General features: G+C 48.6%; 54 protein-coding genes, 4 tRNA genes and 1 other annotated feature (2 of these 59 only partly in view). Of the genes, 29 read left to right on the plus strand and 29 right to left on the minus strand.

The features are described from left to right. The 3 genes from BFC17_RS22715 to gltX all read right to left on the minus strand — a co-directional run. Positions 1 to 44, minus strand: a tRNA-OTHER gene (locus BFC17_RS22715); it reaches 103 nt to the left of the window's first position. A 190-nt stretch (positions 45 to 234) separates the two neighbouring features. Next, positions 235 to 310 (minus strand) — tRNA-Ala (locus tag BFC17_RS10780). Positions 311 to 405: 95 nt separating this feature from the next. Continuing rightward, positions 406 to 1,815, minus strand: a complete 1,410-nt coding sequence (gene gltX, locus BFC17_RS10785) for a glutamate--tRNA ligase (RefSeq protein WP_070176485.1) — start codon at positions 1,813 to 1,815, stop codon at positions 406 to 408. Positions 1,816 to 2,073: 258 nt separating this feature from the next. On the opposite strand from gltX, the gene BFC17_RS10790 reads away from it, so the two are divergent. The 4 genes from BFC17_RS10790 (at position 2,074) to BFC17_RS10805 (ending at position 6,958) form a co-directional block, all read left to right on the plus strand. Further along, positions 2,074 to 2,149 (plus strand) — tRNA-Val (locus BFC17_RS10790). Between the two features lie 39 nt (positions 2,150 to 2,188). After that, positions 2,189 to 2,264, plus strand: a tRNA-Val gene (locus BFC17_RS10795). A gap of 598 nt (positions 2,265 to 2,862) precedes the next feature. Then, the gene (locus BFC17_RS10800) at positions 2,863 to 4,497 is read left to right on the plus strand and encodes a tetratricopeptide repeat-containing response regulator (protein WP_070176544.1); all 1,635 of its coding nucleotides are present in this window, start codon (positions 2,863 to 2,865) and stop codon (positions 4,495 to 4,497) included. 115 nt (positions 4,498 to 4,612) lie between these two features. Beyond that, complete coding sequence (locus BFC17_RS10805; protein WP_070176486.1) at positions 4,613 to 6,958, plus strand: sensor domain-containing diguanylate cyclase; 2,346 nt, start codon at positions 4,613 to 4,615, stop codon at positions 6,956 to 6,958. A gap of 2 nt (positions 6,959 to 6,960) precedes the next feature. Here BFC17_RS10805 and BFC17_RS10810 read toward each other — a convergent pair whose 3' ends face one another. Both BFC17_RS10810 and moaA read right to left on the minus strand, forming a co-directional pair. Further along, positions 6,961 to 7,503, minus strand: coding sequence for a GNAT family N-acetyltransferase (locus BFC17_RS10810; RefSeq protein ID WP_229681083.1), 543 nt, complete (start codon positions 7,501 to 7,503; stop codon positions 6,961 to 6,963). Between the two features lie 2 nt (positions 7,504 to 7,505). Continuing rightward, positions 7,506 to 8,471, minus strand: a complete 966-nt coding sequence (gene moaA / locus BFC17_RS10815) for a GTP 3',8-cyclase MoaA (RefSeq protein ID WP_070176487.1) — start codon at positions 8,469 to 8,471, stop codon at positions 7,506 to 7,508. A 123-nt stretch (positions 8,472 to 8,594) separates the two neighbouring features. Between moaA and BFC17_RS10820 the strand changes: the two genes are divergently transcribed. The 3 genes from BFC17_RS10820 to BFC17_RS10830 are packed head-to-tail and all read left to right on the plus strand — an operon-like array spanning position 8,595 to position 10,943. After that, positions 8,595 to 10,376 (plus strand): ABCB family ABC transporter ATP-binding protein/permease, encoded by a 1,782-nt coding sequence (locus BFC17_RS10820; protein WP_070176488.1) that lies wholly within the window; start codon positions 8,595 to 8,597, stop codon positions 10,374 to 10,376. 17 nt (positions 10,377 to 10,393) lie between these two features. Continuing rightward, entirely contained in the window at positions 10,394 to 10,606 is a 213-nt protein-coding gene (locus BFC17_RS10825) for a DUF3820 family protein (RefSeq protein WP_070176546.1), read from the plus strand. Positions 10,607 to 10,610: 4 nt separating this feature from the next. After that, on the plus strand, positions 10,611 to 10,943 hold the full coding sequence (locus tag BFC17_RS10830; RefSeq protein ID WP_070176489.1) for a hypothetical protein: 333 nt from the start codon (positions 10,611 to 10,613) through the stop codon (positions 10,941 to 10,943). Between the two features lie 12 nt (positions 10,944 to 10,955). On the opposite strand, the gene BFC17_RS10835 is transcribed toward BFC17_RS10830, so the two are convergent. The 4 genes from BFC17_RS10835 to BFC17_RS10850 are packed head-to-tail and all read right to left on the minus strand — an operon-like array spanning position 10,956 to position 14,541. After that, positions 10,956 to 12,299 carry a class II 3-deoxy-7-phosphoheptulonate synthase gene (locus BFC17_RS10835; RefSeq protein WP_070176490.1) on the minus strand — a complete coding sequence of 448 codons (1,344 nt, stop codon included), beginning with the start codon at positions 12,297 to 12,299 and terminating at the stop codon, positions 10,956 to 10,958. Positions 12,300 to 12,344: 45 nt separating this feature from the next. After that, positions 12,345 to 13,109, minus strand: a complete 765-nt coding sequence (locus BFC17_RS10840; protein ID WP_070176491.1) for an ABC transporter ATP-binding protein — start codon at positions 13,107 to 13,109, stop codon at positions 12,345 to 12,347. Then, entirely contained in the window at positions 13,106 to 14,077 is a 972-nt protein-coding gene (locus tag BFC17_RS10845) for a FecCD family ABC transporter permease (protein WP_070176492.1), read from the minus strand. Before BFC17_RS10845 ends, BFC17_RS10840 begins: the two co-directional genes overlap by 4 nt. Next, complete coding sequence (locus tag BFC17_RS10850) at positions 14,077 to 14,541, minus strand: low molecular weight protein-tyrosine-phosphatase (RefSeq protein ID WP_083271684.1); 465 nt, start codon at positions 14,539 to 14,541, stop codon at positions 14,077 to 14,079. Before BFC17_RS10850 ends, BFC17_RS10845 begins: the two co-directional genes overlap by 1 nt. Before the next feature lie 153 nt (positions 14,542 to 14,694). On the opposite strand from BFC17_RS10850, the gene pepE reads away from it, so the two are divergent. Continuing rightward, positions 14,695 to 15,405 (plus strand): dipeptidase PepE, encoded by a 711-nt coding sequence (gene pepE, locus BFC17_RS10855; RefSeq protein WP_070176493.1) that lies wholly within the window; start codon positions 14,695 to 14,697, stop codon positions 15,403 to 15,405. Positions 15,406 to 15,409: 4 nt separating this feature from the next. On the opposite strand, the gene bioD is transcribed toward pepE, so the two are convergent. From bioD to bioB, 4 genes are read right to left on the minus strand one after another with little or no spacing between them, the layout of a single operon-like run. Further along, entirely contained in the window at positions 15,410 to 16,075 is a 666-nt protein-coding gene (gene bioD, locus BFC17_RS10860) for a dethiobiotin synthase (RefSeq protein WP_070176494.1), read from the minus strand. Then, positions 16,072 to 16,872: a methyltransferase domain-containing protein gene (locus BFC17_RS10865; protein WP_070176495.1), complete on the minus strand. Its 801-nt coding sequence runs from the start codon at positions 16,870 to 16,872 to the stop codon at positions 16,072 to 16,074. The genes bioD and BFC17_RS10865 overlap by 4 nt, the downstream gene beginning before the upstream one ends. Further along, complete coding sequence (locus tag BFC17_RS10870) at positions 16,859 to 18,034, minus strand: aminotransferase class I/II-fold pyridoxal phosphate-dependent enzyme (RefSeq protein WP_070176496.1); 1,176 nt, start codon at positions 18,032 to 18,034, stop codon at positions 16,859 to 16,861. Before BFC17_RS10870 ends, BFC17_RS10865 begins: the two co-directional genes overlap by 14 nt. Further along, complete coding sequence (gene bioB, locus BFC17_RS10875) at positions 18,034 to 19,128, minus strand: biotin synthase BioB (RefSeq protein ID WP_070176497.1); 1,095 nt, start codon at positions 19,126 to 19,128, stop codon at positions 18,034 to 18,036. Before bioB ends, BFC17_RS10870 begins: the two co-directional genes overlap by 1 nt. Positions 19,129 to 19,217: 89 nt before the next feature. Between bioB and bioA the strand changes: the two genes are divergently transcribed. The 3 genes from bioA to BFC17_RS10890 all read left to right on the plus strand — a co-directional run bounded on the left by bioA (position 19,218) and on the right by BFC17_RS10890 (position 21,497). After that, positions 19,218 to 20,504 carry an adenosylmethionine--8-amino-7-oxononanoate transaminase gene (bioA, locus tag BFC17_RS10880; RefSeq protein WP_070176498.1) on the plus strand — a complete coding sequence of 429 codons (1,287 nt, stop codon included), beginning with the start codon at positions 19,218 to 19,220 and terminating at the stop codon, positions 20,502 to 20,504. Between the two features lie 23 nt (positions 20,505 to 20,527). Further along, a complete protein-coding gene (locus BFC17_RS10885; protein WP_083271686.1) occupies positions 20,528 to 21,043 on the plus strand; it encodes a DUF2937 family protein in 516 nt (171 codons plus the stop codon). Positions 21,044 to 21,209: 166 nt separating this feature from the next. Then, a complete protein-coding gene (locus tag BFC17_RS10890) occupies positions 21,210 to 21,497 on the plus strand; it encodes a hypothetical protein (RefSeq protein ID WP_139142059.1) in 288 nt (95 codons plus the stop codon). On the opposite strand, the gene BFC17_RS10895 is transcribed toward BFC17_RS10890, so the two are convergent. After that, positions 21,465 to 22,640 (minus strand): GNAT family N-acetyltransferase/peptidase C39 family protein, encoded by a 1,176-nt coding sequence (locus BFC17_RS10895; protein ID WP_070176500.1) that lies wholly within the window; start codon positions 22,638 to 22,640, stop codon positions 21,465 to 21,467. The two genes, BFC17_RS10890 and BFC17_RS10895, sit on opposite strands and share 33 nt — an antisense overlap. After that, positions 22,640 to 24,088: a RimK family protein gene (locus tag BFC17_RS10900; protein ID WP_070176501.1), complete on the minus strand. Its 1,449-nt coding sequence runs from the start codon at positions 24,086 to 24,088 to the stop codon at positions 22,640 to 22,642. The genes BFC17_RS10895 and BFC17_RS10900 overlap by 1 nt, the downstream gene beginning before the upstream one ends. Before the next feature lie 247 nt (positions 24,089 to 24,335). On the opposite strand from BFC17_RS10900, the gene BFC17_RS10905 reads away from it, so the two are divergent. Then, positions 24,336 to 25,310 (plus strand): calcium/sodium antiporter, encoded by a 975-nt coding sequence (locus tag BFC17_RS10905; protein WP_070176502.1) that lies wholly within the window; start codon positions 24,336 to 24,338, stop codon positions 25,308 to 25,310. Between the two features lie 19 nt (positions 25,311 to 25,329). Here BFC17_RS10905 and BFC17_RS10910 read toward each other — a convergent pair whose 3' ends face one another. Further along, complete coding sequence (locus tag BFC17_RS10910) at positions 25,330 to 25,719, minus strand: hypothetical protein (RefSeq protein ID WP_070176503.1); 390 nt, start codon at positions 25,717 to 25,719, stop codon at positions 25,330 to 25,332. 240 nt (positions 25,720 to 25,959) lie between these two features. Here BFC17_RS10910 and asnS point away from each other — a divergent pair, with 240 nt between their 5' ends. The 8 genes from asnS (at position 25,960) to BFC17_RS10950 (ending at position 36,959) form a co-directional block, all read left to right on the plus strand. Continuing rightward, on the plus strand, positions 25,960 to 27,357 hold the full coding sequence (asnS, locus tag BFC17_RS10915) for an asparagine--tRNA ligase (RefSeq protein ID WP_070176504.1): 1,398 nt from the start codon (positions 25,960 to 25,962) through the stop codon (positions 27,355 to 27,357). Between the two features lie 105 nt (positions 27,358 to 27,462). Further along, the gene (locus BFC17_RS10920) at positions 27,463 to 28,608 is read left to right on the plus strand and encodes a paraquat-inducible protein A (protein WP_083271687.1); all 1,146 of its coding nucleotides are present in this window, start codon (positions 27,463 to 27,465) and stop codon (positions 28,606 to 28,608) included. Beyond that, complete coding sequence (gene pqiB, locus BFC17_RS10925) at positions 28,605 to 30,248, plus strand: intermembrane transport protein PqiB (protein ID WP_070176506.1); 1,644 nt, start codon at positions 28,605 to 28,607, stop codon at positions 30,246 to 30,248. The genes BFC17_RS10920 and pqiB overlap by 4 nt, the downstream gene beginning before the upstream one ends. Next, the gene (locus BFC17_RS10930) at positions 30,245 to 30,847 is read left to right on the plus strand and encodes a PqiC family protein (RefSeq protein ID WP_070176507.1); all 603 of its coding nucleotides are present in this window, start codon (positions 30,245 to 30,247) and stop codon (positions 30,845 to 30,847) included. Before pqiB ends, BFC17_RS10930 begins: the two co-directional genes overlap by 4 nt. Further along, entirely contained in the window at positions 30,813 to 31,952 is a 1,140-nt protein-coding gene (locus tag BFC17_RS10935; RefSeq protein ID WP_070176508.1) for a GGDEF domain-containing protein, read from the plus strand. Before BFC17_RS10930 ends, BFC17_RS10935 begins: the two co-directional genes overlap by 35 nt. 109 nt (positions 31,953 to 32,061) lie before the next feature. Next, positions 32,062 to 33,222 (plus strand): efflux RND transporter periplasmic adaptor subunit, encoded by a 1,161-nt coding sequence (locus tag BFC17_RS10940; RefSeq protein WP_070176509.1) that lies wholly within the window; start codon positions 32,062 to 32,064, stop codon positions 33,220 to 33,222. An 18-nt stretch (positions 33,223 to 33,240) separates the two neighbouring features. Further along, positions 33,241 to 36,384 carry an efflux RND transporter permease subunit gene (locus BFC17_RS10945; protein ID WP_070176510.1) on the plus strand — a complete coding sequence of 1,048 codons (3,144 nt, stop codon included), beginning with the start codon at positions 33,241 to 33,243 and terminating at the stop codon, positions 36,382 to 36,384. A gap of 86 nt (positions 36,385 to 36,470) precedes the next feature. Continuing rightward, entirely contained in the window at positions 36,471 to 36,959 is a 489-nt protein-coding gene (locus tag BFC17_RS10950; protein WP_070176511.1) for a GNAT family N-acetyltransferase, read from the plus strand. Positions 36,960 to 36,961: 2 nt separating this feature from the next. Here BFC17_RS10950 and BFC17_RS10955 read toward each other — a convergent pair whose 3' ends face one another. Further along, on the minus strand, positions 36,962 to 37,384 hold the full coding sequence (locus BFC17_RS10955; protein WP_070176512.1) for a CBS domain-containing protein: 423 nt from the start codon (positions 37,382 to 37,384) through the stop codon (positions 36,962 to 36,964). A 125-nt stretch (positions 37,385 to 37,509) separates the two neighbouring features. On the opposite strand from BFC17_RS10955, the gene BFC17_RS10960 reads away from it, so the two are divergent. Next, positions 37,510 to 39,807 (plus strand): efflux RND transporter permease subunit, encoded by a 2,298-nt coding sequence (locus tag BFC17_RS10960; RefSeq protein WP_070176513.1) that lies wholly within the window; start codon positions 37,510 to 37,512, stop codon positions 39,805 to 39,807. Here BFC17_RS10960 and BFC17_RS10965 read toward each other — a convergent pair. After that, on the minus strand, positions 39,798 to 40,157 hold the full coding sequence (locus BFC17_RS10965; protein ID WP_070176514.1) for a hypothetical protein: 360 nt from the start codon (positions 40,155 to 40,157) through the stop codon (positions 39,798 to 39,800). The two genes, BFC17_RS10960 and BFC17_RS10965, sit on opposite strands and share 10 nt — an antisense overlap. 217 nt (positions 40,158 to 40,374) lie before the next feature. Continuing rightward, positions 40,375 to 40,491 (plus strand) — a sequence feature (His leader region). Positions 40,492 to 40,535: 44 nt separating this feature from the next. Between BFC17_RS10965 and hisG the strand changes: the two genes are divergently transcribed. Genes hisG through hisIE form a run of 8 tightly spaced genes read left to right on the plus strand, consistent with a single transcriptional unit; the run spans position 40,536 to position 47,673 of the window. After that, positions 40,536 to 41,441 (plus strand): ATP phosphoribosyltransferase, encoded by a 906-nt coding sequence (hisG, locus tag BFC17_RS10970; protein ID WP_070176515.1) that lies wholly within the window; start codon positions 40,536 to 40,538, stop codon positions 41,439 to 41,441. A 15-nt stretch (positions 41,442 to 41,456) separates the two neighbouring features. Continuing rightward, positions 41,457 to 42,758 carry a histidinol dehydrogenase gene (gene hisD, locus BFC17_RS10975; protein ID WP_070176516.1) on the plus strand — a complete coding sequence of 434 codons (1,302 nt, stop codon included), beginning with the start codon at positions 41,457 to 41,459 and terminating at the stop codon, positions 42,756 to 42,758. Positions 42,759 to 42,772: 14 nt separating this feature from the next. Continuing rightward, positions 42,773 to 43,852, plus strand: coding sequence for a histidinol-phosphate transaminase (gene hisC, locus BFC17_RS10980; RefSeq protein WP_070176517.1), 1,080 nt, complete (start codon positions 42,773 to 42,775; stop codon positions 43,850 to 43,852). A gap of 2 nt (positions 43,853 to 43,854) precedes the next feature. Next, positions 43,855 to 44,925, plus strand: a complete 1,071-nt coding sequence (gene hisB / locus BFC17_RS10985; RefSeq protein WP_070176518.1) for a bifunctional histidinol-phosphatase/imidazoleglycerol-phosphate dehydratase HisB — start codon at positions 43,855 to 43,857, stop codon at positions 44,923 to 44,925. Beyond that, positions 44,925 to 45,530 (plus strand): imidazole glycerol phosphate synthase subunit HisH, encoded by a 606-nt coding sequence (gene hisH / locus BFC17_RS10990; protein ID WP_070176519.1) that lies wholly within the window; start codon positions 44,925 to 44,927, stop codon positions 45,528 to 45,530. Before hisB ends, hisH begins: the two co-directional genes overlap by 1 nt. 2 nt (positions 45,531 to 45,532) lie before the next feature. Then, complete coding sequence (hisA, locus tag BFC17_RS10995) at positions 45,533 to 46,270, plus strand: 1-(5-phosphoribosyl)-5-[(5-phosphoribosylamino)methylideneamino]imidazole-4-carboxamide isomerase (RefSeq protein ID WP_070176520.1); 738 nt, start codon at positions 45,533 to 45,535, stop codon at positions 46,268 to 46,270. Continuing rightward, positions 46,252 to 47,043, plus strand: coding sequence for an imidazole glycerol phosphate synthase subunit HisF (hisF, locus tag BFC17_RS11000; RefSeq protein ID WP_070176521.1), 792 nt, complete (start codon positions 46,252 to 46,254; stop codon positions 47,041 to 47,043). The genes hisA and hisF overlap by 19 nt, the downstream gene beginning before the upstream one ends. Positions 47,044 to 47,052: 9 nt before the next feature. Further along, entirely contained in the window at positions 47,053 to 47,673 is a 621-nt protein-coding gene (gene hisIE / locus BFC17_RS11005) for a bifunctional phosphoribosyl-AMP cyclohydrolase/phosphoribosyl-ATP diphosphatase HisIE (protein ID WP_070176522.1), read from the plus strand. A gap of 37 nt (positions 47,674 to 47,710) precedes the next feature. On the opposite strand, the gene BFC17_RS11010 is transcribed toward hisIE, so the two are convergent. From BFC17_RS11010 to BFC17_RS11055, 11 genes are all read right to left on the minus strand, one after another. Then, positions 47,711 to 48,424: a transporter substrate-binding domain-containing protein gene (locus tag BFC17_RS11010; protein ID WP_139142060.1), complete on the minus strand. Its 714-nt coding sequence runs from the start codon at positions 48,422 to 48,424 to the stop codon at positions 47,711 to 47,713. Between the two features lie 105 nt (positions 48,425 to 48,529). Next, the gene (locus tag BFC17_RS11015) at positions 48,530 to 49,663 is read right to left on the minus strand and encodes an alanine racemase (protein WP_070176523.1); all 1,134 of its coding nucleotides are present in this window, start codon (positions 49,661 to 49,663) and stop codon (positions 48,530 to 48,532) included. Then, positions 49,660 to 50,064 (minus strand): MAPEG family protein, encoded by a 405-nt coding sequence (locus tag BFC17_RS11020; RefSeq protein WP_070176524.1) that lies wholly within the window; start codon positions 50,062 to 50,064, stop codon positions 49,660 to 49,662. The genes BFC17_RS11015 and BFC17_RS11020 overlap by 4 nt, the downstream gene beginning before the upstream one ends. Before the next feature lie 156 nt (positions 50,065 to 50,220). Continuing rightward, positions 50,221 to 50,865 (minus strand): adenylate kinase, encoded by a 645-nt coding sequence (gene adk, locus BFC17_RS11025; protein ID WP_070176525.1) that lies wholly within the window; start codon positions 50,863 to 50,865, stop codon positions 50,221 to 50,223. A gap of 425 nt (positions 50,866 to 51,290) precedes the next feature. Next, complete coding sequence (gene htpG / locus BFC17_RS11030; RefSeq protein ID WP_070176526.1) at positions 51,291 to 53,213, minus strand: molecular chaperone HtpG; 1,923 nt, start codon at positions 53,211 to 53,213, stop codon at positions 51,291 to 51,293. Between the two features lie 150 nt (positions 53,214 to 53,363). Further along, entirely contained in the window at positions 53,364 to 53,963 is a 600-nt protein-coding gene (recR, locus tag BFC17_RS11035; RefSeq protein ID WP_070176527.1) for a recombination mediator RecR, read from the minus strand. Positions 53,964 to 53,970: 7 nt separating this feature from the next. Continuing rightward, entirely contained in the window at positions 53,971 to 54,297 is a 327-nt protein-coding gene (locus BFC17_RS11040) for a YbaB/EbfC family nucleoid-associated protein (RefSeq protein ID WP_070176528.1), read from the minus strand. Between the two features lie 45 nt (positions 54,298 to 54,342). Next, the gene (gene dnaX, locus BFC17_RS11045; protein WP_070176529.1) at positions 54,343 to 56,721 is read right to left on the minus strand and encodes a DNA polymerase III subunit gamma/tau; all 2,379 of its coding nucleotides are present in this window, start codon (positions 56,719 to 56,721) and stop codon (positions 54,343 to 54,345) included. 12 nt (positions 56,722 to 56,733) lie between these two features. Then, a complete protein-coding gene (gene apt / locus BFC17_RS11050; protein ID WP_070176530.1) occupies positions 56,734 to 57,270 on the minus strand; it encodes an adenine phosphoribosyltransferase in 537 nt (178 codons plus the stop codon). 27 nt (positions 57,271 to 57,297) lie between these two features. Beyond that, positions 57,298 to 57,420, minus strand: a complete 123-nt coding sequence (locus BFC17_RS22915; RefSeq protein WP_268236025.1) for a hypothetical protein — start codon at positions 57,418 to 57,420, stop codon at positions 57,298 to 57,300. Positions 57,421 to 57,537: 117 nt separating this feature from the next. Beyond that, on the minus strand, positions 57,538 to 57,671 hold the 3' portion of the coding sequence (locus BFC17_RS11055) for an HvfC family RiPP maturation protein (protein WP_070176531.1). It continues 607 nt past the right edge of the window; 134 of the gene's 741 nt are visible here — the last part of the coding sequence; its start codon lies beyond the right edge, outside the window; it ends in the stop codon at positions 57,538 to 57,540.

Below are 57,671 nucleotides of genomic sequence, written 5' to 3' on the forward strand. Positions count from 1 at the left end.
CCGCCGTGAAAGGGCGGTGTCCTAGGCCTCTAGACGAAGGGGACTGAAAATCTGTTTCCGAAAGCGCTGCTTTCGGGATTTTCAGTAAGGCGAATTTTGCTCTGCAAAATGAGCGACCTTAGCCTTACTGATTTTCAAGTCCTGAAGAAGCTGGAGTGTAACTCACGAATTACCAAACTAATAATTCTCAACTTACTTCGGCCTATTCCAAGATAAACATCATGGAAAGAAATTTGGTGGAGCCAGGCGGGATCGAACCGCCGACCTCTTGCATGCCATGCAAGCGCTCTCCCAGCTGAGCTATGGCCCCAAATTGCGTTACGAAGGTCATTGAGTTTTTCGATGACTGTTCCGTGACAGCGGGGCGCATTCTAGATAGCACGCCCCATCATGTCAACGCTTTTTTTAGGAATTTTCTCTGTTTGCTATAAAAGTGAGCGCCTTGTTTATTCTCTCAACAATTTTGTCCTGAGATAACAGATTTAGGGTCACATCTAACGATGGAGAATTGCCGCTGCCGGTTGCGGCAACACGTAATGGCATACCCACTTTACCCATGCCGATTTCCAGTTCTTCGGCAGTAGCATTAATAGCAGCCTGAATATTTTCGGGGTTCCATTCGCTGATAGCAGCCAATTTTTGCTGCACCAGCTCCAATGCTTCTTTTGCAACAGGTCGCAAATGTTTCTTTGCTGCGTTGGCATCAAATTCTTCAAAGTCCTGATAAAAATAGCAGCTGATATCGGCCAGCTCTTTTAACGTTTTAACTCTGTCGGCCTGAATCGCAATCACATCTGTCAGCGCCGGACCATTTTCCAGCGAAATCCCTTGCTGCTCAAAATGCCAGCTTGCGTGACTGGCAACTTCTTCTGCGGGCAGAGTCTTAATATAATGCTGATTTAACCAAATCAGTTTTTCAGTATTAAACGCCGAGGCTGATTGCCCAATCGCATCGAGGCTGAATAACTCGATCATTTCCTGTTCCGAAAAAATTTCCTGATCGCCATGGGACCATCCGAGGCGAACCAGATAGTTTTTTACGGCTTGGGGTAAGTAACCATCGTCGCGGTACTGCATTACGCTTACCGCACCATGACGTTTGGATAATTTCTTGCCGTCGTCGCCTAAAATCATAGAAACGTGGGCATATTCTGGTACCGGTGCACCCAAAGCCTGTAAAATATTAATTTGGCGTGGCGTATTATTAATATGGTCTTCACCACGTACCACATGAGTGATACCCATATCCCAGTCATCTACTACTACACAGAAATTATAGGTAGGTGTGCCGTCTGAACGTTGAATAATCAGATCGTCCAGCTCTTTATTGCTAATTTCGATACGACCACGAACGTGATCGTCAAACACCACACTGCCCTCCAGCGGGTTTTTAAAACGAATAACGAAAGGCTGGCCTTCAGGATGATCAGTACGGTCGCGCCAGGTTCCCGGATAACGCGGCTTTTCGCCATTTTCCTTTTGTTTTTCGCGGATAGCATCCAGTTCTTCAGCTGGCATAAAGCATTTATAAGCTTTACCTTCGTCCAGCATGGTCTGAATAATAGACTTGTAGCGGTCAAAGCGCTCCGTTTGATAATACGGGCCTTTGTCCCAGCTCAGACCTAACCATTCCATGCCATCCAGAATTGCTTGTTTAGCATCTTCAGTTGAACGCTCAATGTCCGTATCTTCTATACGTAAGACAAACTCCCCACCCTGGCTTTTAGCATACAGCCATGAATACAACGCGGTGCGCGCGCCACCGACGTGAAGATAACCCGTGGGACTGGGTGCAAATCTGGTAACAACCGACATGAATAATCTCTACTGTTAATCGTGTTTATAAAAGAGCGCGCATTTTACCAGCCATTAGGCTAAGCCACAAAGTTGCTCAGCTATTTTTCTTTTCAAGGCAGCAAATTGTTCGGAAAAACAGCACAAAATAGCCATTTCGGTTACTTTGTCAACAAACGGACACCGTTCTGTAATTTTTTCTATTTTGGGTGTTGACAGTTTCGCTTCCCTCTCTATAATACGCCCCACTTGCCGAGCACGGCAGGTAACAAAGAAAGCGGACGCTTAGCTCAGTTGGGAGAGCATCGCCCTTACAAGGCGAGGGTCACTGGTTCAAGTCCAGTAGCGTCCACCACTTCTTCGAAGTATTCCAACTTTCTTTATCACAAAATATGGACGCTTAGCTCAGTTGGGAGAGCATCGCCCTTACAAGGCGAGGGGCACTGGTTCAAGTCCAGTAGCGTCCACCATCTCTTTTTTCAAAATTTCCAAAAATCAAAACTTTAATCGAATTAGTCCGTTCACTGGTTCAACAACTTCGTTGCGAGTCACAGCAGACGCCACCATCTCTTTTTTTCTAAAATTTCAAATCTTAAATATCCAGCAGATATTATCCGTCATCTGGTTCAACACCTTCGTTGCGAATCACAGCAGACGTCACCATCTCTCTTTTCAAAACTTCCAAAAATCAGAACTTTAATCGAATTAGTCCGTTCACTGGTTCAACAACTTCGTTGCGAGTCACAGCAGACGTCCACCATCTCTTTTTTCCAAAATTTTCAAACCTAAAATATCGAACCTTAAATATTCAGCAGATATTGCCCGTTAATTGGTTCAACACCCTATTTGCGACACCTTCATTGTAATTAATGGCTAATGCTCACTATTTTCTGGCAGTTTGTTAGTTTAACAACTTAATTTTCCCGACTACTATCGACTTGTCTTGTATTGTTTAGCAAAAGCAGCCTGTCGCTTGTTTTTCGTGACAGTTTTGTATATTCAGGTTTTAATAAGTTTTTTTTCGCATTTGCCGATAAAACATTCAGAAGCCAAACGGATATAATGGTAATGAATTTAAAGTTAGCCAGACAAACTCGGGTATTAGTGATTGACGATCAGGTTCTTGCCAAGGGATACCTGAAATATTCACTGGAAGAACTCGGCTTTCAGAATATCGAATATGCTGACCGTGTCAGCACTGCGCTAACCTACATCCGCCGTAATCACTATGATTTAATAGTGTGTTCCTACGATTTAAAAAATGAGCAGGACGGTTATTTTCTTTATGACCAGTTAAAGGAACATAACGAGCTTCCGCCAAGCACCGCGTTTGTGTTTATCAGTGCCGATACAACAGCTGATATTGTCCACAGTATCGTAGAACTGCAGCCCGATGACTTTTTGGCCAAACCCTTTACCGTAAGAGAATTAGATCGTCGCTTAGGGCGATTACTCACGCGTAAGCATGCATTAAAACCGGTATATCATTTTATTGAGCAGGCTGCGCTGGATAAAGCCCTGCTGGAACTGGAAAACTTTCTTACAGAGCCGAAAAACTCAGAATTTTTCCCATTGGCGTTAAAACTCAAAGGCGAATTGCTGCTGGCCTGTGCCCACTTTGAAGAAGCCAAAGAGTTTTATCAGGCCATTATTAATGTTCAAAACTTTACCTGGGCGCAGCTCGGTCTTATCCGCAGTTTTATTGCCTTGGACCAGGATGAAGACGCCGAAAAACTGGTTATTGAGCTGGCCCTGCGTCAGGACTCTATGCTTGCCGCGTACGACCTCATTGCAGCACTGCAGATTAAACACAAAGAATTCGAAGATGCATTGGAAAGCGTTGAGGTAGCCAGCGAAATCTCACCGCGAAATATTCACCGTCACGCCAAAGCGCTGGATCTGTCCCGCTTAACTCACGATTATGAATCCCAGTTTGAGGCCGCCAAGAAAATTGTCAAAATAGCCAAAAACTCAATTCATGATAAGCCGGAAATTTACTTAAACGTTGCCAGAGCCGGCATCGACTTTGCCATGACCGCAGACGATGAATTAACCAAGCGGCTTATCCGGCAATCCATGGAATATTTAAAACAGCTCAAAAACAATTTTCCTAAAGCGGATATTGACGATCAGTTAAAAGTAATTGATGCCCGCCTGTTATATCTTGAAGACGAAACTGAAAATGCCAAGGCCCTGCTCGACCAGTTAAGCAATGATTCCTGGGAAACCGAAAGTATTGAAGGCTTGCTGGATAAAGCCAAGGCTTTCCATGAAGTGGGTTTTCAGGAGCATGCGTTAAACATTCTGGACCTGATTGAGCGCCGTTGTAATAACGACCCGGCCCAAAGCCAGCTGTTTTTGCAGTATGTTCAACAGGAAAAAACCGAAAAAGCCGAAATCAAACTCAGTCCGAAGGCATTAAACAACAGCGCGGTAAATCAATACCAGCGCGGCGATTTGGAAAAAGCGCTGCAAACGTTTCGCCAGGCGTTTACTATCATGCCCAAAAACCCCTCCATCGCACTCAACCTGCTCCAGGCTGCGGCCATTAACCTGCGGGAAACCAATAGCGATGCCGCCAAGGATGCACTATCGACGCACCTGATCCACAACTGCCTGAAAGCCATTGAGTCAGGCAAACTCACTGAAGAGCAGGAACAACGCTATCAGCGGGTCAGGAAAGTACTCAAAGATTTAACCTGATCTTCAGCCTCAGCTCAAAGCGCTTTTTAAAGTCAAACTTTGCGGTTTCGACTTTTTAGGACTATTAGTTAAGGTAAATATTCCCCCTGAGTCTGAGTTAAACCGAAAAGCGTCTATGAAGAAAAAGGCATTAATAGAGAAGTATCGCCTGCGAAATGACGAATACGACAGCATTCTTGATCAGTTTATTCATTCGATAGCTGAAATGTTTGACATGCCCATCGCTTTCCTTGGGGTTATCGAAGATAACACCCAGTGGTTTAAAGCTAAATTTGGGATCGACATTACCGAAATCCCACTCAATGATTCACTGTGTAAACTGGTGGTAGATTCCAATGATACGGTTTATATCGAAGACACGCTCAACGATGAACGAGCGATAGACAAACCCACCGTAACCGGGCCACCTCATGTTCGTTTTTACGCTGGTGTGCCTTTCAAATTACAGGATACTACTGTGGGTTCGGTATGCCTGGTTGACACGAAGCCACGGGTACTCAGCAATAACGATATAGAACTACTGATAAAATTCAGCCGCCATCTGGCCCAGTGCGTCGAACTCATTTATGCGAACTTACGTACTGAAGACGAACATCAGTTGCTAAATAATTCTCCGGCGGCACTGATTCGTTGGCAGGCGCGCCCAACCATCACTACGTCATATCTTTCACAAAACTTCAGCAAGTTGTTACGTATTGATATTCCCGAGGATATCAGCCAGTTTCAACTGGAAAACTATATTTATAGCGAAGACTTTGACGAATTTATGTTTGCCATGCGCAATCATCATCAGGGCGCTTCGTTTTGTGAATGTGACTTTAGGATCGAAAGTAAAAGTCATGCGCCCGTGTGGTACAAACTGGTATCGCGGGGGATCTTCGACAACAATAATCTTATCGCTATTCAAGGGTTACTATTCAACAATGCTGAACAAAAGTATCTGGAACAGCGCATATTAGAAACCAACGAACGTATGCGATTGCTGTTAGAAGCATCAGGATTAGGCACATCAGACTGGGATTTACAAAACGACAATATGCGGGTTAATAACCGCATGTGCGACATCGTGGGGATGCATCCGGATAGTGTGGATACCAGCATGATGTTTTGGGCCCAACTGGTTCACCCTGCCGACAAAGAACGTTTGCGTGACGCCATTGTCGACAGCTTGATCAGCCCGCAAACGCCCCTGGATATTGAGTATAGGGTCCATTCCGCTAATAGAAGCTACATTTGGCTGGAAACCTATGGCAAAGTGGTTACCCGGGATAAAAATGGCCGTGCCGTTCGATTTGCAATGACACACCGCGATATTACCGAGAAAAAACTGTCAGATTTGGCAGTGGAGCGGCAGCGTCGGTTACTGGGTTTTATCAACCACGCGCAAAACTTATTCGTGGCACAAAAAGATCTGCAATTAGCCTGTGAGCAAATTTTCCCGGAGTTGATTGATTTAGCCGAAAGCGAATATGGCTTTATCGGTAAGGTTCAGTACGAAAACGGCGCGCCTCTGCTGCACATCTACGCCATTTCCGATGTAAGCTGGAGCGAGGAAACCAAGCAGCAATATGAATTGTTTAAGCAGGGCAAGCTACGTTTTACTAACCTGAATAACCTGTTTGGCCACGTCATTACTTCAAGCTCGCCGGTCATTGCGAATGCTCCGAGAAATCATCTTGCGTCTAAGGGAACACCCAAAGGTCATCCGGTTTTGCATCGTTTTCTGGGGCTCCCCATTAAACAATCAGGAGAAACCGTTGGTGTAATAGGCTTAGCCAATAAAGCCGAAGACTACTCACAGAACGACGTCACGTTTCTAACGCCACTGACCGATACTCTGGCTAACCTCTTCCGGGCGGTAGAAGTAGAACAAGCACGTTACGAGGCCGAGCAGCGTTTGGAGCATTTGGCCTCTACGGATTCGCTAACCGGTTTAATGAACCGCCGTGCCTATTTTAATCGCATTCAGTCACTAACCGAAAACGACAGTAACAAACACTGTGTGTGTATTATCGATATTGATAATTTTAAAAAGCTGAATGACACCTATGGCCATCCGGTTGGCGATCAGGTGTTAAAAGAGGTCGCCCGCACGCTGGAACATTCGGTGAGAAACTCAGACATGGTGTCACGCCTCGGTGGTGAAGAATTTGGTTTGTATCTTGAATCTGGTGATGTCCAACAGTGCAGTCAGCTCCTCGATGAACTGATGATGAATTTAACTCATGTTACGGTACAAACCGATAAGGGTGTACTGGACAATATTACCATAAGTATCGGAGCTTCTGTGGTTAGCCGTAACATGCAATCAGCAACGACCTACTTTGATCAGGCAATGAAAGAAGCTGATGACGCCTTGTACGAAGCCAAACGGCAAGGTAAAAACCGCTATCACTGGTATCAAAGAATGAAGGAAGAAAAGCAGGCAAACAACGACATTTCTTCTGCCGTTACCCATTAGCGCTACTGTTTAGCGGTGCTATAAACCTCGACGTCATCGTCAAAAATAGCATCGGTATAACGCTCTGTGCGCACGTAGTGCATACCGAGTTTTTTCATGATATTAATCGATGCATGATTATCCGCCAACGCAATAGCGGAAAAAGTCGTATAGCCAGCCGCTCGCAGCCCCGCAATTACGGCCTTAGCGGCTTCTGTGGCATACCCTTTGCCCCAGCTTTTACGACTAAACCGCCAGCCAAGCTCAAGGTTATGTTCCTGCACATTGCCGGTAAAAAAGCCCATGGGACGCACCAGGATCCAACCCAGCGCTTCACCAGTGTTATCGGCCAGACTAGCTTGCCATAATCCCCAGCCCTTCTCTTCGTTGCTAAAGGATTCAATGCGGGGAATAAAGACCTCATCGACTTCCTGACGGGTAGTTTTGCGTCCGCCAGTCAGAAAACGCATCACCTCTTCGTCCTGATCTATTGCAAATAAAAAATCGCTGTCAGCGGCGGAAATGCGTCGATAGGTTAAACGCTCTGAGGGATGGACAATCACCATGGTTAACCACCCAACATAGAAAGATTACGGGTAATACCGGTAATACCGTCCTGCAAATAATGCGACACTTTTTTATCGGCCAGGCTATCGGTAACAAACGTTTTTACTGCCTCAACATCCCCGGACTGCAACGACTCACGTAAGTCGAGCCCCTGATCGCTGAACAAGCATAAATGCAGCTTACCTAAAGCGGTAATCCTTAAACGGTTACAGCTGTTACAAAAATCGCTGCTGTAGGGCATGATAAAGCCAATATTTCCGACGTAATCAGGATGGGCAAGCTCAATGGCCGGTCCGGCATCCTTTCCTCTGGGCAATGCCTGCCAGCCTTGTTGCCTAAGCGCCGCCAGATAAGGCTCGGCACTGACATGATGGGATTTAAAGAAGGCTTTGTGCTGGCCCGTTTCCATCAGTTCGATAAACCGAACGGTAACCGGCATGTCCTTTAACCAGGCGGTAAAATCCCGTAACTGTGATTCAGCCCACGGGCGCATCAGCACCGCGTTGACTTTCACATTCATGCCTTCCACCAGTGCCGACTCAACCCCATCAAGCACGGCCGCCAGCTTATCCTGACCACTGAGTAACGCAAATTGTGCTGGCTCAAGACTGTCCAGACTGATATTGACCTGTTTTAGTCCCGCCGCTGCCAGTGGCGTTGCCAGCGACGCCAGCTTACCGGCGTGGGTCGTCATGGCCACTTTACTGATCCCTGGCGTAACAGCACAACGGGCCACCACGTCTACGATGTCGCGGCGCAGGGTGGGCTCACCACCAGTAATCCGGATTTTGGACGTCCCCATTTGCGCAAAGGCATTTACCAGGGTATCAATTTCATTTACGCTCAGAAACTGCTGGGCTTCGCCCTGATAACCATCAGGCAGGCAATATTGACAACGAAAGTTGCATACATCGGTAATGGACAAGCGCAAATAATAGAATCTGCGACCAAAAGAATCTTGTAACAAGTCAGTGCCTTAAGGAAAATACCAGTTATGGTTAATAGCGTTTATTAAAGCGTTATCGACCATTCTACCCTATGTCAGCCCACAACATAACCATTGAAAAAATAAGGGTATCAAACAAATCACATGCGCCCACACCGACTCCCGGTCGACCCGGACACTCCAATGCAATGGCAGGTTTTTCGGCAATTATGGCCTTACCTGCTGGAATTTAAACAACGTGTTTTGCTGGCGTTACTTTGCCTCGTAGCAGCAAAGCTGGCCAGTATTGGCTTGCCGTTTATTCTGAAACATACCGTCGATAGTCTTAATGATGACACCGTAAAAGCTCTTGCAGTACCGCTGTCGCTGGTACTCGCCTACGGTGTGCTGCGCTTGTCCAACGTATTATTGGGTGAAGTGAGGGATACCTTATTTGGCCGGGTAACAGAGCGCGCAATGCGACGATTGGGACTGCAGGTCTTCGAGCACTTGCACCGGCTCGATTTAGGCTTTCATTTATCCCGGCAAACCGGCGGCTTGTCACGGGATATTGAACGGGGTACCAGCGGCATCAGCTTTCTGATGCGTTTTATGGTGTTTAATATTGGCCCTACCCTGTTGGAAATCGCGTTGGTAGTGGGAGTATTACTCACCCAGTATGGTGCCTCTTTCGCCATGATTATTCTTTGCTCGGTCATTGCCTATGTGTGGTTCTCCATGAAAGCGACTGACTGGCGTACCGAATATGTCCGCCAGGCTAATCAGGCTGACTCAAGCACCAATACCCGTGCTATCGACAGCCTGCTCAATTACGAAACCGTTAAGTATTTCAATAACGAAAAATACGAAGCCAATCTTTACGACACCAATCTGGCTCAGTGGGAACAGGCCCGGCGCAAAAACCGTTTATCCCTGTTTGCTTTAAACGGTGGCCAGGCCCTTATTATTGCTACCGCAATGACCGCAATGCTGCTTCTGGCTGCCCTGGAAGTAAGCGAAGGCAACATGACCATTGGTGATTTTGTCCTTATCAATGCGTTTACCATGCAAATTTTTATGCCGCTGAACTTTCTGGGCTTTGTCTACCGCGAAATCCGTGGCTCACTGGCCAATATCGAAAACCTGTTTAAGTTACTGGAGACCAGGCCGCAGGTGGGCGACCCGACGGATGCCCGTGAGCTCAGCATTGAGCAAGGACGGATCACTTTTAACAACGTCGGGTTTTATTATCATGCCGACCGCCAGATCCTCAAGGATGTGTCTTTTTCGGTTGAACCAGGTACCAAGGTTGCCGTGGTAGGTGAAAGTGGTGCCGGTAAATCCACGCTGGTAAAACTGCTGTTTCGTTTTTACGATCCGAAAAGCGGCAGTATCGATATTGATGGCCAGAATATTGCCGACGTTACCCAACATAGTCTGCGCCAGCATATTGGTATCGTGCCCCAGGATACGGTGCTGTTTAACGACTCTATTTTCGAGAATATTCGTTACGGCAGGCCGGATGCCAGTGAAGAAGAGGTGAATGAGGCCATTCGCCTGGCCCACCTGGATCAGTTTATCAGTAATTTGCCCGACGGCGCGCAAACCAAAGTCGGCGAACGTGGGCTTAAACTCTCCGGCGGAGAAAAACAGCGGGTAGCCATCGCCAGAGCCATTCTTAAACGCCCTGCTATTCTGGTGTTTGATGAGGCTACCTCGTCACTGGACAGTCAGTCTGAACAAGCCATTTTACGGGCCTTACGGGAAGTCGCCAAAGGCCATACCAGCCTTGTGATTGCCCACCGCTTATCGACCATTGTCGACGCCGACACGATTCTGGTGATGAGCCAGGGTAGAATCATCGAGCAGGGTAACCATGCCACTCTTTTAGCTCAACAAGGCATGTATGCCGGCTTGTGGCAGGCCCAACAAAAACAGGCAGATTAACCATGAGCGAAGACATGATGGACCCGGCGGCCCTGAAAGAAGCCATTAATCAAACCATGCCTTTTGGTAAATATGCCGGCCGCAAATTACTGCAATTGCCGGAGCCCTATTTAGTCTGGTTTGCCAAACAGGGCTTCCCTGACGGCAAGCTGGGCAAACAATTAGCGCTGATGTACGAAATTAAGCTTAATGGCATGGAGGGCATGCTGGCCCCTTTGCTGGACGATTAACATTATGGTTTATCATCATAAAAAGTATCAGCAGCAGGAAGCCGATAAACGCAGTCTGTGCCTGCATGAATGCATCGCTCATAAACTGCTGGCGGAGTCGGATTTAATGCCCCGGGTTATTGAAACGCTGGAACAACGGTATCAGCAGAAGCTGTTAAGTTACGGTGCGTATATTAACTGGCAGGTTATTCTGGCCCAGGTAGATACTCCCTCACAATTTATTGCGGCGATGACGGCAACTGACAAAACGACTACCGCGCTGCGGCGAAAAACAATTTTTGTCGGGATCCTCAACGAAAAAGAGCGCAGTGATTGCCTCGCTGCGCTCTTTGAATAGCTGACCGATAAATTACTTAGTACGTAAGTAATTTGAAATCAGGAAGGCCATTTCCAGTACCTGATCGGCATTCAAACGCGGATCGCACTGGGTTTTATAAGCTTCTTTCAGGTCTTCATCGCTGATCTGGTAAGCACCGCCGGTACATTCCGTCACGTGCTGACCGGTCATCTCAAGATGGATACCACCAGCATAAGTGCCTTCGGCTTCGTGAGCCTGGAAGAACTGCTTAATTTCGCTGAGGATGGCATCAAAATTACGGGTTTTGTAACCACTCGAGGCTGAGAAAGTATTACCGTGCATGGGGTCAGAGCTCCATACCACATTACGACCTTCGGCTTTCACGCGGCGTAACAGTCGCGGCAGGTTTGCTTCCAGCTTATCAGCGCCCATGCGGGTAATTAGCGTTAACCGACCAGGATCGTTGTTCGGGTTCAGGGCATCGATAAGACGAATCAGTTCATCTTCTTCCATGCTCGGGCCAACTTTTACTCCTACCGGGTTGTTGATACCACGGAAGAACTCGATGTGCGCATGATCCAGTTGACGGGTACGCTCACCAATCCACACCATATGGGCAGAACAGTCGTAAGGCTTACCGGTTAAGGTATCGATACGGGTCAGTGCCTGCTCGTAGTTCAGCAATAAGGCTTCGTGCGAGGTAAACAATGAGGTTTCGTGCAGCGCTGGCGTATTGGCTCCATTAATGCCAATAACATCCATAAATTCCAGCGTATCCTGAATACGACGGGACAAGTCCACATACTTATCTTTTTGTGGATTGTTTTCCAGAAACGCCATATTCCAGCGGTTGACTTCATGCAAATCCGCCAGACCACCCTGGGCAAAAGCACGCAACAGGTTCAGCGTTGCTGAGCTGCGATGATAAGCCTCAACCAGTCGTTGTGGATCAGGTCTGCGGGCAGCTTCAGTAAACTCAAAACTGTTAATAATGTCACCGCGATAGCTCGGCAGCGTGACACCGTCGATGGTTTCAAAATCTGATGAACGCGGTTTTGCATACTGGCCAGCCATGCGGGCAACCTTGGTAACCGGACAACGGCCGGCAAAGGTCATTACAATTGCCATCTGCAACAATACTTTAAAAGTATCGCGGATTTTGGGTGCGTTAAACTCGTTAAACGATTCGGCACAGTCTCCGCCCTGGAGTAAAAATCCTTTACCTTCGCAAACCTGACCAAGCTGACGACGCAGCTCGCGGGCTTCAGCGGCAAACACTAATGGAGGATAGGAACTCAGGGTTTGCTCAACCTTGGCCAGTTCCGCCTTATCCTCGTATTCTGGCTGTTGCAAAATCGGCTTTGCACGCCAGCTATCTGGTTGCCAGTTATTCACTTAGCACCTCTTTAAAATGGGAAATTTCAAGAAAACAGTCAACATCTAAAAAGCAGTCTTGTTTTTGATAGGAACAAAATAACGCTGATCATCCTTAAGCAGACATTCAAACTGACAGTCAAAGGTTAACCACAGATTCGACAGGTTCAGCACATCACTGGTGGGTCCGTATGCTAGCATCTGTCCAGACTTCGCCAACAATACCGTATCGGCAAAGGTGTTCGCAATATTGATATCATGACAGCTCATAATAATCTGATTGCCAATTTTAGCCAGTGCGCTGAGCCATTTCATCAACACAATTTGATGGCGAATATCCAGCCCTTGCACAGGTTCGTCGAGCACGATTATAGCACTCCCCTGTTGAATTGCTGGCCACACCTGTAACAACGCACGGCTGATCATTATCCGCTGCATTTCGCCGCCCGACATACGGGTTACTGGTTTTTCCAGTAAATCAGCAATATCCAGCTTGCGAATCAATTCGCCGGGAATAGTAGCGCTTTGTGACGGACTAAGAAACTGTAAACATTCATAGCCGGTCAATTCAAACTGAATACTATGCTGCTGAGCAACATAGCAGCGCTGGCCGGACAAGGCCGACAAGGTAGAATTAAACACATTGGTGGCGCCCCAAAGCACTTCACCGGCCGAAGGTTCAGCCAGACCAGCCAGCACCATTAGCAATGATGACTTACCGGCACCATTGGCCCCCAGCAAACAGGTCACCCCGGGTTGAATAAGACTAAAAGACACATTATTCAACCGCCCCGCCAGGGAAACCTTATTAACGGTAATCGGCACGCTCATTTAAACTGCCCTTTTAACAGCGCAAAAAGCAGCAGCGGACCGCCAATGGTGGCCGTAACCATCGACACTGGCAAGGAGGCGTAAGGCAGCAAATCTGACACAAACGCCACCAGCAATAACATGGTAGCGCCGCATAAAGCACTGGCCGGTAACACAATCCGGTTATCATTACCCAGCATGAGCCGCAGATAATGGGGCACCAGCAAACCTAAAAATGCGATAGAGCCGGCAATCGCTACCGCACATCCCACTGCCAGCGCACTGGCCAGCAGGATAAACTTTGACTGTTGCTGAGGGTCGATGCCTGCACTACGGGCAACCAGGTCACCGCTGTACAAATAATTCAGTGATTTAGCCCGTGACAAGATAAACAGACAACTGCCAACAATCAGCGGGCCACTCCACAACAATATCCAGCCATCAGCCTGATGCAGGCTGCCCATCACCCAGAAAGTCAGATTACGCATCGACTGGGCATCAGCAAATAAATATAACCAGCCCATTATCGCGCTGGTTAATGTTGTAATCGCAATACCGGCCAGAATCACCGCAGTATTTAAGCCTCGCAAACGGGCAGATAACCGGTAAATGATCCAGGTCGACAATAAAGCTCCGGCAAAACACGCCATTGGCAAACTGTAATGCAGTGTATCAACCATCCATTCTGGCATCAGAATTAAAACCATCGCGGCCGTCAGGCTAGCGCCACTGGCAATGCCAATGATGCCGGGATCAGCCAGCGGGTTACGCAGGACAACCTGCAGTGCCGCGCCACTGACGCACAGTGCCGAGCCAACTAACACCGCCGTCAGCGCCAGAGGAAGTTGTAAATGAGTTAAGATATACCAGCGTGTTGCTGCCGTGGTGTCCGCCTGCCACCAGACGTTAGCCAATACCGCGCAAAACACTACTAATAAAAGAACAAACAGGCAGCCTACAGAGCACTTTTGTATAGCAGAAGTGATCATTAAGCTTTGATCGCCTTAAGCAAACCATCCGAGGCATCTTCAATTAAACTCAGCACCAGCTCAAACCCTTTTTTTCCGCCATAATAGGGATCGGGGACGTCTTCATTACGGTACCCGGCATAATCAAGCATTAACTTAATTTTATGCTGGTACTGCGGCGGACACATTTCTTTCAGGTTTTTCAGATTGCTCTGATCCATGGCCAGGATCAGGTCGAAATGTTCAAAATCGCTATCGCTTACCCGACGGCATTTTAACCCCTGAAAGTTATAACCGCGCTCTTCGCCAGCCGCCTGAGAACGTTTGTCCGGTGCACTGCCAATGTGATAACCATGGGTCCCGGCCGAATCAATTTCCAGATTCAGCCCTGCGACTTTAGCTTTGTGTCGGAATACTGCTTCAGCAGTCGGTGATCGGCAAATATTGCCGAGACAGACAAATAAAACAGCTTTCGGTGATGCCATGGTAATTCCTATCTTTGTATCAGTTATCAGAGTCAGTAATGGTAAAGCTGACCAGAAGGGTGACTTACCCCTCTGCAATGAGCGTGGTATTGTACTTATCATTAGCGTCGAACACTACGCAAAAACCAACGAAATAAATAAAGAGAACGATTAATGCCAACTGAATCAAACCATCATGTACTAATGTTATCCAGTTCGCGAATGGGCGATGAGGACTATCTGGAACATGCCCGCGAAATGATATTTACCCATCTGGATACTGAACAGACGGTTTTATTTATTCCCTATGCCGGGGTTACTCTTAACTGGGATGACTATCTCGACAAAGTACAGCAGGCGTTGCCCGAATTAACCCTGACCAGCATTCACCAGTGCGATGACCCGGTGGCGGCGGTAAAAGAGGCGAAAGCAATTATGGTTGGGGGTGGGAATACCTTTAATCTGCTTTATCAGCTGTACCAGCAACAAATCATTGAACCGCTACAGCAGCTGGTCAGCAAAGGCACGCCCTACATTGGCTGGAGTGCCGGCAGCAATATTTGCGGCAACAGTATTCGTACCACCAATGACATGCCTATTATCGAGCCGCCGTCCTTTACTGCACTTAACTTTTTAAGCTGTCAGCTCAATCCGCACTATACCGATTATCAGCCGCCCAATCACAATGGCGAAACCCGCGATGATCGCTTATTTGAATTTACCCGGTTAAACCCGGACACACCGGTGCTGGCTATCCGCGAAGGAACCGCACTACAATATACCGCGGGCCGCTTAACCTTGTTGGGCGAGTTGGAAGGGTTTTGCTTTGAGGGCGATGAGAAGACCCCTATCGCTCCGGGTCAGGACTTAACCCGGTATATATAGTCCGCTAAGTAAATATGGTGGCTAAACTAGCCGCATCCGGCGCTGCCTGATAAGGCACAATTGCCAGTCTTGGCGCTGGCATCAGCTTATCCAGTGTGGCGAGATTTTCCTCCCAGTATGGCATGTCCGGCGATAAGGTATTGGCAATCCAGCCTTTAATGGTTAAGCCATCGGCCTGGATGGCTTCGGCAGTTAACAGGGCATGATTTAAACAACCCAGGCGCATTCCCACAACGATGATGACATCAAGCGCCAGGGTTTGTACCACGTCACTCATAAATCGCTGCTGGCCAAGAGGTAGCCGCCAGCCGCCCGCACCTTCCATCAACAGCACATCGGGCTGTCTGGCTGCCAGATGATGAAAGCCATCGGCAATGACCTGTTCGCTAATGTGCCTGTTGGCCAGGTCGGCGGCGATATGCGGTGCAATGGCAGGTTCCAGCGCAATGGGATTAATTTCGGCCAGGGTCAGCGGCACGTTTGATGCGGCTTGCATCGCCAGAGCATCTTCATTCTGCCATTCGTTGTTGTGCCAGTCACAACCGGCCGCCACCGGTTTATATCCAATCGCCTTTTTTCCCGCCACTGCCACAGCGCGAATAAGCGCGGTAGTGACATAGGTTTTGCCAACTTCAGTGTCGGTACCTGTAACAAAATAAGCCTGCGTCATAGCAACTTCTCCAATGACAGGTGCAGCACTTTATAGGTATTGGTTAACTGACCATTGCCGGCTGCTAACATTTGCCCTTCCAGTGCTTTCAGATCGCAGCGGCTCAATGGTTGGCTGGTAGCCTGATTAGTAGAGCTGCCAGCGCCAATACATTTTATCGAGCGTAGTAACGGCAGAACACTGTCAAACCGGTCCGGATAATCCAGCGTATTCTGATCACCACAGGCAAGCCCGGCTTGTTTAGCTGCGTTCAGCCAGTCAATTGCCGAAAACAGCGGATTAATACGCAGTGTCACGCCACTGCCTGCACAGCCCTGGCGTAATTCGCCAAAAGAACCCTCAACCATAATAGCCAGTTCGGCCTTACCGCCGGGTTGTAATACCCGTTTAATCTCCTGCATTGCCACTAACGGGCTGCGACACCACTGGAGTACCATTGAAGAAAAAACGAGGTCAAACTCATCTGCCTGCCAGGGTAGCTGCTCCGCATCGCCCTGAACAAAGCTGAGCATCGGGTAATTTGCGGCCGCCTGGGCTAACATGCCCGGCGCAATATCCAGCCCGGTGGTTTGTTGTGAAATCAGCCCCAGTTGATAGGTATGACGACCGGTTCCACAGCCAATATCCAGCGCTTTTGTAGCTTTTGCGGTCGTTATCCGCGCCAGTGCAGAACCGGCAATAGCAGATTGCACCGTTGCCAGCGTATCATACTGCCTGGCAGCGGCACTGAAACGTTTTGCCACATCCTGTTTTTGGGTGGCCTGTTGCACGCATTCCTGCGGCTCAATCAGCGCCACGGCCCAGCTCCTGTCGAACCAGACAAAGCGCATCCACCAGCGCAGCAATATCCTGTTCTGAATGCACCGCGCTAAGGGTGATACGTAATCGGTCTGCCCCCTTTGGTACGGTTGGGTGGCGCATTGCCGGCACCCATAATCCGCGTGCAGCCAGCGCTGCCGAATATTGTCTGGCAAGTTCTGGTTCGCCAATAATCAACGGCTGAATAGCACTGTCTGACTCGAGCAGCGTCAGCCCTTCCTGTCGGGCTTTGTGTTTAAAGTTCGCGATATTGCCGTGCAGCTGTGCTCGCTTCGGGCCGGTAGTCACGCAATTTAACGCATAGATAGTAGCCACCGCCTGGGCCGGCGGAAAAGCCGTGGAATAAATATAATGGCGGGCGTAATTCACCAGATAATCTATCAGGCTGTGACTACCTGCAACAAAAGCGCCGGCGGTGCCAATAGCCTTACCAAAGGTGCCCATAACAATCTGGCAATTATGCTGGTTTAAGTCGTATTGTTCTACCGAGCCTAACCCATGCTCACCGGTGACTCCAAAGGCATGGGCGTCATCCAGCATCAACCAGCTTTGCGATTGTTGCGCCGCACTGACCAGCTCAGCAATGACAGGGCTGTCGCCGTCCATACTAAACACGCCCTCGGAAGCGATTAACCGATTTGACTCTTGTGCTTTGGCCAGCAGCGTTTGCAGGTGTGTCATGTCATTATGCGCAAATCGTTTCAGCGTGCCATTACTGGCAAGCGCCCCTTCGATAAAGGAAGCATGCATCAGCTTATCGGCAATAATTTCGCCGGAGGATGCAAACAGCGCCTGACAAATCGCCTGATTAGCAGCAAAGCCGGAATTAAACAGCAGCACTGCGTCGTACCCCAATGCTTCGGCCAGAGTGGCTTCCAGCTCGCGGTGCGCCACACTGTAACCTGTGACTAACGGCGATGCGCCACTGCCCGCGCCAAACTGCGCCAGCCCCTCTACCCAGGCTTGTAACACGCCCTGATCGTGACGTAGACCAAGGTAATCATTACTGCCAAAATTAAGATAGTGCTGACCATCAATGGCAATAATGCCGTCACGCTCGTAATCGATACAGGTACGCTGACGATAGTAACCCTGCTGCTGTCGCTCGTTTAACTGCGAGTCAATATAATCAAAGGCCATTACGCAGTCTCGGTCTGCCCTTTTGCGGTCGCGTCGTAAAATAACTCTGACTGGGGCATGCTTTGCTGTTCAATCGCTTCTGCTAAAGCCAGCTGATGCGCTTCATCGGAATATTCACGAGTGCGCTCTGAATTAATGCCCAGCTTTTTAAATAACACCACGTCTTCGTGCGTATCGGGATTCGATGTGGTCAGTAATTTACAGCCGTAGAAAATAGAGTTGGCCCCGGCCATAAAACACAACGCCTGCATCTGCTCGTTCATTTGCTCACGGCCAGCAGACAGTCGTACATGGGATTTCGGCATCATAATGCGCGCCACGGCAATGGTACGGATAAAGTCGAAAGGCTCCATGTCGTCCAGTTTATCCAGCGGTGTGCCGTCAACTTTCACGAGCATGTTAATCGGAACACTTTGTGGTTGTTCGGGTAAATTGGCCAGCTGAATGAGTAACGATGCCCGATCGGCAACGGTTTCGCCCATTCCCACAATACCGCCAGAACACACATTCATTCCGGCATCGCGCACATTTTGCAGGGTATCCAGACGATCCTGATAGGTACGGGTGGTAATAATGTCACCATAAAACTCCGGTGACGTATCCAGGTTATGGTTGTAATAATCCAGACCAGCCTGTTTTAAAGCCACCGCCTGATCCCGGGTTAACATACCCAGGGTCATACAGGTTTCCATGCCCATGGCTTTTACTTCAGCGACCATTTGGGTCAGGTAGGGCATGTCCCGCTCTTTGGGATTTCGCCATGCCGCGCCCATACAAAAACGGGTTGAGCCGGTTTGTTTGGCTTCTTTAGCGCGTTCAATAACTTTCTCTATTTCCAGCAGGCGTTCTTTTTCCAGGCCGGTATCGTAGCGGGCACTTTGCGGGCAGTACTTACAATCCTCCGGACAAGCGCCGGTTTTAATAGATAACAGGGTACTTACCTGCACCTGATTAGGATCGAAATGCTGACGATGAACGACCTGCGCTTTAAATAACAAATCGTTGAATGGCATGGCATATAATGCCTCCACTTCTTCACGGCGCCAGTCGTGTCGAACAACCGCTTCAGTGCTATTATATTGTGCTGCCGGCATGGCCTTTCCTTTACTCTTGATGTCTGGTCGCTTAGTCTATGCACCAACCCTGACTTGTCAATCAAATTAACTTTTAAAAGTTTACTATTGTGCACAATTTAACCAATAAAGAATTTGACCTGCAACATATCTGGCACCCCTATACGTCGGCTATTGATCCGCTGCCTTGCTTTGAAGTAAGCGGCGCTAATGGTGCCGAGATAACTCTGGCCAGTGGCGAAATCCTGGTAGACGGTATGTCCAGTTGGTGGGCGGCTATCCATGGTTATAATCATCCGGCACTGAATGCTGCGGCCCATCAGCAAATTGATAAATTCAGCCACGTGATGTTTGGTGGCCTGACTCACGAACCGGCAGTCAACCTGTGTCGTCAGTTGTTAACCATGGCACCCAATGGCCTGGAGCGGGTTTTTCTGGCTGACTCCGGCTCAGTGTCGGTTGAGGTGGCCATCAAAATGGCGGTGCAGTACTGGGCCTGTCAGGGGCGTCCGGAAAAATCCCGCCTTATAGCGCCTCGCAATGGTTACCATGGCGATACTTTTGCTGCCATGTCGGTGTGCGATCCGGTAAATGGTATGCACAGTTTGTTTGCCAGTACTTTAAATAAGCATATTTTTGCTCCGGCACCGCAAACCCGCTTTGGTCAGTCATTCAGCGAAGATGACATCCTGCCGCTGGAAGAATTATTTACCCGCCACCACGACGAACTGGCTGCGCTGATTTTAGAGCCGGTAGTTCAGGGGGCCGGTGGCATGCGATTTTATCATCCCCAGTACCTGCGTCGTTGCCGACAGCTGTGTGATACCTACGACGTGTTATTAATTTGCGACGAGATTGCCACGGGCTTTGGTCGTACCGGTAAACTGTTTGGCTGTAATCACGCAGACATCACGCCGGATATCATGTGTGTGGGTAAAGCACTTACAGGTGGCTACATGACACTGGCTGCCACGCTGTGTACCGAAGATGTTGCCCGCGGGGTTTGTGAGGGTAGTCCGGGCGTATTTATGCATGGACCGACATTTATGGGCAATCCCCTCGCCTGCGCAGTGGCAAACGCCAGTCTTACGTTAATTAACGAAGGGCATTGGCACGATCAGGTTAAGGCTATCGAAAGCCAGTTAGCTACCGAACTTAAGCGCTGCCGGGAACTCGCTTGTGTGCAGGATGTCAGAGTACTGGGCGCAATTGGTGTGGTCGAGACGAAACATCCGGTAGATATGAAACATTTACAGCCCTTGTTTGTAAAACATGGTGTTTGGATTCGGCCGTTTGGTAAGCTGGTGTATATCATGCCACCTTTTGTGATTTCAGCCGAACAATTAAGCCGTCTGAGCGATGCCATTTATCACTGCCTGAAAACCACCTACGGGTAACCACAAAAAAGGAGCGACAGCAGATGATTATTGTACGTTTAATCGACAAGCTATTTTTTGCTGTGCTACTTATTGCGCTGTTGCAAATTCCGATTGTTACCGACCACTATCTGCAATACCTCCACGGCTATGTAGATGCTACTGAGACGGAAGTGTTGCACTATCAACAACTTGCCCGGGATTACGGCTACGCTGATACAGACAGCATGCTCAGCGCACTGATTGCCAACAGCGACCCTTTGGTGAGTGCGGATGCCCGGCATAAGCAAGCCGTTATACAAGCACACGCCCAGGCCCGACAAGCCATGGCGATACTACAGTCGAGTCATTATTTCGAACAGTTCTGGTATTTTATTCAGCCCCGGCAATACGCGCGATTAACTAAGGTGCTGGAACTCTATCAACCATCACTGCCCTTGCGACCTCAGGCTATTGGCGCTGCGATAGTCACTGCGATTTGCCTGTACCTGCTGTTGTGGCTGCCCGTCTTTCTGATGCTTAGAAAACGGCCCAAACACCACCGCTTTATCAGTCACTAATCTTTTTTTATACCTGAAGTCCCATTAATCGGCATTCAGGTATCAAAATTGCTACCTATTCATCATGGTACAGACCTTTTACCAACCCATTTTCGATTATTATTTATCCAATGTCGCGAAACGCCCCACTATCTCGGGCCATGCGATTGAAGTGAGGAAAAAAACCATGACTGATACACCAAAAAATCAAACCCTAATCACTGGCCAACTGTTGCAGATCAGAGACAAACTGATGGCCAAGCGTCATCTTATTCCGGCGTCATATCAGGAACAGTGGACTAGCCTGGCGCAACAAACTGAAATGTTTGACCCGGCCAACCAGGGTCAGCTGAGCCATGACAATAATGAAATGGTCACCAAGCACTCTGCGTTTAAAGGCACCGTTGACGATTTGCTGAAACTGGTTAACGCCATGCGTGATCTAAACAGCCACATCCAGGTCACTGTTCACTAAGTCAATCAGCTCCAGTTCAGGTTGGCGGCGTCGCAGGACGATAGCCGCCTGGACCCGACGCTTACCATAGCTGGTCATGCGCTGAAAGTCTTCTTTGGCTATGGGTACATGCTGGTAGTCCAGCACCCGGGACACCGCGGTATCCGTATCGGGATCCGGGTCGTGGATATAGACGCAATGCTCATCGGTACCGGTAACCACCACCCAGTGTGGTGCTTTTGAGCGATCCAAACGGTAGGTGCTGATCAAACACATCAGCGCGCTATCCGGCGCATTTGCTTCTGTGTCCAGAATATCCAGCCAGCCGCTGTAAAACACCGGGACCTGACGAACTTCAGCCTGACTAAAAAACTGCTCTTCCACCGCAGTAAGAGTTTGCCGTTTGTGCTCATTGCGCACGCCATCAACAAATAGCGGGCCCTCATGGCTTAAATACACTTTTACATCAAACCCACGATCCATTGCTGCCATTGCCAGTCCCAGGGGATGCGTTCCGGCAGGACCACTGGTCATATACACGGTATTAGCCTCTCGCCAGATAGCAAATTCCTCTTTTTGCGACAAAATAATACCGTTATCAATCATACCCATGGCCATCATCAGGCTGGCTGGTCCACAGGTAAAAGCCGTGGATTGCTGATACCACGGACATAACCTGTGCTGAATGTCCGGTGTATCTAATGGCAAGGTTTTTTGCATACGGATCGCTGTGGCGTCATCCTCGTAGTAGTGCGGGGTGATCGCAAAAGGCTCAAACCCCAGTCGGGTATATAATCGGATAGCAGACAAATTGTGCTCAGCCACCTCAAGACGCATATACCGTTTACCGCGTTTACTGGCGCGTTTTTCCAGATAACCAATTATGGCTTCAGCCATGCCCTGCCCGCGCGCCTGCGGCGCAACTGCCAGCGAATACAAACGGGTTAGTAATGTGCCCCGGCGCAACAGTAACAAACCGTAGGCCACCAGGCCGTCTGCCATTTGGACTACAACCATTTCTGCATTACTGGCATGTAAATAGTGGCGAAAACTGCGCCGACTTAATTTATCAGCGGTAAAACAGCTGTTTTCCAGTGCCACCAGTGCGGCCAAATCGCTGTTTTCAGCAGAGCGTAATACCCAGCCAGACTCCTGCTTTGTCATTACTGACGCCCCCGGCGTTCCAGGCGGCTGGCAAATTCCTGCATAATCAGCAAATACAGTTCGTTACCCAGGTATTTATCCTCGATCCCCGCATCGATATTGGGGTTATCGTTAACTTCGATAACATAAACTTTGTTACCACGCTGCTTGATATCAACGCCGTACAAGCCGGAACCAGCGACATCAGCGGCCGCAATGGCAGCTTTAAGTACCTGTTTTGGCACTTCAAAGGTAGGCATCGTGACAAAGTCACCGGAATCCGATTTACCATTGGCATGGTTGTAAATCTGCCAGTGGTTGCGCGCCATAAAATATTTACAGGCATAGATTGGCCGACCGCCCAGCATACCAATGCGCCAGTCAAACTCAGTAAAAATATACTCCTGAGCCAGCACCAGTGCAGAGCCCTCAAGCATCATGGCCAGTTTTTCCTGCAAGGCTTCCAGTGTTTCCACTTTATATACGCCTTTCGAGAATGAACTCTCCGGCAGTTTCAAAATAATCGGTAACTGCAGTGATTCAATCAGTGCTTCACAGGTAGGTAAGGCAGCATCAGTCACAAACTGACTCTTGGGTGCCGGGACCTGGTGATAGCTGAATGCGTCCTGCAAGAAGATTTTGTTACAGCAGCGCAAAATCGACTGACTGTCGTCTATAACTACCACGCCTTCCTGTTCTGCCGCACGGGCTAATCGATAGGTCTGATGGTCAATCGCGGTAGTTTCCCGAATAAACAAGGCATCGTATTGGGCAACATCGCCAATGGTCTGGGCCGTAACCACCTCAGCATGAAAGCCCATTTTACCGGCGGCTTTAACAAATTTTGCAATGGCTTTCTTGTCACTGGGCGGCGTGGATTCTTCCGGATCAATAAGGATGGCCATATCCCAGCGCGACGGCTTACTTTTCGACGATGTACGCCATTGCTGCTGGGTAAACTGACCAAGACGTTCCACAAACGTCAGTTGCAAGGACTCTGGGATCGCATTAAAGCCAACCGATTCGCAATAAACGGTGGTCATGTCCTGACGCGTAGTCAGTTTCAGCAACGGGCAAGGGTAACGGTTAAACGCCGAGGCAGCGATTCGTTTAAGACGGCTGTCATCGGTTTTACCAAAACACACAAAAAATTCGCCGCCAAGACCTTCTATAATGGCTTTTTCCTGGGGTTTAATAATCAGTGATTGCCCTTCATGACCCACCTTTAACATCCGCAAGTCATTAATGGTATTCACACTGGGAATGACCCGGTGCTGTCGCGCTTCAGCCAGCAATGAACAATAGTAACCATTACTGAGATACTGTTCGGTATCGCACAGGTTGATCACCCGGGTTTTCGGTTCGTTCCATTTAGGATAGTCCGCCAGGTATTGCTCGAAACTTAATACCGTGAGCGATGGAATGTTCAGGTTAAAGGGTTGATTTGCCACAATCAGAGTGTGATACATGAAAGCGTAGCTGTCCTTACACAGTCGCTGAAGTCAGACTGGCCCTATTGCCAGAAAACGCCAGCATTAATTTAATGCGCTATAGTACTGATATGCAGTCGTCCCGAATAACGGATTATTTTTATCGTTACGACCTGTTTTGTTTCTGCTGAGACCGAACGGGTTGCAATATGAAAGGGTTATGCTCTATTCTGCGCCTACTCTGCTACGCAGTTGGGTATGTGCAGAGGCTCTTCAAGGAGAAATTATGTTGTTAGCGAGTCTCGCTATTATCATTGGTTTACCATTACTGTTGTGGAGTGCAGACAAATTTGTGGGTGGCGCGGCAGTAGTCGCTAAACACTTTGGTCTCTCGCCCATCCTGATTGGTATGCTGATCATTGGTTTTGGCACATCTGCACCTGAGATTATTGTTTCGATTATCGCGGCAATGGAAAACAGTTCCGGCATTGCACTGGGTAATGCCTATGGTTCAAATATTGCCAATATTGCCCTGATACTGGGGATCACCGCTTTAATCAGCCCGATTGCCGTGCGCTCTGAAATTATCCGCAAAGAACTGCCCATTATGTTAGGCCTGACCTTTTTTGCGGCCTGGCAAGTGCTCGATTTAACCGTTTCCAAAGACGATGCGTTTTCCTTGTTAGGGCTGTTTATTTTGCTTATTTCGTGGAGCATATGGACCGGGATGCGCGGCGACAAAGACGCTCTGGCCGCCGAGTACGACGAAGAGCTGAATCTGGCCGACACTAACCTGAAAAAAGAAACCCTGTGGTTAATCGTTGGGCTGTTAATTTTGGTGGCCAGCTCACGGTTACTCGTGTGGGGGGCCGTGGAAATCGCCACTTTCTTCGGTGTCAGCGATGTCATTATCGGTCTTACCATTATTGCCATTGGTACCTCACTGCCAGAGCTGGCTTCATCCCTGGTGGCTGTGCGTAAGGGCGAACATGATCTGGCGCTGGGTAATGTGATCGGTTCCAACATGTTTAATACACTGGCCGTAGTAGGTATTGCCGGCGTTATCCAGCCCATGGAAGTGGGCTCAGAATTCCTCTACCGCGATGTAGTCTTTATGCTGGCACTCTCTGTTGCTCTGTTTGTATTTTGTATCGGGCTGAAGGGCCCCGGACGACTAAATCGGTTGGAAGGCGGGATATTTGTAGTCGCTTACGTGGTTTACACCTGGTACCTGATTAGCAGCAGCTTTATTCCGGCCTGAACCAGGCAGACAGCGCTGGTTATGCCAGCGCTACCGCGTTTAATGTTACCAGGCTCAGCGAGCTAATCCCCGCCAGAATAAACAGGTTAACTCCGTAGCGATCGCTTTTACGACGATTACGTCGTGACCGTAAAAACATCGTTAGTAAACTCGTCACTAAACAACTCTGTAGCAACGTAATCAACGCATCAATATACTCCGGCGACCAGCTGGTACGTCCCTCGATTCCCCAGAATTGCTGTACGCCCGAGACCATTTCCGGCCGTGCGAAATGAAACAATATCAAACAAATCATAAGCGACAGCCAGGCTAGCGAGTTAAGCGTGACCACTACCCGGTAGTAGGTATCATGCTCACGGGATTTTTTTCTGCGTTCCTGACCAAATTTTTGCACTGTTTTAGCTGTCATTTCTGTCTGTATCGCTAGTATCCGCAAAGCGAATAAGTATACTAGCGCCTGTTAGGTTAAAGTGATAAAAACGCTGCCTGAAATTGCAGCAGACCACATAGCGAAAACGTTATTTTTAACGCTCTCATAGTCAATATCGACCAGAACGTCATTTTGTTTAATGAATCTGGATGCAATCGGGCTTTGGCTATGCGATGATTTGCGTTTTACAAAAACACATATTGATTGGAGATAGTAACCATGACACACGCCCCCGTAGTTGACGTACTGGCTGGTAAGTACGCGGTTGGCGAATCGGTAACGGTGAAGGGCTGGGTAAGAACCCGACGCGACTCAAAAGCAGGCCTTTCATTTATTGCTTTGCACGACGGTAGTTGTTTTGACCCTGTACAGGTAGTCGCGCTGAATTCGTTACCGAATTATGCTGATATTCAACGTTTAACGGCTGGCTGTTCTTTGGTGGTTACCGCAAATGTAAAAGCGTCAGAAGGCAAAGGCCAGGCGCTGGAACTTGACGCAACCGATGTTGAGATTGTGGGCTGGGTAGAAAATCCGGACACCTACCCAATGGCGGCAAAGCGTCACTCTATCGAATATTTGCGCGAACATGCCCATTTGCGCCCACGCACCAATGTTATTGGCGCGGTTACCCGCGTGCGTAACTGTTTGTCGCAGGCTATTCACCGCTTCTTTCACGAGCGCGGCTATTTTTGGGTTAGCACGCCAATCATCACCGCCAGCGATACCGAAGGCGCTGGCGAACTGTTCCGCGTATCAACGCTGGATATGATGAACGTTCCGACTACTGAACAAGGCCAGGTTGATTACAGTCAGGACTTTTTCGGTCGCGAGGCCTACTTAACGGTTTCCGGTCAGTTAAACGGCGAAACTTACGCTTGTGCCATGTCGAAGATTTATACTTTTGGCCCGACGTTCCGTGCCGAAAACAGCAACACCTCACGTCACCTGGCTGAGTTCTGGATGATCGAACCGGAAGTTGCCTTTGCCGACCTCGGTGATATCGCCCAGCTGGCAGAAGACATGCTTAAGTATGTGTGTAAAGCGGTACTGGAAGAGCGTGCTGACGATATGGCTTTCTTTGCAGATCGCATCAATAAGGAAGCGATAAGCCGTCTGGAAAAATTAATCAGCAGCGATTTCGTGCGTATGAACTACACCGACGCAATCGAGATTCTGGAAAACTGCGGTAAAGACTTTGAGTTCCCGGTTAGCTGGGGCATTGACCTGTCGAGTGAGCATGAGCGCTATCTGGCCGAAGAGCACGTTGGCGCGCCGATTATCATGCAAAACTATCCGAAGGACATCAAAGCCTTTTACATGCGCCTGAATGACGACGGCAAAACCGTTGCCGCGATGGACGTACTGGCGCCGGGTATTGGTGAAATCATCGGCGGTTCGCAGCGTGAAGAACGTCTGGATGTATTCGATGAACGCCTGGAAGAAATGGGCCTGAGTAAAGAAGATTACGGCTGGTACCGTGATTTACGCCGTTACGGCACCGTACCACACGCCGGCTTTGGTCTGGGCTTTGAGCGCCTGGTTGCTTACGTAACCGGCATGCAAAACGTTCGTGATGTAATTCCTTTCCCGCGTACACCGGGCAACGCGGCTTACTAAGTTACAATAGTAATACTCTCAGAACGGGGCGCTTAAAGCGCCCCGTTCTATTTTAAGTCAGGGATGTTTGGGGTAAGCTAATAAAAAACAAACCCAATGTGAGCGATGTCAGCGCCTCCACTTTGTAATATTACTTGCCCTCAGTGCGAAGCCAACGTAAACGTGCCAGCCTTGCATAATAAACAGCGGGCTGTCTGTCCTCGCTGCGGTTACACGCTTAGCATATATCATCGCAATGATATGCCGCTGGCACTGGCGTTGTCGATTTCGGCCATGATATTCCTGTTACTGTCCTTACCTTTTAATTTTTTGTCCTTTCGTGCCAACGGTCAGCAAAACAGTATCGATTTACCCGGCGGTCTGCACGTGTTAATCGAGCAGGACTACTTTAGTCTGGCACTGATTACCGGCATGGCAACACTGGTACTACCCGGCCTGGTTCTTACTGGCCTCATCACGCTACTCACCGCCAGACTAACGGTAGCGCCACAGCCGTGGATGAAAACGCTGTTAAAGTGGGTAGAAGCTTTAATGCCCTGGAGTATGGCCGAAATCTTTTTGCTCGGCACACTGGTGAGCCTCATCAAGATCACCTCGCTGGCCGACATCGCTATTGGTATGTCCTTTTACGCCTTTGTGCTGTTTAGTGTTTGTATGAGCGCCGCCTTGTTTTATTTTGATGATACCCGGCTGAAACTCTGGCTGTATAATGGCAACTTACCCTACATAGCACCGCTAACACCGCAATTATCCAGCTTAAGCATTCAGCGTACCTGGGCCTTGTTGTTTACCGCACTGATCCTGTATATTCCAGCCAATGCCCTGCCCATAATGACCACGGAATTATTTGGCGATGCCGAACCTAACACCATTATGGGCGGCGTTATTTCACTGTGGCAAAGTGGCTCCTATCCGGTTGCACTGGTAATATTTTTTGCCAGTATCGTGATCCCGGTGGGTAAACTGATTGTGCTTGCCCGACTGACTTATGCCGTGCAGTTTCACGAATTAAATAAGCCAGAACGGCAAATCCGTTATTACCGGTTTATTGAGTTTATTGGACGCTGGTCGATGATTGATGTATTTGTGGTTGCTATACTGGTGGCGCTGATCCAGCTTGGCAGCACGCTTTCAATTCATCCCGGTCCCGCCGCGCTGGCTTTTTGCGGATTGGTTTTTATTACCATGTTAGCAGCAATGACATTTGATTCCCGTTTAATCTGGCAGCAAAGGGACCGTGCAGATTTATGACCGATAACGCAACCATAAAACCCACCACAAGAATCTCCAAAGTCTGGGTGATTCCTATTCTGGCGTTATTAGTGGGCGCCTGGATGGTCTACTATCAATGGCAGAATCAAGGGCCGCTGATCACTATCGAGATGAGTTCGGCCAGCGGTATCGAAATTAACAAAACGCCGATTAAAGTTCGGGATCTTGAGGTTGGCCAGGTAAAAAAAATTGAGCTTAAACCTGAGCTTGATGGCGTGATTGTTACCGCCCGTCTGGAGAAAAGCGCCGCCCGGCTGTTAAATGAAAATACCCGCTTCTGGCTGGTTGCTCCCCGGGTCTCTTTTTCCGAAGTATCAGGATTAAACACGTTATTATCCGGCAGCTTTATTGCCATGACAGCCGAACCAGGCGAGACCGAACTGGACCATTTTGTTGCTCTTGAGCGCCCTCCTGTTACCCCGCCTGGCACCCCAGGTCTGCACGTTAAACTGAGCAGTGCTACCGATGATCTCACTTACAAACCCGGTGATACTATTATCTATAAAGGGTTTAAAGTGGGCGAATTCGAAGAGGTTAATTTTGATGTGGATCTCGGCAAAATAGAATATCGCGCTTTTATTCATGCGCCGTATCACAAGCTAATAGACGAAAGCACCCGCTTTTGGAATGTTAGCGGCGTAAAGCTACAACTCGCCTCCAATGGCCTGACTATCCAGACCGGCAGTCTGGAGACCTTGCTGGCGAATGGCGTTACCTTCGGTAATCCTCAGGGGGATGCGAAAGGCAAGCCCATCGAAAAAAACGCTTCCTTTATTATTTACGGTGATTACGATGCCGCTGCCGACGAAAGGTTTGGCTACGCCGCCCAGTATGTCTTACTGATAGACGAAAGTGTACGCGGACTCACGGTCGGCGCGCCGGTAGAATACCGGGGCCTGCAAATCGGTAAGGTTGCCGCTATTAACTCCGACCAAATCGAACTGGGCAGTCTGTTAGATGACGCCTACCCCATCCCCGTGCTGCTTAACATTTATCCGGGCAAAGCCCGCCTGGAAGACAGCGAAGAGGGTCTGACTTTTTTAAGAAATCGCCTGTCCCGTTGGATTCATAAGGATCTGCGCGCCACCTTAAGAATGGGGAACGTGTTAACCGGCGGTTTGTATGTCGATTTACAACATGTTGAACAACCCAAGGCAACCAGGAAGCTGCAGGTCAATGGCATTGACGTTATCCCAACGGTATCCAGCGAATTTACTCAGCTCACGCAAAAAGCGGATGCCATTTTAGATAAAATGAATGCACTGCCACTGGAAGCGCTGATTGAAGATATTACCAATGTGGTGGCTACCCTCAAGGCAGCCGCGAAGTCGGTTGATGCCACCAGCCAAAAATTTGATAAAACCATTTCAGCCTTTGACACCGACAAGCTTAACGGCCAGATTCAGCACAGTCTCAACGCTTTTGAAGAGCTGCTACAGCATTATTCAGAAGGCGGACTGAGTAAAGCAGAGATAGCGGAAACCGTTGACTCACTGCAGGAAACCCTGCGCTCAGTACAACCGCTGTTAATGCAGCTTAACCGTACACCAAACGGGCTGATTTTTTCCGACAACGCAGAGATCAATATTCAACCCCGGGTCAAGGAGAACAACCAATGAGAAACTGGCTACTGGTACTGCTGCTGGGGGCGTTGAGCGCATGTAGCAGTAAACCCATTTCACTTAATTACTATCTGTTACACGACCCGGGTCAAAGTCTTTCCCAGCCGAGTCGGGATATCAGCGCACAGCCCACTGTTTTTCTGCGTACCTTAACCGTGCCGACTTACCTGAAGCAGCGTAATTTAAGCTTACAGCTCAGCGCCAGTCAGCTGCATTTTGCCCCGGACCACCTGTGGGCCGAGCCTTTTGATAACGATTTAACCATGGCTTTTGGTGAAGCCTTATCATTGCAACACAGTGTTCGCCTCAGAGCCCAAAGCCAGTGGACAAACCCGGCCCAAACCGAGTATATTTTAGACATTCAGATAGATGATTTTATCACCACCTATCTGGGCGATTTGGTGCTAAAAGGCACGTTCAGGCTTCAGGCACCAGACTCACAGGCACCTCAACTGATTCAGTTTAACTATCAGCTCCCACTTGAATCAGACGGGTTTGCCCAGGCAGTAGCGCAAATGCGCATACTGGTAAACCAACTTGCTAAAGATGTAGTAGCCAAACTTGAAGCAAACTCAGAATCAACACAGCCGGATTAAACGGTTTTACCACAGTCTTATTCTTAGTGGCTGTCGGGAAGAACACGACGAGGATACCCGTCGTAAAATTGTCGTTATTAATCTGTTTGCCATTGTGGGAATGTCGATAACCCTGGTGCTGGGTATCAATGCAGTGCTAACCCGTGATGATATTCTGGGTATCGTTTTACTTGTCTCCTCGGCCATGTTTGGCTTGTGCAAAGGCATCCTGCTCCACAGCAAATTACAACACAGCCATGTAATTGCGCCAGCGATGCTGGTTACCTGCCTGATGTTTTTAATGCTTTACCTGGTAGCGCAAGGCGGGGTAGCGGGTACCGGTCCGTTATGGATTTTTGTTTTACCGCCGGTGGCAATGTTTTTTTCAGGCATACGCTACGGCGTGTTATTTGTTGGCCTGTTTATGGCGTTTTGCATCCTGATCCTGTTTTATCCCGACGATGCCTTACTGGGAGTGAATTACAGCCATGAGTTCAGAGTGCGTTTGTTATTGTCTTTTGCCACTGTCACGTTTTTATCTGCCTTTTACGAACACAGCCGCCAAACCAGCTTCACTATCATCCGTGACATCAGCGAAAAGTTTGAACGCCAGGCGCTGTTTGATGCCCTCACCCAGTTACTCAACCGACGGGGAATACAAAAGTTAATCACCCATGAGACCAACCGGGCCCAACGCCAAAAGGAACCGCTGTCGGTGGTTTTATGCGACATCGACCGCTTTAAGCAGGTAAACGATAACTATGGTCATGATGGTGGCGATATCGTACTGGAACATGTTGCCAGATTATTCGAAAGCGCCATCCGCAAACAAGATGCGGTTGCCCGGTGGGGAGGCGAAGAGTTTTTGTTTGTCTTACCGACAACCGACGAAACGAATGCCACCATCCTTGCCGAAAAAATACGCCAGCACCTGGCCAACACCCCCGTTAACGTAGGCGACACCTCGCTCACAGTGACCGCTAGCTTTGGCGTGGCTGAGTTACAGCTTAGTAGCGGATTGGATCAAGCACTCTCGTTAGCCGACAAAGCCTTATATTTAGCCAAAGAAAAGGGTCGTAATAAGGTCGTTTCTGCGTCATCATTAGGTACTATGGCAGAGGTCTAGGTTTCTGAAAATCTGGTTGCTTAACTTACGGTTACACCTGATCAACGTTCCGGCTTCGCCAAAAACTACATAATAACCTGAGCAATAACAGGAAGCGGGAACAGCTGTGATGAAATGGATAAAAAGACTCTCCCCGGTCGCTATTTTAATAGTGGGAATTGTTGTGATGAAAGGGGTTGCGGCGCTTGGTGACAGCGAAGCTCAACCTGAATCAATCGATACACGTCCAAGTGTACAGGTCACCAATCTTCAACCAACTTCATATTCGGTTACTATCGAGGGCTTTGGTGAGCTGGCACCGTTGGAATCTACCAGTCTGTCTGCGCAGGTCAGTGGCGAAGTCACTTACTGGCATCCTCAGTTTATTGCCGGCGGACAAGTTAAAAGCGGCACGGTATTATTCAGTATCGAGAAAGACACTTACGAAGCGGCGCTACTGCAGGCACAGGCCAACCTGGCTGCCGCTGAAGCAGCGTTAATAGAAGAAGAAGCGCTGGCAGAAGTTGCCAAACAAGAAGCCGCTAATTTGCCTAAATCACGATTTACTGTTACAGATTTATATTTGCGCAAGCCACAGATTTTAAGTGCCCAGGCGGCAGTAAAAGCAGCTCAGGCGCAGCTTAAAATTGCTAAACGCGATCTGGCCAACTGTGATGTAACAGCCCCTTATGATGCCCTTATTGTAAGTCGCAATATCGGTAAAGGTGATTTTGTTAATACCGGCACCATGGTTGCCCAGCTTTTTAATATTGAAACAGCTGAAGTGACTTTCCCGGTTGCCCGCTTTGATCAGATTTTCTTACCTCAGAACTTAACCCAAATCGCTGCTGAACTGACTCAGGTGAACCGCAGTGACGACGCCATAACCCGTATTGGCATGCTTAACCGTGAAACCGGTTTAGTGGACGCCGATACCCGCATGACCCATCTGGTTGCCCGGATAGACGATCCTTACGGGCTTAAAACAGATGCACCTGTGCTGCGTTTTGGTTCTTACGTCAAAGTGACCTTCACCGGCCGCACGCTGGAAAACGTGTATAAACTGCCGCAGGAGTTGATTACGCGCCGGCAGCTGTGGATCCTTGACGACGAGGATCGCCTGCAATCGGTGCCGGTTGAAGTGCTGCGCGAAGAAGGCAGTTTCTTTTACTTTCATGCTGATATCGATGCTTCGGCACGGATTGTCATGACGCTCCCGGAATACCCGCAAAACGGCATGGCCGTTAAAGTGGTAGACGGCACCAGTGGTCTGGTTGCCAGTCAACAATAACAAACGGAATAAAGCGCTATGAAAGATCCATTAGATACCCAAACGGGCATGATCGCCTGGTTTGCGCGCAATCCGGTTGCTGCCAACCTGCTGATGCTGTTTATCCTGGTCATGGGCTTAGTAAGTTATTTTACTATCCAGCGCCAGATGTTCCCGAACATCGAAATCAATTACATTAATATATCAGCGTCTTACCTTGGCGCATCCCCCCAGGAAATTGAAGAAAGCATCCTGATAAAAATAGAGGAAAACCTCAAGGATGTCAGTGAGATAAAGCGCATGATATCGCGCTCTTTCCGAAATAACGGACGTATTTCACTGGAAATCGATCAGGATGCCGAATTGCCCGAAATCCTCGATAAAGTAAAACTCAGGGTCGACAGCATTGCGACCTTCCCTTCAGGCATGGAGCCGGTCACGATTTCCCAGGTCGAGTTTCAGCAGGACGTGATTGAAATGGCCCTTACCGGCGATATCCCGTTAACCGAACTCAAGCCCATAGCCAACGAGATTGAAGACGAGTTATTACAGGTAGGCACTATTTCCATTGCCAATGCCCGGGTCCCGCTGGACGAAATCGCCATAGAAATTAAACCTGAGCTGTTGCGTATGTACGGCCTGACTATCGCCGATGTGTCAGCCGCCATTAATCAGTATTCCGCCAATATTTCTGCCGGTCAGCTTCGTACGGATGCCGGTTTGGTGTCGGTTCGTATTGAAAGTCAGTTTTATGATGGCGAGGAATTTGCCAGTATCCCGGTAAAAATCGGGGCTGATGGCGCCCAGGTGTTACTGTCAGATATTGCCGACATTAAGGATGAGTTTACTGAAGGCGAGCGCTATTTTCGATTCAGCGGCAAAAACGCGGTCATCATCGATATTAAAGCCACTAAATTTCAGAATATCATTCCGGTTGCCCAAACCGTTAAAGCATACATGGAGCACAAAAATAGTGAACTACCGGCAGGTCTTGAGCTGAAAGAGCTTTATGACATGACCTATTACCTGAATGCCCGTTTAAATATGATGCTGCAAAACCTGTTACAAGGGTCCATTCTGGTAGCGCTGATGCTAACCATTTTCCTGCGCTTCCGCCTGGCTTTCTGGGTTATGGTGGGCTTACCCTTATGTTTTCTGGGCGCGGTAATGCTAATGCCAGTATTTGGTGTCAGTATTAATATTCTCTCACTGTTTGCCTTTATCATGGTGCTGGGGATAGTCGTTGACGACGCTATTGTAATAGGCGAAAGCGCCTATTCCGAAATAGAACGCAAAGGCACTGGTATAGATAACGTGATACGCGGTGCTAAACGGGTTGCTACGCCCGCAACCTTTGGTGTTTTAACCACCATAGCGGTATTTGCTCCGTTTATTTTAAGTAGCGGCCCCGACAGTGCCTTTTTTTACAATATTGCCGTTGTGGTGTCGTTATGTCTGGTATTCAGCTTAATTGAGTCCAAACTGATCCTGCCTGCTCACGTTGCCGGCATTCACTTTAAGCCGGTTAAACCCACCAGCTGGCGGGCAAAGTTCAACAACCGCTTTAATCAGTTTGTTAACGGTCCCTACTACCGCACCGTCAGCAAAGCGATTGAATGGCGCTGGTCGGTACTGATGCTCTTCATTTCCCTGCTACTGCTTGGTGTTGGTTTGATTCAGGGGAATTTTGTGCGCATGATCCCGCAGCCTAAAGCGCCCCATGATTTCCCCATGATTGAAATCGAAATGAACGAGAACGTGTCGGATTTTGCCACTATTGAAGCGCTCAAAACCATCGAAAATACCATTCGTAAGGTTGAAGCCCAAACCATTGAAGAGTTTGGCAGTGGCATGCTGCGGGATATTGTGTCGTTTAACGAAACCCGCTCTGAAGCCCGAATTGTTGCGCCGCTGGTGGATGAAGAAGCACGCCATTTCAGTACCTTTGAATTATCCCGGCGCTGGCGTGAAGCCATGCCTGTTATCGCGGGTATGAAAAGTATCACCATAATTGATGATATTAACCAAAGCGGTGACAACGGTGAGTTTGCCTACTTGCTTTATGGTGCCGACATCAACATGCTCAATGAGGCAGGCCGTCGCTTTATCCAGTTATTACAGGACCAAAAAGGCGTTTACGATATCAGTTCGTCGATTGACCCGAGCAGCAAAGAAATCCGCATGTCTTTACTGCCTGCAGCTTACGAGCTAGACCTTTCCCTGCGAGACATTGCCAATCAGGTCGGTTTTAGTTTTTATGGTGGCGAAGCCCAGCGTGTTATCCGCAATGGTGAGGAAGTGCGTGTCATGGTGCGCTACCCACGCATGACCCGCGAACAATTTTCGGCACTAAAATACACCATTATCAGTACGCCTGCCAGCGAAGAAGTTATGCTGGGTGATGTGGTAGAGCTCACCGAGCAGCCCGGTATCAGCTATATCCGCCGCGAGGACGGCTATCGTAGCGTGTACGTATTTGGTTCTATCGATGAAGAAGCGGTAGAGCCCAACGAACTGGTTGAGAATATCGACGAAAACCTGCTGCCGCAGTTGCTTGAAGAATTCCCACAAGTTCAGACCCAGTTGGGTGGCGACATTGAAGAACAGCAGGCGCAGCAGGATGAACAGGTGATGTTTTTCGCTGCCGCGATGATTATCATTTATATACTGTTAGCCGTACCGCTTAAAAGTTACGGCCAGCCGATCATTATTATGTCGGTTATCCCTTTTAGTATGACTGGTGCTATTTATGCTCACTTCTTACTTGACCTTGAACTGAGCATGTTCTCCACATTCGGCCTGATTGCAGCGGCCGGGGTGGTTATCAACGATTCACTGGTAATGACAGATTATATAAATCAACGCCGCGCGGAGGGCTATTCTATTCTGGAAGCCGCTCAGCAGGCGGGCAGTGCTCGTTTCAGAGCGATCACGCTAACTTCAATTACCACTTTTGCCGGGGTAACGCCGCTGTTATTTGAAACCAGCCTGCAGGCGCAATTTGTTATTCCAATGGCAGCAGCTCTGGGCTCTGCCGTATTGTACGCGACCCTGGTTACGCTGATTCTGGTGCCTTGCCTGTACCTTATCCTGCAGGATATTGGCATTGCCGGTAAGACCGTCTTTAATGTTATCGTTACGCGAATAACCGCTTTAAAACGAAAGCCTTCCCAAGCGTCCTAGTCAAAGGGCTGCTTCGGTAACGCAGCAGCCCTTTTAACCACACTATTTGTGTTTGTCGCGGCTATCAACACAGGAACCCAACGACTATGAGTATTACTATCAGACCAGCAGTGCTCGAAGACACCGACACAATCCTGCATTTTATTAAAGAGCTGGCCATCTACGAAAAAGCCGAGCATGAAGCTAAGGCTACACCGGCTCACATTCACAATACCCTGTTTTGTGAGACCCCTAACGCCCACGGTCTTATCTGCGAACAGGACGGCCAGGCCATCGGGTTTGCCATCTATTTTTTCAGTTATTCTACCTGGCAGGGACAATACGGTATTTATCTGGAAGATCTGTACGTATCGCCACAAAGCCGAGGATTAGGCGCAGGCAAAAAGCTACTTACTCATTTAGCTGGTATCGCTCTGGCCAAAGACTGTGGGCGATTTGAATGGAGTGTGCTCGACTGGAATCAGCCAGCTATCGATTTTTATGATTCGCTGGGAGCGAAACCGCAGGGGGAATGGATCCGCTACCGTCTTGACGGTGATGCGCTAAAAGCCCTGGGCGCGCAGGCTGAGCTTTAGCCCTAACTTCGGCGCTTTTGCACAGAAGCGCCGAAATAGCGAAATATATCCCGCCAGCTCACAATACCGATGGGCTTTTCGTTTTCGTCAATTACCGGCAAACAGGAAATTTTGTGGGTATTAAACAACTCTATGGCTTTGACCATGCTATCGGTGGCTTTGAGAGTAATCACTTCCCGCGTCATAATTTGATGCACTTTACGCTCCAGGGTAGCGCGATCGCGGATCCGCTCGCTGATACTGTCAATAAAAGGGCTGATGGCTTTTAAATAATCCCGGTCAGAAATCACCCCCACCAGTTTATCCTCTTCGACCACCAACAGATGGTGAAACCCGCTGGCTTCAAAGATTTCCCTGACCACAGCCAATGAATCATCCATGTGAACAGTAACGACCCGATGAGTCATTACGCTGGGAATACTCATTTAAGTGACCTCTCAAATTAAACAGCCCAACCATTAGTCCCACCATGATTAGTGGAAAATTTACCGGTAGCGTGCAATATTAAGTTATCAATTATATAGCACTAGTTTAAAGTCAAGGATGTCAAATGTTTAAAAGTTTTTATCAGCGTTTGATGAATCACCCTTTGCTTATCATTGTTTTAGCCAGCGTATTTATTATTGCGATGTCTATTGGTGGTAAGAATTTGTATTTTAGGGGTGATTACAAAACGTTTTTTCGCGAGGACAATCCTCATCGCGTAGCCTTTGAGGACATGCAGGATCACTTTAATAAAGCTGAAACTGTTAATTTTTTAGTTGTACCTCAAAGCGGTAATGTATTTAACGAAAAAACGCTTGATCTGATTAAAGCTATCACCGAAGAAGGCTGGCAAACTCCCTATTCGATTAGGGTCAACTCTGTCACCAACTTTCAGCATACTTACGCTCAGCAAGACGACCTAATCGTTGATAAACTTTACCCTGACTGGCAAAGCCTGACTCCTGAAGTTATCGAAAATATAGAGAAGATAGCACTTAGCGAGCCTGATGTAGTCAATCGCTTGGTTTCCCGGGATGCCCAGGTCGCCGTTGTCAGCATTACGGTGAGATTAAATGACGGCGATCAAACTCTGGAGTTAGCCGAAGTAGCAGCGTTTGTAAAAGACCTTAAAGCCTCTATTTTAACAGACTATCCGGACCACGAAATTTATCTGACCGGTGTAGTAATGCTGAATGATGCCTTTTTGCTGGCCGCTAACGAGGATGCCTCAACGCTTGTCCCCGCCATGTTTGCTGCCATTATTATTATGATTGGTATTCTTATGCGATCAATTTACGCAGCATTGGCTACCCTTATCATTGTTGCATCTACAATAGCTGCAACCATGGGTTTTGCTGGCTGGGCCGGGTTCTTTTTGAGCGTATCTACTGTAAACGTGCCAACCATGGTAATGACACTAGCCGTAGCAGACTGCGTCCACATTATTGCTTCCTGGTTTCAACATATTAAAGAAGGATACGAACGCAAAGAGGCTCTGCAAAAAGCGCTTTCACTCAATGCTATGCCAGTAATTATAACCTCTGTAACCACTTCAATAGGCTTTTTAACGCTAAACTTTTCAGATGTACCTATTTTAGCCGATCTAGGTAACCTGACGGCTCTGGGTGTGATGCTGGCCTGCGTGTTTGCCCTGACATTACTCCCCTCTGTTTTGGTTTACCTTCCAGTGAAGCCAGCACCTTCCGGAGAAACAAAAAAGACGACCTGGCTGACGGGCATGGGGGAGTGGGTGATCGCTAATCATCGCAGGGTGTTGCCCTACAGCCTTGTAGTATTTATTGGCGCTATTGCTTTTGCCTCACAAAACCAGCTTAACGATGTGGCCATTAAGTATTTCCACAAAGATAGTGCCTTCCGCCAGGCTGCAGATTACCAAACTGAGCACCTTAGCGGTTTAGCAACCATTGATTTTGCTATTTATACTCATGAAATTTCCGGCGTGAATAAGCCTGAAGTACTCAACGCCATTTTGGATTTTACCAACTGGCTTAGAAAACAACCTCAGGTAGATCATGTTTCATCGATTAGCGATACCTATAAAAAGCTGAACATGAACATGAACTATGACGATGATGCCTATTATGCACTGCCGCAGGATGCGGAGCTTGCCGCACAATATTTGCTATTACTTGAGATGTCATTGCCCTACGGTCTGGATTTAAACAATCAGGTAGATGTAGATAAAAGCGCATCACGTATCAGTGTCACACTTGATAATCTGGGCAGTAAAGAGCTAACCGAGTTCGAGTTAGCCGCTAAAGCCTATTTTAATTCCATTGCGCCAGATCTCACCCTGACAGCAGCCAGCCCGGCTTTAATGTTTGCTCATATTGGAGAAGCCAACATGACCAGCATGTTAAAAGGATCTTTAACCGCGTTAGTTATAATCTCTGTATTACTTATTTTTGCCCTGAAATCACTCAAACTGGGCTGTATTAGCCTGGTGCCTAACTTACTTCCCGCAGGACTGGGCTTCGGTATCTGGGGAATAATATCCGGTGAGATCAATATGGCACTTTCAGTGGTTCTAAGTATGACACTAGGGATCATTGTTGATGATACAGTACACTTTTTAGCAAAATACAAGAAAGCAAGGGAGCTGGGGAAAACCTCTGAAGAAGCGGTACGTTATGCTTTTGCTACCATAGGCCAGGCTTTGATCGTAACCACATCAGTACTGACAGTGGGTTTTATAATTTTAAGTATGTCCAGCTTTGCATTAAATTCAGACATGGGCCTGCTTACTGCAATTATACTGGTAAGTGCGCTGGTTATCGATTTACTGTTTTTACCTGCGTTCTTGCTGTGGCTGGATACTGAAAAGAAATCCGCTCACTCGTAAGTATCAATATGCGGGGCATCATCTTCGTGGTGATGCTCTGCCTTTTCACCGTGGCTGTTGTAAACCAGCTCATCCTCTGATTCCGTTTCTTCTACGTTATTTTCGGTCCGCGATTCAGCCTGCTGCTCTTTTTGCTCATGCTCGGATCGCTCTTTATCCTGTGCGTTCTTCTCATGCACCTTGTACTGTTGCTGCTCACTGATCAGGCGTTCTTCGTCATGAGTTTCTTTTTCATCTTCAGACAATTGCTTGGCCCGCGACTCTTTACTGACGCGTTTAACCCTGTCGTCGGTAACAATGGGTACCTTTCCCTCTCGGGGCAGTACCGAAAACAGTAAATCGCTGCTCATAACACCTCCCACTTTTGAGGATGACTATACGCCTTAACGGCTAATTATTCACCAATTTAGATAATTCATTCCAAACTGGCAGACCTTATAACAAATAATTAGAGTATATTTACCCTCAAAAGTTGCAAAAGGCTTGCAATGACTGCGCGTCTTGGCTATTGTTTGCGCGTCTAAATTATTGAACCAAATTTTTATACATGATTAAACGCGCCGCCATTCATCACCACCATCATAAAGCATAACCTTTCAGGTTTGTGCTGGAAGGTTGTTGTTTTCCTTCCAGTGGCGCAGATAACAGTTATCGACCCCCGGAAGGAAACTTCCGGGGGTTTTTCGTTAATGGCGCACCAAATTCAGGACTAATAGAGGACCATCACCATGAGTGATAACAGCAGCAGACTGCGAATTGCAATTCAAAAATCAGGTCGTTTAAGCGACGACAGTATTGCACTTCTGAAAGCCATCGGCATTAAACTGAACATTCGCGATCGCCTGCTGATTGCCCATTCCACCAATGAAAATATCGACCTGCTGCGCGTCCGTGACGACGACATCCCAGGCCTGGTGATGGATGGCGTTGTAGATTTAGGTTTTATCGGTGAGAACGAGCTGGAAGAAAAAATGCTGGAACGTCAGGCCGCCGGCAAAGCAGCAGATTTTGAAGTATTGCGCCGTCTGGATTACGGCGGTTGCCGCCTGTCTATCGCTGTGCCTACCGAATTCAATTATACCGGCGTACAGGCACTGGAAGGCAAAAAAGTGGCCACCACCTACCCTTACCTGCTGGAACGTTTCTTTAAAGAAAACGGCGTTAATGCCAAGGCGGTAATGTTAACTGGTTCGGTAGAAGTTGCACCGCGTGCTGGCGTTGCCCACGCTATCTGTGACCTGGTATCCACCGGTGCCACCCTTGAAGCCAATGGCCTGCAGGAAGAAGAAGTGATCTTCCGTTCTAAAGCCGTACTGATCCAGCGTGCCGACGGTGAACTAAGCGACGAAAAACTGGCTCTGATTAACCGTTTAGTACCACGTATTGACGGCGTAATTCAGGCTAAAGAAAGCAAGTATATTATGCTGCACGCGCCAAAAGCCTATTTAGAGCAGGTCAAAAGCTTACTGCCAGGCGCGGAAAACCCAACTGTACTGCCACTGGCAGGCAGCGAAGACACTGTAGCGATTCACGTAGTGAGCCCGGAAAACCTGTTCTGGGAAACCATGGAAAAGCTCAAAGCCTTAGGTTGTAGCTCGATTCTGGTGATGCCAATCGAAAAAATGATGGGTTAATGCGAGGCTAATCACATGATTAACTGGTCTACTTTATCCGCTGCCGAACAAACCGCTGCCCTGGCCCGCCCGGCCATGGCAGACAGCGCTAAATTACGCGCTACTGTAGCAGATATCATAACTGCGGTGCTGGAACGTGGTGACGAAGCGGTGCTGGATTTCACCCGTCGTTTCGACAGCCCTGAGCTTACCACCCTGCCGTTAAGTACCGAAAAACGTGATGAACTGGCAAGCCGCGTTACACCACAGGTGCAGGATGCCATTCAAACCGCGTTTAACAATGTTAAACAGTTTCACGAGGCACAGTATCCCCAGGATATTAAACTCACCACCACACCCGGTGTAGTGTGTGAGCAGCGTTTTACCGCCCTTGAAGCGGTTGGCTTGTATATTCCGGGTGGCAGCGCGCCGTTACCGTCTACTGTAATGATGCTGGGTGTACCGGCACTGGTTGCCGGTTGCGAACGCAAAGTGCTATGCACACCGCCGAACAGCGCACAGGAAATTGCGCCTGAGATCGCTTATGCAGCGAAGCTGTGTGGCATTGAAGAGATTTACCTGTGTGGTGGCGCGCAAGCCATAGCCGCGATGGCCTTTGGCACGCAAACCATTACCAAGGTTGATAAAATCTTTGGCCCTGGCAACAGCTTTGTGACCGAAGCCAAACAGCAGGTCAGCCAGCGCGCGGACGGCGCGGCCATTGATATGCCAGCCGGTCCTTCAGAGGTATTGGTACTGGCAGATAACAACGCCGATGCAGATTTTGTGGCATCAGATCTGTTATCCCAGGCCGAGCACGGCCCGGATTCACAGGCGATTCTGGTCACCAACAGCGAAGCGCTGATAAACGCGGTTGAAGCAGCTGTTGCCACCCAGCTTGCTGCGCTTTCACGTAACAGCATCGCCAGTAAAGCCATGGGAAACGCCCGCTATATACTAACCGCTACTGTTGATGAGGCGATTGCGGTAAGTAACCAGTATGCACCGGAGCACTTAATTGTGCAGTGCGACAATGCGCGGGACTTACTGCCCAAAATTAAACATGCGGGCTCGATTTTCTTAGGCCCCTGGTCGCCGGAAAGTGCCGGAGACTATGCGTCGGGCACTAACCACGTGCTGCCGACCTACGGCTATGCCCGCAATTACTCCAGCCTGGGACTGCTGGACTTTATGCGCCGTTACACCATTCAGGAATTAAGTGAAGACGGCATGCGCAATTTAGGCCCGGCGATTATGCAACTGGCAGACGCTGAAGGATTGGATGCTCACCGCAATGCCGTGGGCTACCGAATGACTAAATTGCAGCAAAACGATTAGATACAGAGACCGCTATGACGAGCAAACTGGTTGATACCTTAATCAACGCCAATCTGGTTCCGCTGAAACCTTATGAGTCAGCGCGCCGGTTATTTTCGGGTGGTCAGGACTGGCTGAATGCCAACGAATCGCCCTTTGCTAATCCTTATGACATCGACGCCAGCAACTTTAACCGTTATCCCTCGTGTCAGCCTGACAAAGTCATTAACGGCTATGCCGCATATGCTGGTATCGACAAGTCACAGTTAATTGTGACCCGCGGTGCCGATGAAGGTATTGAGCTTTTAATCCGCACGTTTTGTACGCCCGGTGAAGACAATATTCTGATTTGCCCGCCGACCTATGGCATGTATGCCATCAGCGCCGAAACCTGTGATGTTGGCATCAAACGCGTACCACTGAATACTGATTTTAGTTTAGATGTGGCGGGTATCTGTGCCACCGACAACGTGAATCTGGTATTTATCTGCGCGCCAAATAATCCTACCGGAACCCAGGTAAGTAAGGCTGACTTAACCGCAGTAATCGAGCATTTTGCTGATACCGCGTTGGTTGTGGTGGATGAGGCCTATATCGAATTTGATATGGATAACACCTGGGCCAACAAGCTGGCGCAATACCCTAACCTGGTAGTGCTACGTACGCTGTCTAAAGCCTTTGCGCTGGCCGGGTTACGCTGCGGTTTTACCATTGCCAATGAAGACATCATTCAGGCCCTGTTAAAAGTAATTGCGCCCTATCCTATCCCTGAACCGGTGGCGCAAATTGTGGCGCAGGCACTAACACCTGAGAATATCGACCGCATGCAGCAGCAAGTGGCTTTCCTGAACAGCGAAAGAACCACATTGCAAGCCGAACTGGCCAAACGCCCGGGCGTTGAAATGGTAGGCGATGTAAAAGCCAACTACATTCTGTTCCGCCACAGTGAGTGCGCGCAGATCATGCAGTATCTGGTAAGCCAGGGCATGCTTATTCGCGATCAGTCCAAACAACTTAACCTGCAAAACTGCCTGCGGGTCACCATTGGCAGCGCTGAACAAAACCAGCGTTTATTGTCATTATTAGACGCTTATTTTGCCCAAGCAGGAGCTTAATTATGAGCCAGCAAGCTATTTTATTTATCGACCGTGACGGCACTCTGGTAGAAGAGCCGCCGATTGACAAGCAACTCGACAGCCTGGAAAAACTGGTATTTGAACCACAGGTGATTCCGGTATTGTTAAAGCTGAAAGCCGCCGGCTTTAAACTGGTGATGGTCACCAATCAGGACGGTCTCGGCACCGACAGTTTTCCGCAGGCGGATTTTGATGCCCCACACAATGCCATGATGGCCATTTTCGAAAGCCAGGGCGTGACCTTTGATGACGTGCTGATTTGCCCACACTTTGACGAAGACAACTGCTCTTGCCGTAAACCAAAGCTGGGGTTGGTAAAAGATTACCTGCAACAAGGCAAAGTCGACTTTACCCGCTCTTACGTAATTGGCGATCGCATGACCGACATGCAGCTAGCCGAAAACATGGGCATTAAAGGTATTCAGTACAGCCGTGACGGTATTAACTGGCCCGCTATTGAAAAGCAGTTACTGGCGTCTTCACGCATCGCTGAAGTGACTCGCACCACCAGCGAGACCAACATTCATGTACGTGTGGATTTAGACTCTACAGCCAAATCAACCATTGCAACCGGCATGGGCTTTTTTGACCACATGTTGGATCAAATCGCTACTCACGGCGGGTTTGAATTACAGCTTAAAACTGACGGCGATCTGCATATTGACGATCACCACAGCGTAGAAGATACGGCGCTGGCGTTAGGTGAAGCACTTAAGAAAGCGCTGGGTAACAAGCGTGGTATCGGCCGCTTTGGTTTTGCCCTGCCCATGGATGAATGCCGCGCCGAATGTATTATGGACATTTCCAACCGCCCGTATCTGAAGTTTGATGCCAAATTCAGCCGCGATCAGGTAGGTGAAATGGCCACCGAAATGGTAGAACACTTCTTCTATTCTTTGGCGCAAAGCATGGGCTTGTCGCTGCACTTGTCTACCACCGAAGGTAACGCACACCATCAGGTAGAAAGCCTGTTTAAAGTGTTTGGCCGCGCACTGCGTCAGGCCATTACCCGTTCTGGTGATGCTCTGCCAAGCAGTAAAGGAGCACTGTAATGACCCAGCAAACCATTGTTATTGTTAACACCGGTTGCGCCAATATTTCTTCGGTAAAGTTTGCTCTTGAGCGTTTAGGCGTAAGCGTAACCGTGTCTGACGACCCGGCCGTGATTAAAGCCGCCGATAAAGTGTTTTTACCTGGTGTAGGCGCTGCAGGCGCGGCCATGACCAGCATTGCTGCCAAACAGTTAATCCCTACCCTGCAAGGTTTAACCCAGCCGGTATTAGGCGTATGCCTTGGTATGCAACTGATGGTAGAGCAGTCTGATGAAGCCACCAGCGGCACCATTGATTGCTTAAAACTGTTACCCGGCCACGTAAAACGCATGCAGGCCGGCGAGCTGCGCCTGCCACACATGGGCTGGAACACCATTAGCCCGGTTAAGGATTCGCCGCTGTTTAAAGGCCTGGATACTGGCACCTATTTTTACTTTGTGCACAGCTTTGCCGTACCGGTGTATGAAAATACCCTGGCCAGCTGTGAATACGGCCAGTCGTTCTCGGCGGCTATTCAGCACAACAATTTCTTTGGGGTGCAATTTCACCCCGAGCGTTCAGGTGAAGCCGGCGCACAACTGCTAACCAACTTTGTGAACCTATAATCATGATTATACCTGCAATCGATTTAATCGACGGCGCTGTGGTACGACTGTACCAGGGCGACTACAACCAGAAAACCCAGTACACCCTCGACCCGGTTGAGGTAGTGCACAGCTATGCTGATCAGGGTGCCGAATGGTTACACATTGTTGACCTCACCGGCGCAAAAGACACCGACAAGCGTCAGCTTAAACTTATTCGCGCTATGGTGGATACCAAGCGTATGCAGTTTCAATCTGGCGGTGGTATTCGTGAAGAACGCGAAGTCGCGCAACTACTGGAATCTGGCGTAAGCCGCGTGGTAATTGGCTCACTGGCGGTTAAACAAACCGAACTGGTTAAAAGCTGGGTAAAGCAGTACGGCCCTGAGCATATTGTGTTGGCGCTGGATATTAACATTGATGATAACGGTAACAAGTTTATTGCCACCCACGGCTGGCAGGAGAACTCGGGTGTTTCACTGGAGCAAATTCTGGAGGCCTTTGCTGAAGTGGATGCCAAACACGTACTGTGTACCGATATCAGCCGTGATGGCACGCTGAAGGGCTCTAACGTAGAGCTTTATACTGAAGTGAGCAAACAGTTTCCTAATGTTTCCTGGCAAGCCTCAGGCGGCATTGGCGGCTTGGATGATATTCGCGATCTGCGCCCAACCGGCGTAGGCGGCGTGATTTTAGGCCGCGCCCTGCTAGAAGGTAAATTCACCGTTGAGGAGGCAATCGCATGCTGGCAAAACGGATAATCCCTTGTCTTGACGTACGCGACGGCAAAGTCGTTAAAGGCGTACAGTTTCGTAACCACGAAATCATTGGCGACATCGTGCCACTGGCCGAGCAATACGCCAAAGCCGGTGCCGACGAGCTGGTGTTTTATGACATTACCGCAAGCTCTGATCAGCGCGTGGTGGATAAAAGCTGGGTGAGTCGCATTGCTCAGGTGATTGATATTCCATTTTGCGTGGCAGGCGGTATCAAGTCGGTAGAAGATGCCGGGCGTATTCTGGAAATGGGGGCGGATAAAATTTCGATTAACTCGCCGGCCCTGACCAATCCTGACCTCATTAATGAGTTGCATGATGTTTATGGTCAGCAGTGTGTTGTCATTGGTATCGACAGCTTTTATAACGAAGCGAATGGCCAGTACGAAGTATACAAGTTTACCGGTGACGAAAGCCGTACACAGCAAACCTCATGGCAAACGCTGGACTGGATTAAAGAAGTTCAGCAACGCGGTGCCGGGGAGATTGTACTTAACTGTATGAATCAGGACGGCGTGCGTAAAGGCTATGATATTGCGCAGCTCGCCGCAGTACGTGAAGTGTGTAATATTCCGCTGATTGCCTCTGGTGGCGCTGGCGCTATCGAACACTTTACCGAAGTATTTAAACAAGCCGACGTAGACGGCTCGCTTGCTGCCTCGGTGTTCCACAAAGGCATAATTGATATCGACGAACTCAAGGCCGTACTGGTGTCTGAGGGCGTCCCCATGCGTCAGCGTTTTACACCCGGCGCGTAAGGAAAAACAATGAAGATTACCCAAGATACACAAAACCTGCTGGCCTGGGAAAAAATGGATAACCTGCTTCCGGCCATTGTGCAGGATGCAGTCACCGGCAAAGTACTGATGCAGGGTTACATGAACCCTGAAGCGCTGGAAACCACATTAGAAAGCGGAAAAGTGACCTTCTTCAGCCGCTCTAAACAGCGGTTGTGGCAAAAAGGCGAAACCTCAGGTAATACCCTGGATTTAGTCAGCGTAAGCAGTGATTGTGATGATGATTCGCTGCTGATTCTGGCCAATCCTAACGGCCCTACCTGCCACACCGGTGCTGAAAGCTGCTGGTTTGAAGGTGACGTAGCAGATTACACCTTCATTGGCGATCTGGAAAGGGTATTAGCTGCACGTAAATCTGCGGACCCGGAATCAAGCTACACGGCTAAACTGTATAGCAAAGGCGTCAAGCGCATTGCCCAGAAAGTGGGTGAAGAAGGCGTAGAAACCGCGCTGGCCGCAACGGTAATGGATAAAGAAGAACTGCAAAACGAAGCAGCAGATCTGCTTTATCATTTAACTGTGCTTTTACAAGCCTGTGATATGTCGGTATCGGATGCGGTAAACGTGCTCAGAGCACGCCATAAGGGTTAACGAAAACCATTGAAAGGCTGCCTTAGTGCAGCCTTTTTTATTGATAGCCCAGCTCCGCTGCTGCTTTTTGTAAACGTTCAACCAACTGTGTTTCCATAGCACCGTTAGCCGCCAGATATGCCGTAATCGATAACTCCGGGATTGGCTGGGCTACTTTGATTTCGTCTTGCTTTAGCCCCACCAGTGCCGCGGTAGGTTTTATCAGGTTTGGGTCCTCAATAATAAAATCCACCCGGCCCGATTTTAAGTGACGCCAGGAACATAATATATCGGCGCACAATAGCAAGTTATCTTCGACGGTCAGCCCTTTCTCAAGCAACCAGGACTCAGCAATATCATCTCGTTGTGCGGAAGCTGATAGTCCACTCAGGTCCAGACGTTCATCGAGAGTGATGTCACTGCGGCTTGCGAGAGTAACAATACTCAGATCAAACTGAGCAACCGGTGCAATCCAGAAAAACTGTTTTTCCCGCGCCGGTGTTTTTGCCATGGAATAAATGAGCGCACGTGATGACCGTTCGACATTTTTCAGTGCTCTGGCCCAGGGAAATAATTTAAATTCTGCATGCAGTCCGGCTTGCTCGATAATATTTCGCACACGCTCTGTGGCAATCCCTTCAACCTTATTACCAGACTGAAACTGATACGGCGGGGACGTTTCTGTAAAAATCAACAGATTGCTATCAGCAAACGCTTGCCGGGCAGAGAACGCCCAGCACCAAACAGCGCACCACAAAATTAGAAACTTCATTAACAATTACAAATGGTTAAATTCTATTTAGTAAGTGTAAACCCTGATCTCGGATCTTCCCAGTTAACAAGCTGTTTTTTAGTTTATTTTATCTTTTGGCCAGGGCTACCACCCATTAACCCGTGACCATATCGTTTCAACCTCACAGGCAGAATTGATGACATAATATTGCTGATACTGGGCTGCTGTGGCACAGGCGTGAATAGGTAAAATACGTAACAAGTTACCATAACCAAAAAGGTTTTCAGGCGGCTCAATGTTGTCACGGTGACGAATAATGCCATGCTCCTGATTAGTTGAACAAACGTACCAGCCGTCGAGAAGTTGCCCCTGTTCATCGCAGACCAGACCATAACCACAGTCAACATTGTGTAACGCCGTGCCTTGATCGCGCGATAGCGCCATCCATCCAGCATCAACGATGACCCAGTTTTTATCCCGTTGATGGCCAATCACAGCAGTAAGTACAGACAATGCAATCTCATCGGTACTACATACGCCCAGGCCTGCCATAACACAGTCAAATGTCGCGTACACGCCAGCACGCAGTTCCGTAATGCCTGTATGTTCAACACCAGCCAGCGCAGTAGGCGTTGAACCGGCGGAGACGATTTCACAATTTATTCCCGCTTCGCTAAGGCGCTCAGCGGCAGCAGCAATACCCTGACACTCCTGCACCGCCATCGCCTGCTGCGCAGCTTTGGTATCGCAGTCGTAGGAAGCTCCAGCGTGAGTCATGATGCCACGAAAACGAATATTCGCGCTGTTGTTAAGTACCCTTGCGCAATCAATTAACTCAGACGAATCAGGTAGTAAGCCTGCCCGGTGGTCGTCTACATCAACCTCGAGCATCACCGCCACAGGCACATCCAATTGACTGGCGAAGGAGACTAATGCAGCGACAGCTGCCTGACTGTCTGCGATCACCGTAAAATCCGGTGCCAGTCGCTGTAGAGCTGCCAATTGAGAGAATTTGTTAGGGGTTAATCCTACCGCATAAAGAATATCAGTATAGCCAGCGGCTGCGAAGGCAGAGGCTTCAGCCAGTGTTGATACGGTAACAGGACCGGACACGGGCGCATAATACTCAGCAGCTTGTAGCGACTTTAAGGTTTTTACATGTGGCCGCAGAACAAGCTGTTCTGCTTCGGCAACCGCCCGCATTCGCTCGCAGTTGCGTTTAAATTTCTCGCTATCCAGTAAACAAGCAGGCGTGATGAGGTCATTCAGGGTAGTCATAAGAAAGGTAACCAGTAAATCAAGGTTAGATTAGCGCTGGCCAATCCGAATAAAGTGAATAATGTTAGCATCATTCCCATCACTCTTTGCCAGGTGGCCCCCACTGAATGGCGTAACCCATAAGCGTGCAACACCCTGCCGATCACCAACGCTGCACCGAATACATGAATCAGCCAGGATATCTCGGTACTGATTTCCAGTATGGCCAGCAATATCAGCGTTAACGGGACATACTCAGAAAAATTTCCGTGTACCCGGACAAGCCGTTGCAGGGTTTCATCCCCACCGTCACCAACGCCAATGCGGTTGCTACGACGATGAATAATCACTAACGCGGTGATGTACAAATAGATAAACGCCAGAATACTGGCATAAAACGCGGTAACCGGAAGTATGATCATTGTTCACTGCTGCCTTCACATTGCCTGCACGCATTGTGACAGTGAAAAGGGCCGGGGGTAAAGCGTTGATTTACTCTGTGACGAACTTAGTCTTAGCCCACAAAAAAGCCGCTTTAAACAGCGGCTTTTTCAAAGTAATCATTGGCTGACCGGATATTAACCCAGTAACTCACCCAACTGTGCACTAACCGTCTCTACAGGTTGCGTACCATCCAGTTTGTGATAAGCACAGTTACCTGCTTCGGCTTCAGCACTATAGTAATCTACCAGCGGCTGAGTTTGCTCGTGATAAATACCCAGACGCGCGCGTACTGTTTCTTCTTTATCGTCATCACGGATAATCAGCTCTTCGCCGGTTACGTCGTCTTTACCTTCCTCTTTAGGCGGGTTGTAGACTACGTGATAAACACGGCCTGATGCAGGGTGAACACGACGGCCGCCCATACGATCAACGATAACATCGTCAGGCACGTCAAATTCGATAACGTGATCAACAGACACACCTGCATCCTTCATGGCATCTGCCTGAGGAATTGTACGAGGGAAACCATCTAACAGGAAACCGTCTTTACAGTCGTCCTGCGCGATACGCTCTTTTACCAGACCAATGATGATATCGTCTGACACTAATTTCCCTTCGTCCATGACTTTCTTAGCAGCCAGACCCATTTCTGTACCGGCCTTGATTGCACTACGCAGCATGTCGCCTGTGGAAATTTGCGGGATACCAAACTTGCCCATTAAATATTGCGCTTGTGTTCCCTTACCGGCACCTGGTGCACCGAGAAGTATAATTCGCATAATTGCGCTCTCCGCTTATTTATTTCATAACTGTGAGGCACTTTACACACTACCATTCAACGTGACAAGTGCTCTGCTGGTCTTGTCCGCGGTCTTACGACTAATAGCGTATGTAAATTGAACTATTTAACAATGTCGACATAATACTGTTCGCATCGTCTTAACAAAACCCGATCACCACTGTGTTATGGTTCGCGGTTAAGCAACTAATAGCTCCGCGGAAGAAGTCCGCCGACACTCAGTGACAGAGCATAATCTATCCATTGTAGAAACTGCCATTAGCAGTTGGCTAATATCAGTATAAAGAGGATCAATACAGCACCAGGTTGTTGCTGGCCGGAAAAGCGGTTTTGTCGACACAAGGATCAACAGGCATAAAAAAACGGGCAGTCATCAACTGCCCGTTTTCCGGTATTGCTTATTCGTTACTTAGACAGACTCATTAACAGTCCGTTTAAGTTACGTACGAAGGTTGCCGGATCTTTCAGGCTACCCTGTTCAGACAAGGCTGCCTGATCAAACAGTACTTCGGTCCAGCTTTTGAAGATATCTTCGTCCTGTACATCAGCCAGCAGTTTAACTAACTGGTGCTCAGGGTTTAACTCAAAGTGATATTTCACATCAGGTACAGGCTGACCCGCCGCTTCCATCAGCTTCATCATCTGAGTAGTCATACCGTTATCATCAGCAACAATCACCGCTGGAGAATCGGTCAGACGATGCGTAAATTTAACATCGATGACTTTATCACCCAATGCCGTTTTCGCGCGCTCCAGCACACCTTCTACCTGCTTTTCGGCTTCTTCGTGAGCTTTCTTGCTTTCTTCGTCTTCCAGATCACCTAAGTCCAGATTACCGCGGGCAATCGACTGTAGTTGCTTACCATCAAATTCGGTCAGGTGCTGCATTAACCATTCATCAATGCGCTCACCCATTAACAACACCTCAATACCTTTCTTCTTAAAGATTTCCAGGTGTGGGCTGTTCTTGGCCGCCTGATAGCTGTCAGCAGTGACGTAATAAATCTTATCCTGACCTTCTTTCATGCGAGAAATATAATCGGCCAGCGATACATTCTGATCACTGCTGTCGGCATGAGTTGAAGCGAAACGCAGTAAGCCAGCAATTTTTTCTTTGTTAGCAAAGTCTTCCGCCGGGCCTTCTTTCAGTACGTTACCGAATTCGTTCCAGAACAACTGGTATTTTTCCGCATCGTTCTTCGCCATACGTTCCAGCATTTGCAATACACGCTTGGTACAGCCGGTACGCAAAGATTGGGTAATCTTGTTGTCCTGCAGAATTTCACGGGATACGTTTAATGGCAGATCGTTGGAATCCAGTAATCCTTTTACAAAGCGCAGATAAGTAGGCATGAACTGCTCAGCGTCATCCATAATGAAAACGCGTTGCACATATAATTTCAGGCCATGAGTCTGATCTCGGTTCCACAAATCAAACGGCGCTTTGCTAGGGATATACAACAGGCTGGTGTATTCCGTTTTACCTTCGACCTTGTTATGCGCCCAGCTCATCGGCTCGGCAAAATCGTGCGACACGTGACGATAGAACTCGATGTACTCTTCATCGCTGATTTCTGATTTATCACGAGTCCACAGTGCAGTAGCTTTGTTTACTGTTTCCCATTCGCCAGGCTGGCCAGGGATCTTCTCGCCGTCCGGCCCCTCGCTCTCTTCTACGGGCGCTTTCCACATGCGAACAGGGATGCTGATGTGATCAGAATACTTGCTAATAATTGAACGTAAACGCCAGTCGTCAGCAAATTCTTTTTCGTCGTCACGCAAGTACAGGGTAATTTCGGTGCCGCGATCCGCTTTTTCGATATCGCCGACGGTAAATTCGCCTTCACCTTCTGAAATCCACTCAACGCCCTGATCAGCAGACTCGCCCGCAGCACGTGTGCGAACCACCACTTTATCTGCAACGATAAAGGCAGAATAGAAACCAACACCAAACTGACCGATAAGCTGAGAATCCTTTGCTTTATCACCAGACAGTTTGCTAAAGAAATCAGCAGTGCCAGATTTCGCAATGGTACCCAGATTAGCAATTACGTCGTCGCGGGTCATACCGATACCATTATCGCTAATTGTGATAGTACCCGCTTCTTTATCCACGCTCAGTTTTACACACAGATCGCCATCATTTTCGTACAGGCTATCGTTTTCAAGGGCATTAAAACGAAGCTTGTCGGCGGCATCTGCTGCGTTTGACACTAACTCGCGTAAGAAGATTTCCTTGTTTGAATAAAGAGAATGGATCATCAAATGCAGAAGTTGTTTTACTTCTGTTTGAAAGCCATGAGTTTCTTGATGGGCCACTTCAGCCATAAACCAGAGTCTCCTAGTCAGTTTAATTATTTTTCAACAAGACAAGTGAGGTCTGGGGGCAGAAAATTCAACGGTAAATTGTAAAATTTTGTCGCTTAGCGGACAAAAATGCGGTGATTACCGGGTGGAGTAATAACTGGGAGACAGACTTCAGAGAGCCCGTCGACCAGAAAATGCGTGAGTGAGGGTATTGCCATCGATGTATTCCAGCTCGCCACCGATAGGCACACCGTGAGCAATACGACTGGCAGCAACACCATGTTTCTGGCACAACTGGCCAATAAAATGTGCCGTAGCCTCACCTTCTACCGTGGGGTTAGTGGCCAGAATGACTTCCTTATACTGCCCTTCAGTGATTTGCTTCTCGAGTACATCCAGGCCAATTTCGGCAGGGCCGATGCCATCGATAGGAGAAAGATGCCCCATCAGCACAAAATAAGTGCCTTTGTAAGCCATGGTCTGCTCGATAGCCATTACGTCCTGCGGACTTTCCACTACGCAAAGCTGCTCGCTCTCACTACGCTGAGGATGCTGACAAATCTCACACAATTCGTTTTCGGAAAAGTTTCTGCACTGCTTACAGTGGCCAATATGCTCCATGGCGTTATGGAGCGCAGCACTCAGTGTTCTGCCACCTTCGCGATTGCGCTCAAGCAGTTGAAAGGCCATGCGTTGGGCCGTTTTATTCCCAACGCCAGGCAGGCAGGTTAAGCTTGAGATTAACTCAGCTAAAAGAGGACTGTACTTCACGTATTACTTAAAACGGCATTTTGAAGCCAGGAGGCAGCGGCATTCCACCAGTCACATCTGACATTTTTTCTTTTGACGTTTCAGCTACACGACGGGCTGCGTCGTTAAAGGCTGCTGCGACTAAATCTTCCAGCATGTCTTTATCGTCGTCCATCAGTGAGTCGTCGATATCCACACGACGTACGTTGTGGTTACAGGTCATGGTGACTTTTACCATACCAGCACCAGACTCACCAACAACTTCCAGGTTTGCCAGCTCTTCCTGGGTTTTCTGCATGCGCTCCTGCATTTGTTGCGCTTGCTTCATGATGTTGCCCATTCCGCCTTTAAACATATTCGTATCTCTCTATAGAAAAAATTGATATTCGCGACTGGCTGATTAGCGAGGCTGAATACTGTCTTCCAGTACATCAGCATTGAATGCCCCGATAACAGAACGGATGACGTCATCGGTTTGAATAACCTGCCTCGCATAGTGCTGTCGCATTGTATTGATTTGCTGCTGAATTTGAAAAGGCGTGTTGGACACCTCAGCAAATTCCAACTGCACAATTACCGGCGATTGTAGCACTTCTGACATCGCAGTCGATAACTGTGAAGCGGTTGTCTCGTTAACCAGATGCTCTTGCGCTGGGTCCAGTTTAAGAATCACCTGATCTTCATTGCGATAGAACAAAGAGTTTAACGCCACCTGTTTTAATAATCCGGCTATTGGCATCGCCTCTATTAATGCACTCCAGGTATCTATCTGACTCGCTTTTAACAGCTTATCGCCATTATCCAGATACGCCGGTAGATTTGCAGAATCTTCAACAGATACGTTTGCGACCTGATTTGGATCGAAGGCTGCACTTCCTGGCTCTGGCTCTGGAATGGCAACTCGCTCCGTTTGGGGCGACTCCACCTGCACCGGCACTTCCGGCGTAGGGTCTGCTTCTGCAATCGGCTGGGCGGAGCGGTTATCCTCACTTTCGTCGAAACTGTTTTCCAATACCCAGGGCGGCGGTGAGTCCTGCTCATCGAACGCATCATCAGGCTGATTAGCCTGTGACTGAGCAGATTGACTTTCCATCGAAGGCGCTGGCGCAGGACTGGAGTCCGGTGCTAATGCTTCGGATTGGGAATTTTTACTAACCAGTGACGGTTTAAATTCGCGACTGCTGGTTGCCGGCTTTTTTGCGGCCTCAGCTTTGTCCTCCGCCGCTTGCTGTTTTAAACGTTGACGCAGAGCCAGCATAGCTGCCGTATTACTTGCGCCAGCAGGCGCCGATTGCTCAGGTTGCACTGGTTGGCTGTTGTACGACTCGTCGATATCTACCGGTGGTAAATGCTCTGCCGGCGGCTCATCGTAATGCTGATAATCCTGGTAATCATGAGGCGGCTCATCATACTCTGGTGGCGCTTCTGGTGGCTGCCTTAATGCCTCGCTTTGCTGACGAAAGTCATTGGCTTCATCAATTAACTGTTCTGCCTGACTGGCGAGAGCGGCTTCTTCGTCGTTGACTTTGTCGTCAACCTGCTCAGGTGCAGACTGAGATGGCTGAGCATCACTCTCTGGCGTTGCAGAGTCCATTGCTGGCTCAGACAAAGGCGCACTGGCTGACGAACCACTATTAGCAGGCACCGGCACTGGTGGCGCTTGCTGCACAATCACTTCACGCTCACCAATAGGTTCTGCTGGCGCAAAAGTCATCATGCGTAACAAGGTCATTTCAAATGCGCTGCGACCATCGTTAGCGAAAGGTAAATCCTTACGGCCCTGCAAGGCGATCTGATAGAGCAACTGCACCTGTTCGGCGGCAAAGTGTTTGGCCAACTGATAGATGGCCTTGGCAGTGTTGGTTTCCAGCTTACAGGCTTCTGGCACCCATTGCGTTAATGCAATTTGGTGGAGTAAGCTGGCCAGCTCGGCTAATACCGTACTGTAATCTGGTGCCAGCACGTCAATCTCAGCCGCCTGAGCCATCACTTCTGCGGCATCTTTTTTACCAACGGCAAACAGAATCTTAAGAAGCTGCTGACGATCCATCAGGCCGAGCATATCGGTTACAACCGCGCTGGTAACCTGATTGTTACCCTGGGCTATCGCCTGGTCGGTAAGGCTGAGCGCATCACGCATACTTCCCTGGGCCGCTTTAGCCAACAGAGCCAGTGCATTGTCTTCAAAGGTGATCTGTTCTTGCTGAAGTATATGCTGAAGCTGCTTTCCGATTTGCTCTCGCGACAATGCTTTTAAATTAAACTGCAAGCAGCGGGATAAAATCGTAACAGGCAGTTTTTGTGGATCCGTGGTGGCCAGCAAAAACTTAACGTGCGGTGGCGGTTCTTCAAGGGTTTTCAATAACGCATTGAAACTGTGCTTGGAGAGCATGTGAACTTCGTCTATCAGATAGACTTTGTATCGTCCACGGGTAGGCCGATACTGAACGTTATCGAGTAACTCCCGGGTATCTTCTACCTTGGTACGTGAAGCCGCATCGATTTCCAGCAGATCAACATAGTTGCCCTGCTCGATTTCCTGACAAGTGCTGCACTGCCCGCAAGGATTTGCGCTTTGACCTTGTTCACAGTTAAGGCTTTTGGAAAATATCCGTGCAATCGTGGTTTTACCTACACCACGCGTACCCGTAAACAAATAGGCGTGATGCAAACGGTCATTGTCGAGTGCATTGGTGATAGCAGTGACAACATGCTCCTGACCGACTAACTCAGCAAACTTGCCAGGCCGCCATTTTCTTGCAAGTACCTGATATGCCACCGTCAGAGGTCCTTACTCGCCATCAAATTCACAAATACAGTAAGGCTTAAGCCCCAATGTCTGCAGCTTTTCGTAGCCTTGAAGCGCTGGTAAGCCAATCACAAAACCAGCGTGCTCTACTACGCCGCCCAGGTTGCGAATTAACTTTGCCGTTGCCGAAATAGTACCACCGGTCGCCAGTAAATCATCGATTAACAGGACTTTATCACCGGGATTAACCGCATCTTTGTGAATTTCTAAGGTATCTTTACCGTATTCCAGTTCGTAACTTTCGCTCAGTACATCTCGAGGCAGCTTGTTAGGTTTGCGAACGGGAATAAAGCCTACACCTAATTCCAGCGCCAATGGCGCACCAAACAAAAATCCCCGCGCTTCGGTACCGGCCACTTTGTCAAAACCGAAGGGGCGATACTTGTCCACCAACATAGCTATACACTGACTGAAGGCCTGATAGTCTTCCAGTACGCTGGTTACATCACGAAATTCAATGCCGGGTTTAGGGTAATCCGGCACTGTTTTAACCACTGATTTTATATATTCTGAACTCATGCTAATCCTTTTCTATTGAGCATGAAATCATAACAACCAGGTGTAAATACCCGCTAGAGTAGGCAGGAGTGGAAATGCAACCAATGCCACTACGATAGCCAGAAAATACCACCAGTTAAATACTTCTTTAAAATCTTCGTTACCAGCCATGAAAAATCTCAAATCAAATTAAGCCAAAAAAGGGGGTAAATGGTAATCGAAAGCCGGTTAAATTGACAGAGTAAAAATAGCCTCAACCGAAAAACCGGCCATTCATTTTATGTATATTTAGCTGGAAGTGGCGTCTACCACGGCACCGCAGGATAACCACTGGTCAATCAAGGGGGCTAACCCCTGTTGCAATACGTCACAGGAAAATTGTGGGGCCAATTGATGAATTGTCTCAACCAGCTTATCAAAGC

Origin of the sequence: Marisediminitalea lipolytica (assembly GCF_001758465.1) — a bacterium.
GTDB classification, from domain to species: Bacteria; Pseudomonadota; Gammaproteobacteria; order Enterobacterales; family Alteromonadaceae; genus Alteromonas; species Alteromonas lipolytica.

Bases quoted from the DNA above. Each gene is read 5' to 3' on its own strand.
- gltX (WP_070176485.1), bottom strand. From the start codon at position 1,815: ATGTCGGTTGTTACCAGATTTGCACCCAGTCCCACGGGTTATCTTCAC.
- BFC17_RS10800 (WP_070176544.1), top strand. From the start codon at position 2,863: ATGAATTTAAAGTTAGCCAGACAAACTCGGGTATTAGTGATTGACGAT.
- BFC17_RS10805 (WP_070176486.1), top strand. From the start codon at position 4,613: ATGAAGAAAAAGGCATTAATAGAGAAGTATCGCCTGCGAAATGACGAA.
- BFC17_RS10810 (WP_229681083.1), bottom strand. From the start codon at position 7,503: ATGGTGATTGTCCATCCCTCAGAGCGTTTAACCTATCGACGCATTTCC.
- BFC17_RS10820 (WP_070176488.1), top strand. From the start codon at position 8,595: ATGCGCCCACACCGACTCCCGGTCGACCCGGACACTCCAATGCAATGG.
- BFC17_RS10825 (WP_070176546.1), top strand. From the start codon at position 10,394: ATGGACCCGGCGGCCCTGAAAGAAGCCATTAATCAAACCATGCCTTTT.
- BFC17_RS10830 (WP_070176489.1), top strand. From the start codon at position 10,611: ATGGTTTATCATCATAAAAAGTATCAGCAGCAGGAAGCCGATAAACGC.
- BFC17_RS10840 (WP_070176491.1), bottom strand. From the start codon at position 13,109: ATGAGCGTGCCGATTACCGTTAATAAGGTTTCCCTGGCGGGGCGGTTG.
- BFC17_RS10845 (WP_070176492.1), bottom strand. From the start codon at position 14,077: ATGATCACTTCTGCTATACAAAAGTGCTCTGTAGGCTGCCTGTTTGTT.
- BFC17_RS10850 (WP_083271684.1), bottom strand. From the start codon at position 14,541: ATGGCATCACCGAAAGCTGTTTTATTTGTCTGTCTCGGCAATATTTGC.
- pepE (WP_070176493.1), top strand. From the start codon at position 14,695: ATGCCAACTGAATCAAACCATCATGTACTAATGTTATCCAGTTCGCGA.
- bioD (WP_070176494.1), bottom strand. From the start codon at position 16,075: ATGACGCAGGCTTATTTTGTTACAGGTACCGACACTGAAGTTGGCAAA.
- BFC17_RS10870 (WP_070176496.1), bottom strand. From the start codon at position 18,034: ATGGCCTTTGATTATATTGACTCGCAGTTAAACGAGCGACAGCAGCAG.
- bioB (WP_070176497.1), bottom strand. From the start codon at position 19,128: ATGCCGGCAGCACAATATAATAGCACTGAAGCGGTTGTTCGACACGAC.
- BFC17_RS10885 (WP_083271686.1), top strand. From the start codon at position 20,528: ATGATTATTGTACGTTTAATCGACAAGCTATTTTTTGCTGTGCTACTT.
- BFC17_RS10890 (WP_139142059.1), top strand. From the start codon at position 21,210: ATGACTGATACACCAAAAAATCAAACCCTAATCACTGGCCAACTGTTG.
- BFC17_RS10895 (WP_070176500.1), bottom strand. From the start codon at position 22,640: ATGACAAAGCAGGAGTCTGGCTGGGTATTACGCTCTGCTGAAAACAGC.
- BFC17_RS10900 (WP_070176501.1), bottom strand. From the start codon at position 24,088: ATGTATCACACTCTGATTGTGGCAAATCAACCCTTTAACCTGAACATT.
- BFC17_RS10905 (WP_070176502.1), top strand. From the start codon at position 24,336: ATGTTGTTAGCGAGTCTCGCTATTATCATTGGTTTACCATTACTGTTG.
- BFC17_RS10910 (WP_070176503.1), bottom strand. From the start codon at position 25,719: ATGACAGCTAAAACAGTGCAAAAATTTGGTCAGGAACGCAGAAAAAAA.
- asnS (WP_070176504.1), top strand. From the start codon at position 25,960: ATGACACACGCCCCCGTAGTTGACGTACTGGCTGGTAAGTACGCGGTT.
- BFC17_RS10920 (WP_083271687.1), top strand. From the start codon at position 27,463: ATGTCAGCGCCTCCACTTTGTAATATTACTTGCCCTCAGTGCGAAGCC.
- pqiB (WP_070176506.1), top strand. From the start codon at position 28,605: ATGACCGATAACGCAACCATAAAACCCACCACAAGAATCTCCAAAGTC.
- BFC17_RS10930 (WP_070176507.1), top strand. From the start codon at position 30,245: ATGAGAAACTGGCTACTGGTACTGCTGCTGGGGGCGTTGAGCGCATGT.
- BFC17_RS10940 (WP_070176509.1), top strand. From the start codon at position 32,062: ATGAAATGGATAAAAAGACTCTCCCCGGTCGCTATTTTAATAGTGGGA.
- BFC17_RS10945 (WP_070176510.1), top strand. From the start codon at position 33,241: ATGAAAGATCCATTAGATACCCAAACGGGCATGATCGCCTGGTTTGCG.
- BFC17_RS10950 (WP_070176511.1), top strand. From the start codon at position 36,471: ATGAGTATTACTATCAGACCAGCAGTGCTCGAAGACACCGACACAATC.
- BFC17_RS10955 (WP_070176512.1), bottom strand. From the start codon at position 37,384: ATGAGTATTCCCAGCGTAATGACTCATCGGGTCGTTACTGTTCACATG.
- BFC17_RS10960 (WP_070176513.1), top strand. From the start codon at position 37,510: ATGTTTAAAAGTTTTTATCAGCGTTTGATGAATCACCCTTTGCTTATC.
- BFC17_RS10965 (WP_070176514.1), bottom strand. From the start codon at position 40,157: ATGAGCAGCGATTTACTGTTTTCGGTACTGCCCCGAGAGGGAAAGGTA.
- hisG (WP_070176515.1), top strand. From the start codon at position 40,536: ATGAGTGATAACAGCAGCAGACTGCGAATTGCAATTCAAAAATCAGGT.
- hisD (WP_070176516.1), top strand. From the start codon at position 41,457: ATGATTAACTGGTCTACTTTATCCGCTGCCGAACAAACCGCTGCCCTG.
- hisC (WP_070176517.1), top strand. From the start codon at position 42,773: ATGACGAGCAAACTGGTTGATACCTTAATCAACGCCAATCTGGTTCCG.
- hisB (WP_070176518.1), top strand. From the start codon at position 43,855: ATGAGCCAGCAAGCTATTTTATTTATCGACCGTGACGGCACTCTGGTA.
- hisH (WP_070176519.1), top strand. From the start codon at position 44,925: ATGACCCAGCAAACCATTGTTATTGTTAACACCGGTTGCGCCAATATT.
- hisA (WP_070176520.1), top strand. From the start codon at position 45,533: ATGATTATACCTGCAATCGATTTAATCGACGGCGCTGTGGTACGACTG.
- hisF (WP_070176521.1), top strand. From the start codon at position 46,252: ATGCTGGCAAAACGGATAATCCCTTGTCTTGACGTACGCGACGGCAAA.
- hisIE (WP_070176522.1), top strand. From the start codon at position 47,053: ATGAAGATTACCCAAGATACACAAAACCTGCTGGCCTGGGAAAAAATG.
- BFC17_RS11010 (WP_139142060.1), bottom strand. From the start codon at position 48,424: ATGAAGTTTCTAATTTTGTGGTGCGCTGTTTGGTGCTGGGCGTTCTCT.
- BFC17_RS11015 (WP_070176523.1), bottom strand. From the start codon at position 49,663: ATGACTACCCTGAATGACCTCATCACGCCTGCTTGTTTACTGGATAGC.
- BFC17_RS11020 (WP_070176524.1), bottom strand. From the start codon at position 50,064: ATGATCATACTTCCGGTTACCGCGTTTTATGCCAGTATTCTGGCGTTT.
- adk (WP_070176525.1), bottom strand. From the start codon at position 50,865: ATGCGAATTATACTTCTCGGTGCACCAGGTGCCGGTAAGGGAACACAA.
- htpG (WP_070176526.1), bottom strand. From the start codon at position 53,213: ATGGCTGAAGTGGCCCATCAAGAAACTCATGGCTTTCAAACAGAAGTA.
- BFC17_RS11040 (WP_070176528.1), bottom strand. From the start codon at position 54,297: ATGTTTAAAGGCGGAATGGGCAACATCATGAAGCAAGCGCAACAAATG.
- apt (WP_070176530.1), bottom strand. From the start codon at position 57,270: ATGAGTTCAGAATATATAAAATCAGTGGTTAAAACAGTGCCGGATTAC.
- BFC17_RS22915 (WP_268236025.1), bottom strand. From the start codon at position 57,420: ATGGCTGGTAACGAAGATTTTAAAGAAGTATTTAACTGGTGGTATTTT.